The sequence below is a fragment of the Heliomicrobium sulfidophilum genome, assembly GCF_057715735.1.
On sequence record NZ_JBVTZZ010000001.1, the window covers coordinates 1 to 57,671 of the forward strand.

Annotated in this window: 56 protein-coding genes and 1 pseudogene (1 of these 57 running past the window's edge); 50 read left to right on the forward strand and 7 right to left on the reverse strand. The window is 58.9% G+C overall.

The features are described 5' to 3' along the window. Positions 1–206: 206 nt before the first annotated feature. Positions 207–1,268 (forward strand): BMP family lipoprotein, encoded by a 1,062-nt coding sequence (locus AC0CW1_RS00005; protein ID WP_488181098.1) that lies wholly within the window; start codon positions 207–209, stop codon positions 1,266–1,268. A 222-nt stretch (positions 1,269–1,490) separates the two neighbouring features. On the opposite strand, the gene AC0CW1_RS00010 is transcribed toward AC0CW1_RS00005, so the two are convergent. The 4 genes from AC0CW1_RS00010 to htpG form a co-directional block, all read right to left on the reverse strand. Then, a complete protein-coding gene (locus AC0CW1_RS00010; protein WP_488181099.1) occupies positions 1,491–2,108 on the reverse strand; it encodes a Mu transposase domain-containing protein in 618 nt (205 codons plus the stop codon). 275 nt (positions 2,109–2,383) lie between these two features. Beyond that, positions 2,384–2,704: a DUF4405 domain-containing protein gene (locus AC0CW1_RS00015; protein WP_488181100.1), complete on the reverse strand. Its 321-nt coding sequence runs from the start codon at positions 2,702–2,704 to the stop codon at positions 2,384–2,386. Between the two features lie 133 nt (positions 2,705–2,837). Continuing rightward, on the reverse strand, positions 2,838–3,908 hold the full coding sequence (locus AC0CW1_RS00020; RefSeq protein ID WP_488181101.1) for a hypothetical protein: 1,071 nt from the start codon (positions 3,906–3,908) through the stop codon (positions 2,838–2,840). A 143-nt stretch (positions 3,909–4,051) separates the two neighbouring features. Then, positions 4,052–5,932, reverse strand: coding sequence for a molecular chaperone HtpG (gene htpG / locus AC0CW1_RS00025; RefSeq protein ID WP_488181102.1), 1,881 nt, complete (start codon positions 5,930–5,932; stop codon positions 4,052–4,054). Between the two features lie 108 nt (positions 5,933–6,040). Here htpG and AC0CW1_RS00030 point away from each other — a divergent pair, with 108 nt between their 5' ends. The 8 genes from AC0CW1_RS00030 to gltA all read left to right on the forward strand — a co-directional run bounded on the left by AC0CW1_RS00030 (position 6,041) and on the right by gltA (position 13,958). Next, positions 6,041–7,984, forward strand: coding sequence for a two-component system sensor histidine kinase NtrB (locus tag AC0CW1_RS00030; RefSeq protein WP_488181103.1), 1,944 nt, complete (start codon positions 6,041–6,043; stop codon positions 7,982–7,984). Then, the gene (locus AC0CW1_RS00035; protein WP_488181104.1) at positions 7,978–8,202 is read left to right on the forward strand and encodes a response regulator; all 225 of its coding nucleotides are present in this window, start codon (positions 7,978–7,980) and stop codon (positions 8,200–8,202) included. Before AC0CW1_RS00030 ends, AC0CW1_RS00035 begins: the two co-directional genes overlap by 7 nt. A 421-nt stretch (positions 8,203–8,623) precedes the next feature. Continuing rightward, positions 8,624–9,010, forward strand: a complete 387-nt coding sequence (locus AC0CW1_RS00040; protein ID WP_161253905.1) for an Asp23/Gls24 family envelope stress response protein — start codon at positions 8,624–8,626, stop codon at positions 9,008–9,010. A gap of 86 nt (positions 9,011–9,096) precedes the next feature. Then, on the forward strand, positions 9,097–9,657 hold the full coding sequence (gene amaP / locus AC0CW1_RS00045; RefSeq protein WP_488181105.1) for an alkaline shock response membrane anchor protein AmaP: 561 nt from the start codon (positions 9,097–9,099) through the stop codon (positions 9,655–9,657). A gap of 32 nt (positions 9,658–9,689) precedes the next feature. Further along, entirely contained in the window at positions 9,690–10,235 is a 546-nt protein-coding gene (gene nusB, locus AC0CW1_RS00050) for a transcription antitermination factor NusB (RefSeq protein ID WP_488181106.1), read from the forward strand. 3 nt (positions 10,236–10,238) lie between these two features. After that, on the forward strand, positions 10,239–11,390 hold the full coding sequence (locus tag AC0CW1_RS00055; RefSeq protein ID WP_488181107.1) for a tRNA (adenosine(37)-N6)-threonylcarbamoyltransferase complex transferase subunit TsaD: 1,152 nt from the start codon (positions 10,239–10,241) through the stop codon (positions 11,388–11,390). 313 nt (positions 11,391–11,703) lie between these two features. Then, positions 11,704–12,558 carry a sulfide/dihydroorotate dehydrogenase-like FAD/NAD-binding protein gene (locus AC0CW1_RS00060; protein ID WP_488181108.1) on the forward strand — a complete coding sequence of 285 codons (855 nt, stop codon included), beginning with the start codon at positions 11,704–11,706 and terminating at the stop codon, positions 12,556–12,558. 20 nt (positions 12,559–12,578) lie between these two features. Next, positions 12,579–13,958, forward strand: coding sequence for an NADPH-dependent glutamate synthase (gene gltA, locus AC0CW1_RS00065; RefSeq protein ID WP_488181195.1), 1,380 nt, complete (start codon positions 12,579–12,581; stop codon positions 13,956–13,958). A 51-nt stretch (positions 13,959–14,009) separates the two neighbouring features. On the opposite strand, the gene AC0CW1_RS00070 is transcribed toward gltA, so the two are convergent. Next, positions 14,010–14,408, reverse strand: coding sequence for a hypothetical protein (locus tag AC0CW1_RS00070; protein WP_488181109.1), 399 nt, complete (start codon positions 14,406–14,408; stop codon positions 14,010–14,012). Between AC0CW1_RS00070 and xseA the strand changes: the two genes are divergently transcribed. The 5 genes and pseudogenes from xseA to AC0CW1_RS00095 all read left to right on the forward strand — a co-directional run bounded on the left by xseA (position 14,386) and on the right by AC0CW1_RS00095 (position 18,069). After that, positions 14,386–15,759 carry an exodeoxyribonuclease VII large subunit gene (gene xseA / locus AC0CW1_RS00075; RefSeq protein WP_488181110.1) on the forward strand — a complete coding sequence of 458 codons (1,374 nt, stop codon included), beginning with the start codon at positions 14,386–14,388 and terminating at the stop codon, positions 15,757–15,759. The genes AC0CW1_RS00070 and xseA overlap by 23 nt on opposite strands. Continuing rightward, a complete protein-coding gene (xseB, locus tag AC0CW1_RS00080; protein ID WP_488181111.1) occupies positions 15,729–15,980 on the forward strand; it encodes an exodeoxyribonuclease VII small subunit in 252 nt (83 codons plus the stop codon). Before xseA ends, xseB begins: the two co-directional genes overlap by 31 nt. A gap of 2 nt (positions 15,981–15,982) precedes the next feature. After that, entirely contained in the window at positions 15,983–16,873 is an 891-nt protein-coding gene (locus AC0CW1_RS00085) for a polyprenyl synthetase family protein (RefSeq protein ID WP_488181112.1), read from the forward strand. 542 nt (positions 16,874–17,415) lie between these two features. Then, a pseudogene (locus AC0CW1_RS00090) lies at positions 17,416–17,547 on the forward strand (hypothetical protein); the annotation flags it as partial. A gap of 246 nt (positions 17,548–17,793) precedes the next feature. Beyond that, positions 17,794–18,069, forward strand: coding sequence for a hypothetical protein (locus AC0CW1_RS00095; protein WP_488181113.1), 276 nt, complete (start codon positions 17,794–17,796; stop codon positions 18,067–18,069). 226 nt (positions 18,070–18,295) lie between these two features. Here the strand turns inward: AC0CW1_RS00095 and AC0CW1_RS00100 are convergent, their stop codons facing one another. Next, positions 18,296–20,482, reverse strand: coding sequence for a trypsin-like peptidase domain-containing protein (locus AC0CW1_RS00100; protein WP_488181114.1), 2,187 nt, complete (start codon positions 20,480–20,482; stop codon positions 18,296–18,298). Positions 20,483–20,719: 237 nt separating this feature from the next. Here AC0CW1_RS00100 and dxs point away from each other — a divergent pair, with 237 nt between their 5' ends. The 15 genes from dxs to spoIIM all read left to right on the forward strand — a co-directional run bounded on the left by dxs (position 20,720) and on the right by spoIIM (position 38,297). Beyond that, a complete protein-coding gene (dxs, locus tag AC0CW1_RS00105) occupies positions 20,720–22,663 on the forward strand; it encodes a 1-deoxy-D-xylulose-5-phosphate synthase (RefSeq protein WP_488181115.1) in 1,944 nt (647 codons plus the stop codon). Between the two features lie 109 nt (positions 22,664–22,772). Next, positions 22,773–23,624 (forward strand): TlyA family RNA methyltransferase, encoded by an 852-nt coding sequence (locus tag AC0CW1_RS00110; protein WP_488181116.1) that lies wholly within the window; start codon positions 22,773–22,775, stop codon positions 23,622–23,624. 114 nt (positions 23,625–23,738) lie between these two features. Beyond that, positions 23,739–24,191: a PD-(D/E)XK nuclease family protein gene (locus AC0CW1_RS00115; RefSeq protein ID WP_488181117.1), complete on the forward strand. Its 453-nt coding sequence runs from the start codon at positions 23,739–23,741 to the stop codon at positions 24,189–24,191. 72 nt (positions 24,192–24,263) lie between these two features. Next, positions 24,264–25,115, forward strand: a complete 852-nt coding sequence (locus tag AC0CW1_RS00120; RefSeq protein ID WP_488181118.1) for an NAD(+)/NADH kinase — start codon at positions 24,264–24,266, stop codon at positions 25,113–25,115. A gap of 3 nt (positions 25,116–25,118) precedes the next feature. Further along, entirely contained in the window at positions 25,119–25,802 is a 684-nt protein-coding gene (locus tag AC0CW1_RS00125; RefSeq protein ID WP_488181119.1) for an MnmM family RNA methyltransferase, read from the forward strand. Next, a complete protein-coding gene (gene argR, locus AC0CW1_RS00130; protein WP_488181120.1) occupies positions 25,799–26,254 on the forward strand; it encodes an arginine repressor in 456 nt (151 codons plus the stop codon). Before AC0CW1_RS00125 ends, argR begins: the two co-directional genes overlap by 4 nt. Positions 26,255–26,282: 28 nt before the next feature. After that, on the forward strand, positions 26,283–27,974 hold the full coding sequence (gene recN / locus AC0CW1_RS00135; protein WP_488181122.1) for a DNA repair protein RecN: 1,692 nt from the start codon (positions 26,283–26,285) through the stop codon (positions 27,972–27,974). Positions 27,975–28,304: 330 nt separating this feature from the next. Beyond that, positions 28,305–29,672, forward strand: a complete 1,368-nt coding sequence (gene spoIVB, locus AC0CW1_RS00140) for a SpoIVB peptidase (protein ID WP_488181123.1) — start codon at positions 28,305–28,307, stop codon at positions 29,670–29,672. A gap of 299 nt (positions 29,673–29,971) precedes the next feature. Then, on the forward strand, positions 29,972–30,754 hold the full coding sequence (gene spo0A, locus AC0CW1_RS00145) for a sporulation transcription factor Spo0A (RefSeq protein ID WP_488181124.1): 783 nt from the start codon (positions 29,972–29,974) through the stop codon (positions 30,752–30,754). A 252-nt stretch (positions 30,755–31,006) separates the two neighbouring features. Then, positions 31,007–32,689, forward strand: a complete 1,683-nt coding sequence (locus tag AC0CW1_RS00150) for a methyl-accepting chemotaxis protein (protein WP_488181125.1) — start codon at positions 31,007–31,009, stop codon at positions 32,687–32,689. A 180-nt stretch (positions 32,690–32,869) separates the two neighbouring features. Beyond that, on the forward strand, positions 32,870–34,477 hold the full coding sequence (locus tag AC0CW1_RS00155) for an HD domain-containing phosphohydrolase (protein ID WP_488181126.1): 1,608 nt from the start codon (positions 32,870–32,872) through the stop codon (positions 34,475–34,477). Continuing rightward, entirely contained in the window at positions 34,474–35,589 is a 1,116-nt protein-coding gene (locus AC0CW1_RS00160) for a M20/M25/M40 family metallo-hydrolase (RefSeq protein WP_488181127.1), read from the forward strand. Before AC0CW1_RS00155 ends, AC0CW1_RS00160 begins: the two co-directional genes overlap by 4 nt. Before the next feature lie 31 nt (positions 35,590–35,620). After that, positions 35,621–36,169, forward strand: coding sequence for an NUDIX domain-containing protein (locus tag AC0CW1_RS00165; RefSeq protein ID WP_488181128.1), 549 nt, complete (start codon positions 35,621–35,623; stop codon positions 36,167–36,169). Beyond that, positions 36,169–37,371, forward strand: a complete 1,203-nt coding sequence (locus tag AC0CW1_RS00170) for an endonuclease Q family protein (RefSeq protein WP_488181129.1) — start codon at positions 36,169–36,171, stop codon at positions 37,369–37,371. Before AC0CW1_RS00165 ends, AC0CW1_RS00170 begins: the two co-directional genes overlap by 1 nt. Before the next feature lie 293 nt (positions 37,372–37,664). Further along, complete coding sequence (spoIIM, locus tag AC0CW1_RS00175; protein ID WP_488181196.1) at positions 37,665–38,297, forward strand: stage II sporulation protein M; 633 nt, start codon at positions 37,665–37,667, stop codon at positions 38,295–38,297. 116 nt (positions 38,298–38,413) lie between these two features. Here spoIIM and AC0CW1_RS00180 read toward each other — a convergent pair whose 3' ends face one another. After that, positions 38,414–38,620, reverse strand: a complete 207-nt coding sequence (locus tag AC0CW1_RS00180; RefSeq protein ID WP_488181130.1) for a hypothetical protein — start codon at positions 38,618–38,620, stop codon at positions 38,414–38,416. A gap of 114 nt (positions 38,621–38,734) precedes the next feature. Here AC0CW1_RS00180 and AC0CW1_RS00185 point away from each other — a divergent pair, with 114 nt between their 5' ends. The 21 genes from AC0CW1_RS00185 to AC0CW1_RS00285 form a co-directional block, all read left to right on the forward strand. Next, positions 38,735–38,977: a hypothetical protein gene (locus AC0CW1_RS00185; protein WP_488181131.1), complete on the forward strand. Its 243-nt coding sequence runs from the start codon at positions 38,735–38,737 to the stop codon at positions 38,975–38,977. Between the two features lie 47 nt (positions 38,978–39,024). Next, the gene (mntR, locus tag AC0CW1_RS00190) at positions 39,025–39,507 is read left to right on the forward strand and encodes a transcriptional regulator MntR (protein ID WP_488181197.1); all 483 of its coding nucleotides are present in this window, start codon (positions 39,025–39,027) and stop codon (positions 39,505–39,507) included. A 70-nt stretch (positions 39,508–39,577) separates the two neighbouring features. After that, entirely contained in the window at positions 39,578–40,078 is a 501-nt protein-coding gene (locus AC0CW1_RS00195; protein WP_488181132.1) for a hypothetical protein, read from the forward strand. Between the two features lie 202 nt (positions 40,079–40,280). Next, a complete protein-coding gene (gene xerD / locus AC0CW1_RS00200; RefSeq protein ID WP_488181133.1) occupies positions 40,281–41,198 on the forward strand; it encodes a site-specific tyrosine recombinase XerD in 918 nt (305 codons plus the stop codon). Next, the gene (locus tag AC0CW1_RS00205; RefSeq protein ID WP_488181134.1) at positions 41,195–42,373 is read left to right on the forward strand and encodes a phosphopentomutase; all 1,179 of its coding nucleotides are present in this window, start codon (positions 41,195–41,197) and stop codon (positions 42,371–42,373) included. The genes xerD and AC0CW1_RS00205 overlap by 4 nt, the downstream gene beginning before the upstream one ends. After that, positions 42,360–43,772: a thymidine phosphorylase gene (locus tag AC0CW1_RS00210; RefSeq protein ID WP_488181135.1), complete on the forward strand. Its 1,413-nt coding sequence runs from the start codon at positions 42,360–42,362 to the stop codon at positions 43,770–43,772. The genes AC0CW1_RS00205 and AC0CW1_RS00210 overlap by 14 nt, the downstream gene beginning before the upstream one ends. A gap of 92 nt (positions 43,773–43,864) precedes the next feature. Beyond that, a complete protein-coding gene (locus tag AC0CW1_RS00215) occupies positions 43,865–44,404 on the forward strand; it encodes a hypothetical protein (RefSeq protein ID WP_488181136.1) in 540 nt (179 codons plus the stop codon). A 65-nt stretch (positions 44,405–44,469) separates the two neighbouring features. Further along, complete coding sequence (locus AC0CW1_RS00220) at positions 44,470–45,630, forward strand: D-alanyl-D-alanine carboxypeptidase family protein (protein WP_488181137.1); 1,161 nt, start codon at positions 44,470–44,472, stop codon at positions 45,628–45,630. A 156-nt stretch (positions 45,631–45,786) separates the two neighbouring features. After that, positions 45,787–46,143, forward strand: a complete 357-nt coding sequence (gene spoIIAA, locus AC0CW1_RS00225; protein ID WP_488181138.1) for an anti-sigma F factor antagonist — start codon at positions 45,787–45,789, stop codon at positions 46,141–46,143. Then, positions 46,140–46,580, forward strand: coding sequence for an anti-sigma F factor (spoIIAB, locus tag AC0CW1_RS00230; protein ID WP_488181139.1), 441 nt, complete (start codon positions 46,140–46,142; stop codon positions 46,578–46,580). Before spoIIAA ends, spoIIAB begins: the two co-directional genes overlap by 4 nt. 13 nt (positions 46,581–46,593) lie before the next feature. Next, positions 46,594–47,388, forward strand: coding sequence for an RNA polymerase sporulation sigma factor SigF (gene sigF / locus AC0CW1_RS00235; protein ID WP_488181140.1), 795 nt, complete (start codon positions 46,594–46,596; stop codon positions 47,386–47,388). An 84-nt stretch (positions 47,389–47,472) separates the two neighbouring features. After that, complete coding sequence (locus tag AC0CW1_RS00240; protein WP_488181141.1) at positions 47,473–47,646, forward strand: hypothetical protein; 174 nt, start codon at positions 47,473–47,475, stop codon at positions 47,644–47,646. Between the two features lie 43 nt (positions 47,647–47,689). Continuing rightward, positions 47,690–48,280: a stage V sporulation protein SpoVABEA gene (gene spoVAEA / locus AC0CW1_RS00245; protein WP_488181142.1), complete on the forward strand. Its 591-nt coding sequence runs from the start codon at positions 47,690–47,692 to the stop codon at positions 48,278–48,280. Beyond that, positions 48,281–50,143 (forward strand): spore germination protein, encoded by a 1,863-nt coding sequence (locus AC0CW1_RS00250; RefSeq protein WP_488181143.1) that lies wholly within the window; start codon positions 48,281–48,283, stop codon positions 50,141–50,143. Further along, positions 50,140–51,246 (forward strand): acyl-CoA dehydratase activase-related protein, encoded by a 1,107-nt coding sequence (locus AC0CW1_RS00255; protein ID WP_488181144.1) that lies wholly within the window; start codon positions 50,140–50,142, stop codon positions 51,244–51,246. The genes AC0CW1_RS00250 and AC0CW1_RS00255 overlap by 4 nt, the downstream gene beginning before the upstream one ends. Before the next feature lie 39 nt (positions 51,247–51,285). Continuing rightward, positions 51,286–52,383: a CoA protein activase gene (locus AC0CW1_RS00260; protein WP_488181145.1), complete on the forward strand. Its 1,098-nt coding sequence runs from the start codon at positions 51,286–51,288 to the stop codon at positions 52,381–52,383. Then, entirely contained in the window at positions 52,380–53,453 is a 1,074-nt protein-coding gene (locus AC0CW1_RS00265) for an acyl-CoA dehydratase activase (protein WP_488181146.1), read from the forward strand. The genes AC0CW1_RS00260 and AC0CW1_RS00265 overlap by 4 nt, the downstream gene beginning before the upstream one ends. Before the next feature lie 239 nt (positions 53,454–53,692). After that, positions 53,693–54,706, forward strand: coding sequence for a phosphotransferase (locus tag AC0CW1_RS00270; protein ID WP_488181147.1), 1,014 nt, complete (start codon positions 53,693–53,695; stop codon positions 54,704–54,706). A gap of 19 nt (positions 54,707–54,725) precedes the next feature. Continuing rightward, complete coding sequence (locus AC0CW1_RS00275) at positions 54,726–56,351, forward strand: phosphotransferase (RefSeq protein ID WP_488181148.1); 1,626 nt, start codon at positions 54,726–54,728, stop codon at positions 56,349–56,351. A gap of 149 nt (positions 56,352–56,500) precedes the next feature. Further along, the gene (locus tag AC0CW1_RS00280; protein ID WP_488181149.1) at positions 56,501–56,929 is read left to right on the forward strand and encodes a winged helix-turn-helix domain-containing protein; all 429 of its coding nucleotides are present in this window, start codon (positions 56,501–56,503) and stop codon (positions 56,927–56,929) included. 185 nt (positions 56,930–57,114) lie between these two features. Next, positions 57,115–57,671: the 5' portion of an ABC transporter permease gene (locus AC0CW1_RS00285; RefSeq protein ID WP_488181150.1), read on the forward strand. 142 nt of this gene lie beyond the right edge of the window; 557 of the gene's 699 nt are visible here — the first part of the coding sequence; its start codon is at positions 57,115–57,117; its stop codon lies off the right edge, out of view.

Here is a 57,671-nt window from a genome sequence, read left to right on the forward strand (position 1 = left end):
GGTTAGGCAAGCGAGTGGTCGGTTCGGCGAGCTAAGAAGTCGGATAGAGGAGCAAAGAAGTGAGCGGGGAGTCGAGCGAGAGAAGCGACCACTCAGGAGAAGAAGTGAAGGCGAGAAAGACGATTGGTCGGATGAGCGAGAAGCGGTCAGTCAGGCAAAGTAAGAAGGTGGGCGGGCTGATGGACGAGCAGCAGAAGGGTATAAAGATGGGCAGGCGGATAGGCAAACGGATTAATTATCAGGCGCTGATTTTTGCCATTATCGTCGCCATGCTGCTGTCGAGCCTGGCAGGATGCGCAAATCCAGGCGCCTCATCCCGTGAAGCGGACAGAGTCAACGTATGTGTGCTCTATGACATCGGAGGGCGGGGAGACAAAGGTTTTAACGACATGGCCTACGCCGGGGCGGAACAGGCATTAAACGAGTTTGGCGAGAGGCTGACTGTCACTTCCCATGCCGTATCCTATGGCGGCAACAATCAGGAGTTTTTGCTGCAACTCCAGGGGGAACTGAAGCGTGATCTGGTAATCTGTGTGGGCTATTCCTTCATGGATGCCGTTGAGAAAATTGCGCCCCAGTTTCCCGACACTGTTTTTGCCGTAGTGGACGGTTATCTCCCCGGCCTCACGCCTGAGGACAACATCCTCTGCCTGATCTTTCGCGACCATGAAGGGTCCTTTTTGATGGGCGTCACGGCGGCGCTGCTGAGCCAGACGGGTAAAGTGGGCTTCATCGGCGCTATGCCTGACCCGGTGATCAAACGCTTTGAGGCCGGCTATGTGGCCGGTGTGCGCTATGTGAATCCCGCATTCCAGGTCGGGCGCGAGTACATCGGGGACGATGTAAAGGCCTTTATCAATCCCGACTTGGCGCGGGAGATCAGCTATCGTATGTACGATGCCGGCGTCGATGTCATCTATCATGCGGCCGGCGCATCGGGGATGGGCTTAATTGAGGCGGCGGCTGGGCGCAAAAAAAGGATGATCGGCGTCGACTCCGATCAGTCGCTGACCGCCCTTCCGGAACACCGGCCATACATCCTCACCAGCATGATGAAGCGCGTCGACACCGCCGTCTATGAGACCATCAAGGAAGCCTCAAAACAGAAGCTGCGCGGAGGGTACAGAGACTTCGGCCTGAAAGAAGCCGGAGTCGGTTACGCCGTGAACGAGTATAACCAACGGTTGCTGGAGCCGATCAAAGAACAGTTGGAGGCTGTCCTGAATCGAATCGTGAAGGGGGAAATTGACGTTCCCAAGTCTTTCTGATCGTGTATACATCCGTTATTTTTCCATAGGTCTCGCCATACGTCGGATCATCCTGAGGCTTTCGCATTTCCCAGTCATAAATCAGGTTCGCGCTACCGCCAACCTGTTGGGCGACTACGGCCGCATGATAATAATCGGTGGTCTTGTCGCGATGTTCGCGCGTGAGGCATTCGGGACAACGATGGGCCTTGGTGTGGAATAACTCCACGCCATCGATAGCGGTCACTCGCCAACCATTGATGCTTTCCTTCTGAGGGCCGCGTTGCTCCTTATATCGCTGAATGACACAGTCTTGACCACGAGATGCCCGCGTCCGGTCACCAATCCGTGTTCCGCAAGCAATGCGTCTGTATCGAGGGCATAGATGTTCAGGTTCTTCCCCTCGATTTCAATCCGCACCTCGACGCCGGCCTTGTACGTGCCCAGCGGCACCGAGTATCGATTGCTGTTGACCATAATGGTATTGTCCTTTCGGACGGTTCTTGTTACAATGGCATTGCTTTTTTTCTTGGGTACCGGCCGCAAGTGCTCGCGCTCTATCGCGTACACTTCGGCGGGTACTTTTTTTGTTATGCCGTGGATGTTGGCGTTGGCGGTGCGTTCGAGCCAAGCCAGGCATTCTTCATTGACATGATCGATGTCTCTGAACGTGCGGTGAGGGATGAAGTTGTACTTCCCGTACTTGATGAATGCTTCGATCCGGCCCTTGCTTTCTGGGTCGCTTTTTCGGCAGAGGTGGACGTTGAATCCTACGGCTTGCCGGTACACCTCAAAGGTTTCCGTCAAGAGAATATCGCCGTTGTTCTCGCTGACGACCATGAGCTTGTCTTGGTCGATCACCACTTCTTTCGGTATGCCGCCGAAGTAGGCCCAGCAACGATCGAAGGTTTCGCAAAGGCTGGCGGTGGTAAAGGGCGTCGCTCGCCATTCCAGGTATCGGTAGCGAGAATAATTACTTTTAATTCTACAAAAAACGTTTTTCCCTTCTATTCAAGTTTTGTTTTTCATCGTATCTTTTGCTTATATTTTACTCCCCAGCGAAAGGAGACGTACAGACCACGCCCAAAATGAAAAACCGCCAGCCCAGCGCTGACGGTTATCTCTCACTTGTCTCATTATCGAAAAAGCTGTTTCAGTTCTGCCTTCAAGAGCTTCAGGTTCAGTACAAAGTGACCCAGGACGAAGGCGACCATCCCAAAACCCAGCCAGATGTGCAGGCCCTTCATGGCCGGAACGGTCATCCCGAGGAATGTCCAACCTTTGGCTGCTGACGGGCCATGGGGAGCGACGAAGAGGCCCAGGCCGGTGACGGCGACGACCAGTCCAAGCAGCGCCAGGGTGACGGAGATGATGCCTTTTACTTTGCTGGTAGCGGAACCGTCCGCTTTGGCTTCTGTACGAATAGGGGCCACCGTCTGATTTGTGATGGAACTCATCTTGAAACCTCCCAGATTATTTGTTGTTTCTGCCGATGTCTATACTGTACCAGCAGAAACTGAAATCAATCTGAAAAGCTTTGCGTAAACTTTGTGCAGACAAAACGAGCCTGCCCCAAGGCGGCGCCTTCCGTCAGGTTTTCAGGTCTATCTGTTGAACAAGGCCCACTTGACCGTTCTCACGCAGGAAAATGCCGGTTCTTCGTAGCTGGCCCTGTAATTCGTTGGCGCTGTCTTTCATATCAAAGAGGGTGTCGCTGTTGCCCAGATAGATGGCGCCGATCCCCTTTTGGCCGAGGGCAAATAAGACATCCTTTCCTTGATCATCTTTCGTCCAGATGCGCAAACGGTCATAGATGGCATCGTTTTCATCGATCCATCCGTTTCCATCTTGGTCATACAGGGCAAGATCGGCAAAACCGTTGCCACTGGCCGGTCCGAAGAGTTCCGTTCCATTGTCGATCCGGCCGTTATGGTTCTTATCGAGGGCCAAAAAACCGCTGCCTGGCCGGACAAAAGAGATGTGGTCCTCCTGCCCGTCTGCATCGAGGTCAAATCGGTATTTCCGCTCGGTAAGGCTGCCAGCAGGTCCATCAAAATGGATGACCAGCGGGTCTACCAAGGCGTCTCCCGCTCGGAGGCTCACCCGTTTTTGCTCCATGAACGCTCTTGTCATGTTCAGTTGGGCGGAAAAGCGGATCTCTTTCCCATCAGCCGTGTGGATGACCCCCTGTGCCTGGAAGGACATCTGCTCTTGTTCATACCGTTGGTATTGATAATCATAGGCAATGCCCCAGCCTTGTCTTGGCTGACCTTGGGCCTGTTGCGCCGCCGCCTTCAGTTCTGCTGGGTGTTCTTCGATTTTCAGCTTCCTGGGAAGGAAAAACTTGATCTTTTTTCCCGTCAGCGCTTCGATCATGCTTTGGATGACGGCGATCCGTTCTTTGTCTTTTGGCGATAAGGCATATTCCTCTTCGTCGAGGGATGTCACGTCATCGACAGCCAGGTTTTGTTGGGCCATCTGTTTTTTGGCCTCGTCGGAGAGTTCCACCATGTCACGAATCGGAAGGCTTTTTGACAAGGGGTTTTTCCCATGATCGCGCTCAAGGGCGCCTCCCCAGACTCTCAGGCTCTCCTGTTTGCTTTCCTGTTCCGTCTTGACATGCCGGCTGTACATGGAGATCGTTGCGTTGGCGATGCGCATCGATGACCCTCCTCACTCTTCTCCCTGGCAAAAACTTTTCTTCATTGCCACTCCTTTACTTTTCTTATCGTCCGCGCCTGCTCTCTGATTGAGAAAAAAAGCGCCGCCTTCAAGGCGATTGCTCTTGAAAGCGGCGCTTCCCTTTAGGCCATGATTTTACAGATGTTGTTGGAGAAGGCGACGGGGTCTTCGACAGGGAGCCCTTCGATCAGCAATGCCTGGTTGTAGAGCAGTTCGGTATAGAGCTTGAACTTCTCTGGGTCTCCTTGCCGCGCTTCTTTCAGGGCTTGGAAGACGGCATGGTTGACGTTGATCTCCAGCACTTTGTCGGCTTTGATCTCCTGACCGTTCGGCATGACCTTGAGCACCTTCTCCATCTCGATGCTCAGGTCGCCTTCGTTGGAGAGGCAGACCGGGTGCTGTTTCAGCCGTTTCGACGCTTTGACGGCTTTGACTTTGTCGACCAGGAGGGTTTTCATCTCGGCAAAGAGCGCCTCGTTCTCCTGCTTCTCTGCTTCGGTGGCTTCTTTGCTCTCTTCGGCCTCAATGCCCAGGTCGCTGCTCGATACGGACTTGAATTCTTTTTCTTTGTAGGTCCGCAGCATGCGGATAGCAAACTCGTCTACATCGTCGGTAAAGTAGAGGATCTCATAGCCTTTGTCGGCGACGAGTTCGGTCTGGGGCAGTTTGTCGATGCGCTCGATGGAGTCGCCGGCGGCGTAGTAGATGTACTTCTGCTCTTCGGGCATGCGGGATACATACTCGGAGAGGGTGACCAGCTTCTTCTCTTTTGAGGAGTAGAAGAGCAGCAGGTCTTGGAGCACATCTTTGTGGGCGCCGAAGTCGCTGTAGAGGCCGTATTTCAGTTGCTTGCCGAAGGAATTGAAAAATTCGACGTACTGGTCGCGGTCGTTTTTCAGGAGGTCTTCCAGTTCGCTCTTGATCTTGGCCTTGATGTTCTTGGCGATCAGCTTCAGTTGCCGGTCATGCTGCAAAAGTTCACGGGAGATGTTCAGCGATAGGTCTTCCGAGTCGACCATGCCTTTGACGAAGCTGAAGTAGTCGGGCAGCAGATCGGCGCACTTGTTCATGATCAGGACGCCATTGGCGTAGAGCTCGAGGCCCTTTTCGTACTCTTTGGTGTAGAAGTCGAAGGGCATCTTCTCGGGGATGAAGAGGACGGCCCTGTAGCTGATGGTGCCTTCGGCGTTGATGTGGATGTAGCGGATGGGCTTGTCGAAGCCGAAGTGTTTTTCGGCGTAGAAGTTCTCGTAGTCTTCCTTGGTCAGTTCGTTCTTGTTTTTCTTCCAGATGGGTACCATGCTGTTGAGGGTCTGCTCTTCTGTGTATTGTTCGTACTCCTTGTCGCTGCCCTCTTTGAGGCGCGATTTGGTTACGTCCATCTTGATGGGGTAGCGGATGAAGTCGGAGTACTTCTTGATGATCGACTTGATGCGATATTCTTCCAGGAATTCGTCGTAGTTCTCATCGTCAGTGTTCGCCTTGATTTTGAGGATGATCTCGGTGCCGACGGTGTCTTTCGTCCAGGGCTCGATGGTGTAACCTTCGGCGCCTTGCGATTCCCATTTGTAGGCTTCGTCGCTGCCGAGGGCTCGGCTGATGACGGTGACCACGTCAGAGACCATGAAGGCCGAGTAGAAGCCGACGCCGAACTGACCGATGATGTCGAAGCCGTCTTTCAGTTCGTTTTCCTTCTTGAAGGCGAAGGAGCCGCTCTTGGCGATGACGCCCAGGTTCTCTTCCATCTCGGCCGGGGTCATGCCGATGCCGGTGTCGATGATCTTCAAGAGCCGGTTGGGCTTGTCCGCTTCCACTCGAATAAAGTAATCCTCTTTGTTGAAGTGGAGCGATTCATCGGTCAGGGCTTTGTAGTAGATCTTATCGATGGCGTCGCTGGCGTTGGAGATGAGTTCTCTGAGGAAAATCTCCTTATGGGTGTAGATGGAGTTGACCATCAGATCGAGCAGTCGTTTCGATTCCGCTTGAAACTGTTTCACAGTCATCGAAGATCCTCCCTCCAGTTGGTCTCGTATGTGTTCGGACGGAAGCAGTTAGCACTCTCGATACCTGAGTGCTAACCGCTATATATTATTTACCAAATGGACGGAGGCTTGTCAATCGGTCTGAGCGTCGACTATAAGAGCTTGGCCGTTGTTACCGGTGATGACGTTAACTCGTTCAGAGTACTCTATACGCATTTTCGGCGCTGGGTCAACATCTCGCAGACCGATCCAACGTGGCATCCTGCATCCTCCCTTATTCCCCAATTCAATGAGTCTGCGCTTTTATTATTCACTGCTTTGACGGATACATCTCACCAATGCGCGCATAATTCTTTCGATTGGGATGTAGGTTCTGGTGTAGATGTTACTGGCAACGTCTATGTTGACTGTTGTTCCCGGTGGGATAAAACCAATTTGGTCGGTCTGCGAGTGCAAAAATGGGATAATGATGTGATTGATGAATCGTTGAAACATAATACGGCTCTAGTGATACGAGACATTGCAGAAATCAAAAGAGAGGAACATTGGCAACGGTTTTTTCAAAACCTTGGCCTCGTCTCTCTTATTATGTCGCCAATCAAGTCTGAAAATAGCACCTGTGGATTGTTGCTCTTCGGATATCCTGAAGCATATGAATGGGCTCAGGAACGCCTGTTCACATTGACCACGTTAGCGAGCTATCTTTCATTGGTTTCGGCTAAGAATGACGTTTATGAAAAAAAAAGAAGCGCTCCAACGAAAAAACAAGTCCAAGAAGAGGAACTGCTCCAACTGGCGTCCGTTATCGCCGACAGCAATGACGCTATATTTCGTCTCTCTACCGATGGTCGAATCCATTCCTGGAATCCATCGGCGCAGAGAATTTACGGTTATGAGGACACAGAGATCTGTGGGCAGCACCTCTTTTCCCTTGTATGCCCTTCCCATAAACAGAATGCGCTTGAGGAAATCAGGGCTGTCATGCAAGGGGAGCGCGTGGACCATCATGAATCTAAGCATGTGACAAAAGACGGCCATAGCATTGATGTGTCGTTGACCCTATCGCCGATTCGCAGCAATGCAGGTATCGTCGCCGGTTGTTACGTCATCGCGCGGGATATGACCGAGCGGAATCTGATGCGAGATCAATTATTGCATTTGCAAAAGATGGAGGCGATCGGAACACTGGCTGGCGGGATTGCTCATGACTTTAACAATATATTGGCGGTGATGTTAGGCTTTACGGAACTAGCATTAGGGGAAGCAACCGCAGATAGCCCTGTTGAAAAAAACTTGACACAGGTATTAAAAGCAGGAGAACGCGCCAAAGATCTGGTTGAACAGATCCTGACCTTCAGCCGGCAGAGCCTACATGAGAAAAATATCATCTTTATGTTGCCGTTGATTAAGGAGACGATTAAGTTCATGCGGGCGTCTCTGCCTTCAAACATAAAAATAAACGCGGAATTCAAAATAAAAACAGGGCTTCTGTTTGGTGACTTATCCCAGATCCATCAACTATTGGTCAACTTATGTGTTAATGCGGGTCACGCAATGCGTGAGTCTGGCGGCATTTTACGGATCGTGCTTGCAGAAACGGTATTCAATGAAGAAGCGGCGAACAAGGTTCACCTTTCTCCTGGCGCGTATCTTCAACTGACTGTCAGTGATAACGGGAGCGGCATGGAACGAGAGATTCAAGAACGTATTTTCGACCCTTTTTTTACAAACAAACCTATCGGCGAAGGGAATGGAATGGGGCTGGCGGCGGTGTATGGAATTGTGAAAGGCCATAACGGCGCAATCGTCGTAGACAGCTTGTTAGGTGTTGGCTCGACGTTCACCATTTACCTGCCTGCTTTCCATAAGGAAAACAAGGCGATGCAAGAACGCGCCTATCATTCGCAAGGAGCAAAGAGCAGAATCCTCTTAGTTGATGATGAAGAAGCGATCGTGGAAGTGCTGCAAGCCCAACTTGTTCACGCGGGGTATGAGGTCACAGCACAGCGACCACAAGCAGTCCCCATGCGCTTGAACTGTTCACGGAGAATCCCAGTGCTTACGATTTGGTGATCACCGATTATACGATGCCGACGATATTTGGAGACGCCTTAGCAAAACAGATGTTATTATTGAAACCAAATATACCCATTATCCTGTGTACAGGATATAGTCATACGTTTCCGCCTGATAGAGCCATGAAGCTGGGGATTTGCCAGTATATCATGAAGCCTGTTCTAAAGAAAGAACTTTTGAATGCCGTTGAGCAGGCAATACAGAAAGAGAACTAGTTGACTTGTTGTTCCTTAAGATTGACACAAGTAGTCAAAAGTCGAGGAAAGAGGTGACTAGTCAATGGTGAGTATCATCCTCTCTTCACGCTTGGCCAGCCATTTTAGGCTGGTATTTTTTTAATTCGTCAGCCAGCGGTTCATTGAGAACCTGAATGAGTTGCAGGTTACCTTTCATCAGTGCCAGTACTCCTTTTGGATTGTGATTGAGATATTTATTCTATTATAAGGCGTTTTTTTCTTGCAATGGATCACCAAATTTGAGAATAATAGCTCGTATCACTCCCATCTTGTGTCTTATCGATTCTTCAGGTGGTAAATCAGCATCGTTTGATAGCTGGTATACGCTCCCTCTCTTTGGTACAATACTACATGATGGACACTCTCCATCGGAAATCCTCACCAGGGGGTGCCCGTATACATGGATACCATAACAACTAAGCAGGATATCGGCCACGTCCGTATCGCCCAGGAGGTCGTTGCGACCATCGCTGGTTTGGCGGCGACCGAAGTGGAAGGCGTCGCCGCGATGAGCGGCGGTTTGGGCGGCGGCATCGCTGAGATGCTCGGCCGCAAGAACCTGACCCGAGGCGTCAAGGTCGAGGTCGGCGAACGGGAAGCGGCCATTGACATGAATATCATCGTCAATTTTGGCAGCCGCATCCCTGAGGTGGCCAAGCGCGTTCAGGAAAATGTGAAGCGGTCCATCGAGAGCATGACCGGGTTGACCGTCGTAGAGGTCAATGTGCATATTCAAGGGGTGAACTTCCCCACGCCGGAAACAAAAGAGGATGACCGGGTGAGATGATCGAGGCCCCCCTGAGACCGACGGAGCTCAGGGGGTTTTTGCCCATCCGACCAGTTGCCGGGCGAAAGAATGGGGAGGGATCAGACATGGGAGGGCCGAGCCGTCCGCTGGCCTTTTTGGTGGCGATTCCCCCGGCGGCGCTTGCTATCATGATTCTGGTTGCCGTTTTTTCGGGCGGCGGCGGGGCAGATGCTGGCGGCGCTGACACGGTGGAACGGCTTTTGACTGCCTGGCGGCAGGAGGGTATTCGCTCGATCTGGGCCGCTGGGGCTATCTTCTATTTGTTTTTGGTTGGCTGGTTTTTGTTCTGGGCATGGCCTCGTCCGATGAAGGGCATGACGCTGCTGGTGCGCACGCCCCACGGGAAGGTGCAGATCTCCCGGTTGGCCGTCGAGGGCTTGATCCGGGGCGCGGTGGCCGGTTTTGTCGGCATCCGGGGCTTGCGGGTGCGCATCCGCACGGTCTCCGGCGGCATCACCGTTGGGTTGCATGTGGCTTCCGATCTAAAGACGGGCCTGCCCGCCCTCGGCGAAAAAATCCAGCAGGCGACGCGCCAGGTGCTCGAATCGGCGACCGGTATTGAACTGAGGGAGATCATGATCACCTTCGATCCGGTCGAGGAAGAGAGAAAAAGCCGTTTGCGGTAAGAATAATCATAAATACGGGGAGGGCGAGACATTTGAGCAGGCGACAAGGGCGGGAAACTGCCTTGCAAACGTTGTTTATGGCTGATGTGGGCCGGATGGAACCGGCCTATGCCTTGCAGTACGCCAGTGAAGAATTCGGGATCAGCGAGGCGGCGGCCGCCTTTGCCCAGGAACTGGTTGAAGGAGCGGTGGCGAACCGGGAAACGATTGATAGCAACATCCGCCGCCTAGCCAAGGAGTGGAACCTGGAGCGGATGCCCCATGTGGACCGCAACCTGCTGCGCGTGGCCATCTTTGAGATGCTTTTTCGGAAGGACATCCCCTTGAACGCGGCCATTAACGAGGCTATTGAGTTGGCGAAGATCTACGCCAATGAGGAGTCGGCCAAGTTCGTCAACGGCATCCTCGGTCAACTGGCCCGAGAACTCCGCGAGGCGCGGGGCGAGCGGACGCCGGCGCAGGAAGCGGCCATGCCCCCTGCCGAGACCACCCCGGCGATTCCGGAGACGACGGCCTCCCCGGAGACGCTTTCCATGGCCGAGCAGGATGCGTCGCCGACCGGTGTTAACGAGGTGTAATCGATGGCTGTGGACATGATTCGCGGGGTCTTGGGTATCGACACGAGCTGCTACACGACCTCCGTTGCCTTTGCCAGCCTCGATGGCAGGCTATTGGCCCAAAAACGGCAATTATTGCCCGTGAAGCCGGGAGAAAGGGGTCTCCGCCAGGGAGACGCCTTTTTTTTGCATGGCCGGCAACTGCCAGGGGTTATGGAAGCGTTGTTCGCTGAGTTGCGCCAAGGTGGAGGTGGGGAAGCGGGGTCAGATAATCACCGGTACGTCCGCGTCGAGGCCGTTGCCGTCTCCACCCGCCCGAGGCCGGAGGAAGGCGCCTACCTGCCGGTCTTTCTGGCCGGTGAGTCCGTCGGAAGGTCGGTGGCGGTGGCGCAAGAGGTTCCTTTTTTCGCGACGACTCACCAGGAGGGGCACATCATGGCAGGGATCGCCTCTCTGGAGGACCGGGGACAGGCGGAGGCGCTGCTGGAAAAGGGCTTTCTTTCGGTCCACCTTTCCGGCGGGACGACAGAACTGTTACAGGTACAGTTCGACGCAGCCAGAGCGGCTTTTTCTATTGAAAAGATGGGCGCGACGACTGACCTGCATGCTGGGCAACTGGTCGACCGCGTTGGCGTGGCCTTGGGATTGCTCTTTCCGGCGGGACCGCATTTAGAGAAACTGGCCGCCCAATGTGATGCGGGTGGGTGTTTTGCTGAAGGATCTGAAGGATCGGCCAAAGCCGCATCCGAAGGTTCCAAGGAAGTGGTGACTTTCCCCGCCTCGGTGAAAGGTTACAACGTCAGTTTTTCCGGCGCGGAGGCGCAGGCGCTGCGGCTCGTCGATCAATTGCGCAAAACGGGGGAACTCGCCGCAACACCGCCAACACCAACCATCCCCTCACCCCCCGCCATCGCCCGCGGCATCGAGCGCTGCCTGGCCTCGACGCTGGAGAAGATCCTGCGCCGGGCCATCGGGGAGACGGGCTGCCGCGACGTGCTCATCGTCGGCGGCGTGGCCGCGAACGGCTTTCTGCGGCGGCGCTTGCGGGAGCGCCTGGAACACCGCGCCGTCGGCGGCCGGCTTGCCTTCGCCACACCAGCTTTGTCGGGCGACAACGCCACCGGCGTGGCGATTTTAGGGGCGAAGTTTCTCTCCGCTTCCACCGCTTACCGTTGACCGGAGCAGGGGAAGGGTGTACACTGGATATTGTGTCATGAATGTGCGGACAAGCTGCCGGCGGCATACGCGCCGGGCTTTGTCCGTATTTTTTAAAACATGCCCTCCCCCGGTTTGCAGGAAATGGGCATGAGGCAACGAATCCTAAATAAGTTTACGGCCGGACATCCGCTTTTGGCGTCATTTTCGGCAGAGGTTTATTGCGAACTGTCGTGACACCAGGCTTAACTAAGGCATGACAATCAACAGTTTAGAGTAAGGCACTTTTCCCATTCGTAGTGTGGCAGTATGGCATAGAGGAGGCAGCAGGCGAATGTACCCGATCGTGCGGAAAGAGATCCTTTCCGCCAGTGTCAAGCTTTTTGATCTGAAAGCTCCGCTGGTGGCGGCCAAAGCCAAGGCCGGACAGTTTTTTATTCTTCGGGCTGATGAGAAAGGCGAGCGCATCCCGCTGACCATCGCCGATTTTGACCGGGAGCAGGGGACGATCACGGCCATCTTCCAAGAGATTGGCGCGGGCACCCGCCTGCTCGGCCAGTTGGAAGCCGGGGATGCTGTTCTCGATGTGGTCGGTCCCCTCGGCGTGCCCTCGGAGATTGAGCGCTTTGACGGCCCTGTCGTGGTCGTCGGCGGCGGTGTCGGCATCGCCCCCATCTATCCCATCGCCCGCGCCTTGAAGGAGGCGGGAAACCGCGTCATCTCCATCATCGGCGCCCGCAACAAGGAACTGCTTTTCTGGGAAGAAAAAATGGCCGCCATCAGCGACGAGTTGATCCTCTGCACCGATAACGGATCTTATGGGCGCAAGGGCTTTGTCACCGATGCCTTAAAAGACTTTTATGAAGAGAACAAGGACCTGCAACGGGTCTGGGCCATCGGCCCTATGCCGATGATGCGGGCCATCGCCAATACAACCCGCCCCATGGGCGTTCCCACCATCGTCAGCATGAACCCGCTGATGATGGACGGCACTGGCATGTGCGGCGCTTGCCGCGTCCTCGTCGGCGGCGAGACCAAGTTTGCCTGTGTTGACGGTCCCGAGTTTGACGGCCACCTGGTCGATTTCGACCTGGCCCTCAAGCGGCTCGCCATCTACCGCGATGAGGAGAAGCGCGCCTTGGCGGCGCTGGAACACCACCACGAAGGGGGGCGCTGCGGGTGTCATTAAAGGAAAAGATCCGTCAGGAGATGCCCTGCCAGGATCCCCAGGTTCGCCGCGCCAACTTTGCGGAAGTCGCCCTCGGCTATACGGAGGAGCAGGCTGTCAAGGAAGCGGCCCGCTGCATCCAGTGCAAAAAGCCCAAGTGCCGGGAAGGCTGCCCCGTCGAGGTGCTGATCCCCGATTTCATTAAGGCCGTCGCCGAGCGCGATTTCGCCGGCGCGGCGATGAAGCTGAAAGAGAAAAACGCCCTGCCGGCCATCTGCGGCCGTGTCTGCCCCCAGGAGAGCCAGTGCGAAGAAAAGTGCATCCTGGGCATCAAGTCGGAGCCCGTCGCCATCGGGCGGCTGGAGCGTTTTGTTGCTGACTGGGAGATGGCCCAGGACGCTGCTGCGCTCGAAGCTTCCCCGGCCAAGGTCGCCAAGGTTGCTGTCATCGGCGCTGGCCCGGCAGGCCTCACCTGCGCCGCTGAATTGGCCAAACTCGGCTACAGCGTAACCGTCTTTGAAGCCCTGCACACCGCTGGCGGCGTGCTCATGTACGGCATTCCCGAATTTCGCCTGCCCAAGGCGATCGTCGACAAAGAGATCGCCAACCTGAGACAACTCGGCGTGGAATTGCAGTTCAACGTCGTCATCGGTCCGTCCATGACGGTGGACGAACTGATGAACGAACAGGGCTATGCCGCCGTCTTCCTTGGCACCGGCGCGGGCCTGCCTAACTTCATGGGCATCCCCGGTGAAAACCTCTGCGGCGTCTTTTCGGCCAACGAGTTTTTGACGCGGACGAACCTGATGAAAGGCTTCCGCTTCCCCGAGTACGGCACGCCCGTCAAACTGGGCCGCAAGGTGGCCGTCCTGGGCGCCGGCAACGTGGCCATGGACGCCGCCCGCACGGCTGTGCGCCTTGGCGCGGAAGAGGTCACCATCGTCTACCGCCGCTCCGACAAGGAGATGCCGGCCCGGGCCGAGGAGATCGAGCACGCCCGAGAGGAAGGCGTCCAGTTCAAGTTGCTCACCAACCCCGTCGAGATCATCGGCGATGAGAAGGGCTGGGTGAAGGCGATGAAGTGCCTGCGCTATGAACTGGGTGAGCCTGACGCCTCGGGACGCCGCAAACCTGTGGCGATCGCCGGCTCCGAGTTCATCATGGACATGGATACGGTCATCGTCGCCATCGGCACCGGGCCGAATCCGTTGGCCACCAAGTCGACGGCTGGCCTGGAACTGAACCGTCGCGGCAATATCGTCGCCGATGAAGCGGGCCGCACCTCTATCCCCGGCGTCTTTGCCGGCGGGGACATCGTCACCGGCGCTGCTACGGTCATTCTGGCCATGGGCGCCGGCAAAAAGGCGGCTCAGGCCATCGACGCCTATATCGCGGCGAAGGCGATCGAGGCGGCAAACTAGGTTTGAAGTTGACCTTTGCCGGTTTACGGTTCCTGTGAGGGGAATCGAGGTTTATGAGTTGAGGTTTATGAATAGAGATTTATAAATAAAGGTGTAAGAAAAAAGCGCTGCGCTGCGGCGCTTTTTTCTTTTCAGGCGAATCGGCGGCCCGTAAAATGGATACACTATTTGTTTTAGAAGAGCGTCTGTTTGGCCCGTCAGGAACACGTAGGCATCAGGCGTAGCCATCCGAGGCAGGCATAGCCAGTGATCTGGCATAGCCTGCCGCCCGGCACGGCCAGGCAGGATTTCCGGGGCGGTCTCGCGAAAGAACAGGGGTTGCGTTTTTCGGCGTTCGGCCGCTTTTAGCCGCTTTTCTCGCAGATTTTTTCTCGCTTCGTCGTTCGCTAAGCCGAAAACGCGCGTTCGAGACAAAAGGGGGCCGCCGATGGACAAGATCTGGTCTGTCACCCAACTCAACACCTACATCCAGGGGCTCCTCGAAAAGGCGCCCCGCTTGGCTGATGTGTGGGTGCAAGGGGAGATCTCCAACTACAAGCACCACACCTCCGGCCACATGTACTTTACCTTGAAAGACCGGGAAAGCGTCGTCAAGGCGGTCATGTTTCGCGGCAAGAACCGCTACCTCTCCTTCCGGCCCGAAAACGGCCTGAACGTGATCGTCCGCGGGCAGGTGAGCGTCTACCCGCGTGACGGCATTTACCAGATCTATGCCGAAGAGATGGAGCCGGCCGGCCTGGGCGGCATCTTTCTCGCCCTGGAGCAGGCGAAGCAGCGGCTCGAGGCGGACGGCCTCTTCGCCAATGAACGGAAGCGCCCCTTGCCGCCGCTGCCCCGCAAGGTGGGCATCGTCACGGCGCCGACCGGAGCGGCCATCCGCGACCTCTTTTCCGTGATCCAGCGCCGCTTTCCGGCGATGAACATCGTCTTCGCCCCGGCCATCGTGCAAGGGGAAGAGGCCGTGCCGAGCTTGATCCGGGCCTTGCGGCTTGTTGTCCGCGTGCCTGGCGTTGATGTGGTGATCATCGGTCGCGGCGGCGGCTCTCGGGAGGACTTGTGGGCCTTTAACGACGAAAGCCTTTGCCGGGCCATCGCCGCCTGCCCCGTACCGGTCGTGTCGGCGGTGGGCCACGAATCGGATGTATCCTTGAGCGATTTGGTGGCCGATGTGCGGGCCGCCACACCGTCGGCGGCGGCCGAACTGGTCGTTCCGCTCTACAGCGCCTTGCAAGGCCGTATCGATGACCTGGCCTTACAGTTGCAGCGAGCTATGACGGTGCGCCTGGCGCGGGAACGGCGGGCGCTGTCGTCCCTGGCCGGGCGGCCTTCTCTCGATACCCCGCTATTGCGTCTGCGCGTTCCGCGCCAGCGCGTCGACCAGTTGGAGGAGCGCTTGCGCCGGGCTGTGTCGCTGACCCGGGCGGCCCAACTGCGGGTCCGGCTGAAGGACCTGGAGGGCCGCCTCCTCGCGGCGGCGTCGCCCCAGCGCCTCCGCCCAAAGCGGGAGCGCGCCGATGACCTGAAAAACCGGCTAATCGCCGCCGTCCAAAAAGGGCAGCAACAGCGGCGGCGGGAACTGGCCATGCAGGCGGGGTTGCTCGACGCCCTCAGCCCGCTGGCCATCCTGGACCGGGGCTTTGCCCTCTGCCTCGACCCGGTCGGCCGCATCCTTCGCGATAGCGCTGGCGTAGCGGAAGGGGAACGGGTGGATATCGTATTGCAGCGCGGTGAAATGACCTGCCGCGTGGAAGAGAGAAGGGAGAATCGGCGGTGGCAAATGGAAAAGGAAACCCGAATCTGACCTACGAAGCGGCCATCGGTCGCCTTGAAGAGGTGGTCCGGTCACTGGAGACGGGCGAAGCGCCCCTGGATGAATCCTTAAAGCTGTTTCAGGAGGGCATCGGCCTGGTCCGTCACTGCCATGCCCAGTTGGACGCTTACGAGGCCAAGGTGCAGCGGCTGATCGAGACCCCCGAAGGCGCGGCTGTCGTTGAAGAGCGACTATTTGAGGAGGGGGAATAGCGGTGAACCTGAAGGCGGAAATGAAGCAACTGAACGTCAACATCGATGCGGCCCTGTCCCGCTATATGCCGGCGGAAGATGTGGCGCCGCCGGTCATTCACAAGGCCATGCGCTACAGCCTCTTTGCCGGCGGCAAGCGCTTGCGCCCGGTATTGGTTCTGGCCGGCTGCCGCGCCGTCGGCGGCGACGAGGAGTCGGTGATGGCCGCCGCTTGCGCCCTAGAGATGATCCACACCTACTCGCTGATCCATGACGATCTGCCGGCCATGGACGATGACGACTTGCGCCGGGGGATGCCGACGAACCATGTGGTCTTCGGCGAAGCGACCGCTATTCTGGCCGGCGATGGCCTGCTGACGCGCGCCTTTGGTGTCCTCGCCGAAGAGGGGCTCCGTTCCGGCCAATCGCCCGCCCTCGTCCTCCAGGTCATCGCCGAACTGGCTGGGGCCGCCGGCAGCCTGGGCATGATCGGCGGACAAGTCGTCGATATGGAGTCGGAAAATAAGCAGATCGATTTCGCCACCATGGAGTACATACACGCCCACAAGACCGGCGCGCTGATCCGCGCCTCCTTGCGAATCGGGGCGCTCCTTGGCGGCGGCTCTCCCGAACAGGTGGAGGCACTTTCCCGCTACGGCGACCACCTCGGCCTCGCCTTTCAGATCACCGACGACCTCCTTGATATCCAGGGTGATCCCGAGAAAATCGGCAAGCCTGTTGGCAGCGATGAGAAAAACAATAAGGCTACCTACCCGGCACTTTTGGGCTTGGAGAAGGCACGCCAGGAGGCGGAGCAGGTCGTCCAGTCGGCGCTCGACAGCCTCGACGGCTTTGATGAGAAGGCGGAGTTGCTGCGGGAATTGGCGCGGTATTTGTTGGTGCGGGAGAACTAGCAGGTGTTGAAAACCTTCTCAATGATTCGATTGCCTACGCACAGTCTCACCTAAAACACGAAGAAAAACCTATGCGACATTGCAGTTATGCTGAGTTTGATAAACATAAAAAGCAACTCGAATTTTTTGAGAAAAAGGTAAGCGAGTTTAAAAATGACTTAAAGGCAAACAATTTTAAAGTTATCAAAAAAAGTTCGATATAAAAACAACCGCCAAAACCTTGGCGGTTGTTTTTATATGTGTCTGGAAAGGTACCGTAACGAAAAGGCGTTCGGGAGTAACCTATGTATTTTTTAAATGGTAGACCTTTTGATGGAACAGACATGAGTGCTTTGTCGACAGAATCATCATAATCGATGGGTTGATCGCTTGCGCACAAATTAGAGGCGAAACGCGCTAGCGGGAGTTGTATTTGGTGATTGCAAATTCAACTCTTGATAAGGCAGTTTGTCGCCGGATTATATGCGTCACTCACAAAGACAAGGTAAGATGATGGCGTCGATGTTTCGCATTTTATGCCGAATAAGGAGGAGGAATGGGTTATGCTCATGTTTTGCTACCAGTGCCAAGGGACGCCCAAAGGAACGAGTTGCGAAATCAATGGTGTCTGTGGAAAAACGGAAGAAGTGGCGGAACGACAGGACTTGTTGATCTACTCCTTAAAAGGCATCTCGGCGCAAATAATATCCACTTGGGACCAGCGCTTCCGGGCTTCCTGTCGCCCAACGTAGCAAAGGCCTTTGGCATCGCCGGGAGCGGAACGGTTGACTCGGAATTGAATTGGTTACTGCCGGGGTGTAGGAATCTACATTTTCTGAATGATCACGAAATAATTGCTCAAGATCACGCGATGCGTATATCCAAGACATGAAGCAGCAATGAATGTGCCACCTATCTATTAACGATGGAGGGGATAGCGAATGGTCTTTCAAGAACTGGCTTCAGAAGGATGTAACGTAAGCTATATGGTAAACCACTTGACAGGTGACCAATTCGACAGGTACGCAAGGCTTTGGATATGCAAATGCGATATCACGTTAAAGAAAAATCTGCCCAAATCCTCTTTCACGAAGCATTTCCATCAGTTGTGGAGCAAAGCAAAGAAGATCGATGAAAACACCTTTGCGCAACTGCTCTACATCATTCAAGGAGTCGCTGCGGCGGAAAGCTATTCAGAGCGATTGCAAATCGGATAAATAGAGGAGATCTGTTGCCATGAACGGCGGCATTGCCTCGAACAACACCAGCGGTCGGTACAAAAACGGAGATGTATACTGTCTGACGTTACTGATTTAATGTTCGGTTCCGAATGGAAGGTTTACATCGAATAATAACAGAGAAAAAACCCTGGCCTTCGCTCATCCTTGAAAAGGACGGTAAGGACCAGGGTTTTTCGTTTAAGTTTGTAAGTTAAGGTTGGATTTACTCGAACCGCAAAACGAAGGCGTTCCGCTGACCCAGGTACACCTGATCGCTATCCTGCAGGGTCCTCGTCCCTGCCAAGCGCTCACCATCGGGTGAACCGAGGAAGGTACCGTTCGTTGAACCTTTATCGGTGACGATGATGGCCGTTGGCTCCAGCGGGTCGGGGCCGACGAAGATGTGTTGCTTGGAGATGAAGGGATCGTCCAACAGGACTTGACAGGTCGAAGGATCGCGGCCGATGATCAGCCCCTCCCGGGGCACTTGGATACGCTGTCCGGTGAGCGGACCGGAGATGAATTCGATGACCGGATTGGCATCGGCCTTTGGGGTTCGCCAGAGCGACACCACCTTGCCGGCCACCGGGCTTGACGGGGCTGGCTTCGCCTCAACGGATGATTCAGACGCGGCAGCCACCATGCGGCCAGGCGATGGGCGGGAAGGCCTGGAGGAAGCCGCGAAGGGAAGTTCGAGCACATCTGCCTCAGATGGCGCAGCAGGGTCAGCGGGTTTTATGGATGCAACTGATGGCCTATTTGATGCCTTAGGATCGGAAAGATCAGCGGGCGAGGTCGAAGCGACTTGTGATGAGGTGGAGCCGGCAGACGAGTAAGGCGCATCCTGGGCGAAAGATTCCGGCGATTCCTTGGGAATATAAAAGGAGATCGGCTTTTCCGTCGGCGCCCCAGCCTTTGCTCCAGATCCCCCGGAGGCTGCGCCGTTAGCGGCAATATCGCCGTCTACGCCAACTCCCGACCTGCCCTGCTTCTTCGCCAACCGGCTCAACAACTGTCGAAGGGCCAGGGGGAAGGCGGCCGGGCCGAGCTTGCGGTAGCGAAGGCCCATGTAACCGCCGCCCAGGGCGAGTAGCCCCAGGGTGATGCCGCCGTAGAGGGCCATGTCCGGCCAGTAGATGTTGTCGTCGCCGGCTTCCTTGCGCTGGCGCGCTTCTGCCATCAGCGCTTTGCCAGGTCCATGGTGGGGGCAGAGCTTGAGCAGATCCTCGACAATGCCGATCGTCTTCGACATATAGCCCTGGCTGAACATGTCGAGGGCGGTGGCGTAAATGCCTGTCGCCTCCGAGGGCTCAGAGGCATTTGCGAGGCCCGACTTGCTCAAGGCCGCCAGGACCGCCTGGGTGTTGATCACCGGATAGACGCCGATGGCCCGAGCCGTCCGGCCTTGGAGGCCGATGATCTGCCCGTCATCGGTGATGACCGGTCCGCCGGCGCCAGCGGGGCCGATAGTGGCCTCCACGTCGATCAAGGGCCCGTAGCTGGCGTTCATTTTGCCTGACTTGGTCGCCGCTACACTGCCGGAACTGACGGCTACGCTCATCAGGCTGGCCGGCGCCAAGAGCGCCGTGGCGTCTGCGTTGCCGGGATAGCCGATGACGGTGGCTTTTTGGCCTACATCGCTGCTGTTGGCGGCCGTCAGCGGGAGGGAAGGGAGGTTGCTAACGTTGAGCTTGAGGACCGCCACTTCCTGGACGGGATCGAACTCTTTGTTGGCGCTGAGAGGGATGATCGGTTCCGGTGTCTGTTCCGGCTCCTTGACTGGGGCGGGCTCCGTGACGACCGGTGAAACGCCTTCGCCGAGATTCTCGACGCCCTCCTGGGTGACAGGCCGCTGGATGCGGGGGACGGGGCGGGAGGAGTAGACGGGCGTATTTGTCGTCAACGCTTCCGGCGGCGGCGAACCGGTCCACTTGATCTCGAAGTCGACCGCTTGGCCGTCCGACAGGACGACTTGCTTGTAGACCTTGACGTCCTCGAGCAGCGTCGTATTTTCGGCTATGCCCAGCCGTTCTGTCTCGCTCAAGCGGTGGCCCGCCTGCTTCTGCACTTCGTTAAAGAAGCGCTCGGCCAGGGCATTGCGGATGGCCGTGTCATCCTTTTGCAGCAGTTCGATGATCCGCGACGAGGTCACAACAGCGCCGTCCGGGTTGACGATCAAGCCGGAAGCGGTGCCACCGACGGCGACGGGCCAGGCGCGGTCGGAAAAGCGGAAGGTGGCCGTCACACCGGCCCGGACCTGCACGACGGCAGGTTTCGCCAGTTCGACAACGGATACATCCGGCGGAAGGGGATCAGTGGATGGGGCCGCCATTGCCAGGCCGGTCTGCCCGAGCATGAGCGCGGCGACGACAAGGCCAACCCCTTTTCGTATTTTTTTCGATAAAATCATTGACGAACCTCCTGTCTGAACGGTCAACCGTTTCGACACGAAAGCGTCGATATCCTCCACCGCCCGGCTTAAAAAAGGTTCCACAATCTTTGAAGGGACAGTTTTTTCATGATATAATCAGGGTCAGATATTTTCGAGCGCTTGTGAGTAGAGGTCGAGTGACAGGAGTCGTCAAAAAACCATGGAACGGGAAACAGCGCCTAGACTGAACGCTGTAGAGGGAAGGTGACCCGATAGATGACGCAAATTCTCAGCCAGATTTCAACACCCGGGGACCTGCAAAAGCTGACCGCGACGGAACTGGAACAGTTGGCGGGAGAGATTCGAGAGGTCATCATTCAAACGACATCGGAAAACGGCGGCCACCTGGCGCCGAACCTGGGCGTCGTCGAACTGACCTTGGCGTTGCACCTCGTCTTCCGATCCCCGAAGGACAAGATCGTCTGGGATGTGGGTCACCAGTCTTACGTGCATAAGCTGTTGACAGGACGGTACAATACATTTCACACCCTGCGGCGCTACAAAGGGATGGCTGGTTTCCCGAAACGCTCCGAAAGCGAACACGACATTTTCAACACAGGGCACAGTTCCACCTCCATCTCAGCGGCCCTGGGCTTTGCCTTTGCCCGGGACCTGAAAAAGGAGGAGGGGGCTGTGATCGCCGTCATCGGCGACGGCGCCCTGACCGGGGGCATCGCCCTGGAGGCCTTGAACCATGCCGGCCACGCCGGGAACGATATGATCGTTGTCCTCAATGACAATGAAAAATCGATCGCTGACAACGTCGGCGCCATGTCTACATACCTGTCGCGCATCCGGACAGACCCCCGCTATTTCCGCAACAAAGAGGAAGTGGAGGAGATTGTCCGGCGCATCCCCTCCATCGGCAGCCATGTCTTAAAGGTCATGGAGAAGATGAAGGACGGATTCAAGCACCTGGTGGTGCCGGGCATCCTCTTCGAAGAACTCGGCTTCTCCTACCTCGGCCCCATTGACGGCCACAACCTGGCCCAACTGCGCGAGGTGCTGACCAACGCCTGCCGTTTAAAAGGCCCGATCCTCGTCCACGTGCTGACGAAAAAGGGCAAGGGCTACGCGCCGGCCGAGACCAACCCGAGCGTCTTTCATGGCGTCGGTCCTTTTGACATTGAGACCGGCAAGGTCAAGAAGAACCCCGGCCCGCCCACCTATACGCAGGTCTTCAGCGACACCCTGCTCCGATTGGCCCGCCAGGATGAGCGCATCGTCGCCGTCACAGCGGCCATGCCCGACGGCACAGGAGTGACGCCCTTCGCGCGCGCCTTCCCATCGCGTTTTTTCGACGTGGGTATTGCCGAGCAGCACGCTGTCAACATGTCGGCCGCCCTGGCGCTGCAAGGCTTGCGGCCCGTTGTCGCCATCTACTCCACCTTTTTGCAGCGCGCCTATGACCAGGTCTTCCATGACGTGTGCCTGCAAGGGGCGCCGGTCGTCTTCGCGATCGACCGCGGCGGCATCGTCGGCGATGACGGCGAGACCCACCACGGTCTTTTTGACATTGCCTTCCTCCGCCACATCCCTGAATTGGTGATGATGGCGCCGAAGGATGAAAATGAGCTCCAGCATATGCTCCATACAGCGCTGAAGCAGGAAGGCCCTGTGGCCGTCCGCTACCCCCGGGGGACTGGCGTCGGCGTCACCCTCGATGAGGAACTGGCCCTGCTGCCTATCGGTAAGGGCGAACTGCTGCGGCAGGGGGATGATGTGACCCTCATCGCCATCGGTGCCATGGTCGGCATCGCCGAGGAAGCGGCGGACCTGTTGGAAGCGCAAGGCATCCGGGCGGCCGTCGTCAACGCCCGTTTCGTCAAACCCCTCGACAAGGAACTGATCCTGAAAGAAGCCCGCGAAACGGGCAAGATCGTCACGATCGAGGAACATGTGCTGGCCGGCGGCTTTGGCAGCGCCATCTTGGAACTCTTGGAGATGGAAGGCGTCGACTGCGCCGTCCGGCGGATCGGCATCCCTGACGAGTATGTTCAGCATGGTCCCGTTGGGCAGTTGCGGGAAGATTACGGGTTGACGGTGGACCATGTGGCCCGTGTCGCCCGCGAACTGGCCGACACGGACCGGGGATGGGCCACCATCCGCAAAGCGCCGCCGGCACCGATCAAAATCGCTTTTCGCGGAGAATCGCGATAGCGGAGAACGCGGCAGCCAAAAATCATCGCAACGAACACGGCAGAGCGATACGTAATCGCAGCGATCAATCATCGCAACGAAAAATCATCATTGCGGAGAATCACTATACATGACATCAAAAAAACGGCTTGACGTCCGGCTTGTGGACGACGGGCTGGCGACAACAAGAGAAAAGGCGCGCGCCGCCATCCTGGCCGGGCTCGTCCAGGTCGATGGCCAGCGGGTGGACAAGGCGGGAACGCTCATCGCCGACAGCGCCACGGTCACTGTGACTGGCGAGGCGTGCCCCTATGTGAGCCGTGGAGGGTTTAAGCTCGCCAAGGCGCTTGAAGTATTTCCCCTCGATTTAACAGGCCGGACGGTCATCGATGTGGGCGCTTCAACGGGCGGTTTCACTGATGTAGCGCTGCGTAACGGGGCGGCACGGGTGATCGCCGTTGATGTGGGCTACGGCCAGTTCGCCTGGTCGTTGCGCAACGACCCGCGGGTGCGCTGCCTGGAGCGGACGAACATCCGCCATCTGACGCCGGAGGCGCTCGGGGAAACGGCCCAAGCGGCCGTCATCGATGTGGCCTTCATCTCGCTGGAAAAGGTGCTGCCGGCAGTGGCGGAGTTGCTCGACGAGCCCGGCCATGTGATGGCGCTAATCAAACCCCAGTTCGAGGCCGGTCGTGAGAAGGTGGGCAAAAAAGGGGTCGTCCGCGATCCCCAGGTTCACCGCGAGGTCATTGAGCGGCTCGTCCGCTGGGCCGCCGAGCGGGGCTGGAAGGTGCTTGGCTTGGACTTCTCGCCGATCACCGGGCCGGAAGGGAATATTGAGTACCTGTTCTTTTTGCAAAAACCGGATGATCAGGGCAAGACGACTATACCTCCTGCCCCAGTGACTGCGTTGCCCATATCCCCCGAGACCATCGCCGCTCTGGTCCGTCGCGCCCACGAAACGGTGGGCAACCCGAACTGAGAATAACCGATCAAGAAGGGACCCGGCGGGGTCCTTTCTTTTTCCGTTCTCTGCCGTCGAAGGCAGGACTCGTTTCAAGGCATGTAGAACAATTTCTTGATGGGAGGGTCGGCGTTGCCCGATTCATTTACCTTAGACTGGACCCTCCTGGCGATCGTCATCGTCGTGGCTGTCATCGCCGGCGCGCTGCTTTTTTCCTATCTATATAAGGCCTATCTGCGCTGGCTGGCCTGGTGGCGCCAGCGGGCCGGGCGCATTGGCGAACAGCAGGCGGCGAAACTGCTCAAGCGCGAAGGGTTCACCGTCCTGAAGGCTCAACCGTCGGCCCGCATGGTGATGCGTGTCGATGGTGCGCCTGTGAACATCCATGTGCGTGCTGATTATATGGTGCAGCGAGGCGGCAAAACCTATGTGGCGGAAGTGAAAACAGGCGAACGGGCGCCGCGACCCACCAATGGCGACACGCGGCGGCAACTGTTGGAATACTCCTTGATTTATAAGGCCGACGGGGTGCTTCTGGTTGATATGGCCGCCCAGAAGATCCACCGCGTTGAATTCGAGTTTTAGCAGGCGGGCCGCCTTTTCGAGGGAAAGGGCGCCCAGCCTGTCCGATTGTTCGCAGGAGTGAGGAGGGGTCTCGTGCCAACGGTAGGTGTCGTGCTCAATGACGACAAACCTCAAGCCCTCGACGTGGCCGCTCAGATGGCCAGGTGGCTCTCTGAGCGAAATGTGCCCATGGGGATCCCGCTGACCCGCGTGGCGGAATTGGTTCATTCGCCGTCGCCGGAACTGCGCGACCGCCTGGCCCAACTGGATCTGATCGTCGTCCTGGGAGGCGACGGGACGCTGTTGAATACGGCCCGCCTCGTTGCGCCCTACGGCATCCCGGTGGTGGGCGTCAACCTGGGGCGTCTCGGTTTTCTCACCGAGGTGGAGGTATCTGAGCTTTTTCCGGCCCTTGAGCGGATCATCGACGGCGATTACCGCATCGAAGAGCGGATGATGCTGGAGGCGCGCCTCCTCCGGGAAGGCGTGGAGCAGACGCCCTATTTCGCCCTTAACGACGTTGTCGTGACCAAGGGCGACCACCCGCGCATGATCCGTGTGGAGGCCGCCATCGGCGATGAGGTCGTCTGGACTTACTCTGCCGATGGCTTGATCGTTTCGTCGCCGACTGGCTCGACAGCCTACTCCCTCTCGGCTGGCGGACCCATCGTCTCGCCGGAACTGCATGCCCTGCTGATCACCCCCATCTGTCCCCATGCACTCGACGCCAGGCCCCTCGTCATCCCGCAAGACCAGGCGGTTCGCCTGACGGTCATCTCCTCCCACAGCCATGCCGTGGTCACTGTTGACGGGCAGCCGGGGCAGCCGCTGGTCTGCGGGGACAGCGTCCTGATTCAGAAGGCGGCGGTCGCCTGCCGGTTGATCCGTTTGGGCGAACGCACCTTTTTCCGCATCCTGCGGGAAAAAATGCAACAGGGGAGGTAAAGGATGAACTCCCTCACATCGGCGGTGGAATGGTCCCGCCGTTTTCTGGCCGAGGCGCTCGGCCCCGGCGATTTTGCCATCGACGCCACCGCCGGCAACGGTCATGACACCCTTTTCCTGGCCCGGCAGGTGCTGCCTGGCGGCGCTCTGTTAGCGGTCGACATTCAAGCAGCGGCGATTGACGCCACGGCCCGGCGGCTTGCCGAGGCGGGCTTTGGAGAATTCATCGAGATCCATCACTCAAATACAGCTTCGCCAGAAACCTCTTCTCTGGAAGAGAACAATCAGGCGGTTGCGCCGGATCGCCCCATCCGCCTGATCCGGGGCGATCACAGCCAACTGGGACGGCTGTTACATGGATACAATAAAAATCCCAAGGTCGCCGTCTTCAACCTGGGCTACCTCCCCGGCGGCGATCATGCGCTCGTCACCCAAGCGGCATCGACGGTCAGCGCCCTGGACGCCTTAGCGGAGGCGCTGGCCGAGGGCGGTCGCCTGGTCGTCGTCGTCTATGTGGGCCATGCCGGAGCGGAAGCGGAAGTGGCGGCTGTCGACGACTGGTGGCGGCAGTTGCCGCCGCAGCGCTGGGACACGGTGGCCGTCCAGTTTCCCAACCGGACAGGCCGTCCGCCCTATGTGCTGGTGGCCGAGAAAAAAGGGGTTCAAAGGCGGGTGCCATCGACGTGAAGAGCAGGCGTCAGCGAGCAATATTGGAGATCATCGGCGCCGAAGTGGTCCAGACACAAGATGAACTGGCCCAGCGGTTGCGCGAGCGGGGCATGGAGGTCACCCAAGCCACCATTTCCCGGGACATCAAGGAACTGGGCCTGATCAAGGTGCCTGTCAGCAAGGACGAGTCGCGCTATGCGCCGCCGTCGGAAGCGGCTCAGTTGCCGCAGGCGCCGGACCGGCTGCGCCGCCTGTTGCGGGACACGGTGACCCATGTCGATTCCAGTTTGAACATCGTCGTCATCCGTACCCTGCCGGGACATGCCCATGCGGTGGCAGGCGCCATCGACCACAGCCACTGGCCCGAGGTGCTCGGGACCGTGGCCGGCGATGACACCATTTTTATCGTCGTCAAACCGGTCGAGGCGGTGGAGGCTTTGATGGCCAAGGTCCAAGGCTGGGTGGAATGAAGGACGGGCGGGCAAAGGGGGGAGAGCGGTGCTGGAACGGTTGCGCGTGGAGAACTTTGCGCTGATCGAAGAGGCGGAACTGGAATTGTCGCCGGGGATGAACCTCCTGACTGGCGAGACCGGCGCCGGCAAGTCGCTGGTCATCGATGCCGTCGGTTTGCTGATCGGCGGCCGGGCGACGGCCGATGTGGTCCGCGCCGGCGCTGACAAGGCCCGCATGGAGGGGCTCTTTCGGCTGCCGGAGGGGGATGGCGGCAAGCTGCGCAGCGAATTGGAGGAACTGGGCGTCGAGATCGAAGAGGACGACAGCCTGCTATTGACGCGCGAAATCGGCAAAGGCGGCAAGAGCGTCTGTCGTATCAACGGCCGTAGCGCTCCGCTGTCGCTCTATCGCGAGGTGGGCGGGCGGCTGATCGACCTGCAAGGACAGCATGAGCAGCAGTCGCTGATGAACTCGCGCAAGCACCGGCTCCTCCTGGACCGCTTAGCCGGCAGCGACGGCGAAAAGGCGCTGGCAGCTGTGGAAGCGGCCTACCGGGCGTTGGACGCTGTCGAAAAGGAACGGGAGCGCTTGCAGCAGGGCGAGCGGGATCGGATCCAGCGTCAGGATATGATCGCCTTTCAAGTCAATGAGATCGATGGCGTCCAGTTGGCGGAAGGCGAGGAAGAAGAACTGGAGCAGGAGCGCAAACGCCTGCAGAACATGGAAAAATTGACGGATAAAGCCAGCGCCGCCTATGACGCCCTCCTCGGCGGACAAGCGGGCGGGGCCTTGGAACTGCTCGACCGGGCCCGCACCGCCGTCGAGGAGGCAGCCGCCTTTGATCCGGCCCTGGCCGCCCTGGTCCAGAACCTGGAGGCGGCTTACTACCAGGCCGAGGATGCCGCTGAGCGGCTGCGCGACTACCGGCAGGACCTGGAGTATCAGCCGGACCGGCTGGAGACGGTCGACGATCGCCTTGACGCAATCCGGCGTTTGAAGCGAAAATACGGCGGTACGATCGCCGAGATCCTCGAATACCGGGAGCAGATCGCCCGGGAACTGGAGGAACTGGAACACCGCGACGAACGGATCGCCGAACTGCAGGCGGAAGAGGAACGGCGACGGAAAGCCTATCAGGACGCAGCGGCGAAACTGTCGGTCCTGCGCAAGAAAATGGCGGCCAAGCTGGAGACGTCGATGGCTAAGGAACTGGCCTTTCTCGGCATGAACCGGGCCAAGCTGGCCGTGCGCCTCGACGATCGTCTCGAGCCCTCGGCGACTGGTGCTGAAGAGGTGGAGTTTCTCTTTACGCCGAACGTGGGCGAACCGCCCAAGCCGCTGGCCAAGATCGCCTCCGGTGGCGAGACGGGGCGGATCCTGCTGGCCTTCAAGACCCTCCTGGCCCGCGTGGAAGGCATCCCGTCGCTGATTTTCGATGAGATCGACGCTGGCATCGGGGGACAAGCCTTGCAGGCGGTGGCCCAGAAGATGGCCGAGGTGGCAGAAGCCGTTCAAGTGATCTGTGTCACCCATGCGCCCCAACTGGCCGCCTACGCCGACAGCCATTTCCGGATCATGAAGACTGTTCGCGGCCAGCGGACGATCACCAAGATCGAGACCCTGGATGAGGATGAACGAGTGAAGGAACTGGCCCGCATGCTCGGCGGCGACCGGGCGAGCGCGCTCACCCACAGCCATGCTCGGGAGATGTTCGCCCAGGCGAAGAAGACTTCCTAAAAAGAGATCTACAGAATCCAAAAAAGAAACGTTTTAAAAAAAGAAGCTTCCTGGTAAAAAGCGACCCTGCCGATATGACGGCGGGGCCGCTTTTTTTCGCCTGCTGATTGGGCTTCCTGGCAGGCGGTTTCGGGATACCCAAGGGTTTTCGGGATAACCACGGCTTAGCGATCGCTCGGCAGGATACGGGCAGCCGATTGGGGAGAAAGTAGAGACGCCCCGATGAAAAGGCGCTCCAGAAACCGGGAACGAATCGAATTGACGGGCGGCGTCCGAGGCAAAAGAACCTGTTGGACGGGCCCTGAAAGAATTACTCTGAGGAGGTGGCGGATGGCAAGAGAACGGTTGAAACGGTGCATCGGTCTGCTCCTGGCCCTGTCGCTGATTGCCGGAAGCCTCACCGACGAAGCGCTGAGCATCTGGCTGACCCCGTCGCAACTGCGCACGACCGTCGGTGAGGAGATACCCATCAACAGCATGTTTCCCCAAAACATGCTGCGGCATGTCACCCTGGACCTGCGACGGATGAATATGGCCGCTTTCCAGCGGTCACCGGAATGGACCCCTGACGAGTTTCCCGGCGCCATCCCCGTCACTCCGGCCAATGCGACCGAACAGCCAGGCCGGCTCGACATCAGCCTTCGCCTTTTAGGCTGGATTCCTTTGAAACACATCGTCGTCGACGTGCTCCCGCCGATGCAACTGCTGGCCGGCGGCCACTCCATCGGGGTGCTCCTGCACTCACAGGGGGTGATCGTCGTCGGGCAAGCACCCATCACCGATGAACAAGGCAACAAGCGCTACCCCGGGAAAGATGCCGGGATCCAGGTGGGCGACGTGATCCACAAGGTGAACGGCCAGCCGATCAAGAGCGACGCCGAACTGGCCCGCGCCATCGACGAGGCGGGGCGGGCAGGCAAAAAAGTGGAGATCGAGACCTCCCGCAACGGCCAGACGAGCCTCGTTGCCGTGGAACCGGTCCGCTGCGCCGAGACGAAGCGCTTTCGCGTCGGCCTCTATGTCCGCGACCGCGCTTCCGGTGTGGGCACCCTCACTTTCTACGAGCCGAAGAGCAAGACCTATGGCGCGCTCGGCCACGTGATCAATGACGCCGATACAAACCAGCGCATCGACGTCGCCGAGGGCCGCATCATCCCTGCCCAAGTCAAGTCGATCCAGCAAGGCAAGCGGGGCGCGCCTGGCGAGAAGGTCGGCGTCTTCCAGGAAGAGGATCCCCCCTTCACCGGCACGATCCAGCACAACACGACCGTCGGGATCTTCGGGCGCTTAGAGGGCAGACTGAGCAACCCCCATTACCCCGACCTGCTGCCCATCGCCCTGTCGGCGCAGGTGCAGGAGGGCCCGGCGGAGATCATCACCGTCGTCGAGGGGGACAAACTGGAACGGTTTCAGATCATCATCGATCGGGTCATGCCCCACCGCACGGACGGGAAAGGCATGGTCATCCGGGTAACCGACCCGCGGTTGCTCAACATCACCGGAGGCATCATCCAGGGGATGAGCGGCAGCCCCATCGTCCAGAATGGAAAGATCGTCGGCGCGGTGACCCACGTCTTCATCAACTCACCGTCGACGGGCTACGGTGTGTTGATTGAGAAGATGCTGGAAGAGGCCGGTCTCTGGAAACCAGGAAACCAACAGGTAGGTGCTCTGCCAAACGGCAGAGCATTTACTTGATACCCCTTATGGTCTTTCGCGGTTTTTTTGCGACGGCTTTACCAACTGATTACGTCAAAATCAGCGCCCTTCTTCTGTGTTCTTTATTTTTTTTACCATCTTTCATTCAGATTCAAACGAGAATCCAAAGAGTTTCCTCATTATCCGAAAAACCAAAGAGACGGAAAACAGCCAATATGGTAATTAATGTCAATATTTACCGTTTTATTGCGAACGATTTTACCTTCCGGTCAGAAGGATATCCAAACGACTTGTCGAAAAGCTAAGTGCAGTGAAAATGCTGGGAGGCGGGACAAAAAATGTTAAAGAACATTCGATTGATTATAGCTGATGATAACAAAGAGTTCTGTGATATTCTTCGAGACTACATATCTCAACAAGAAGACATGGAACTGGTCGGTGTGGCCAATAACGGCCAGGAAGCGCTGAAGCTGATTCAACAGGAAGAGCCTGATCTGATCATCCTGGACATCATCATGCCCCACATGGATGGCATCGGCGTCCTGGAATGCATGGCCGGCATGGCCTTGGCGAAGCGTCCGCGGATCATCATCCTGACGGCCTTCGGCCAGGAGTCGATGACGCAACGGGCCGTCCAATTGGGAGCGGATTACTATATCCTCAAGCCCTTTGATCTGGAAATCCTTGGCAACCGGATCCGCCAGCTCACCAACGGCAGCACCCCTGTCAGCAACCCCCAGCCGTCGCCGCCGCCAGTCATCCGCCCGCGCAACATGGATGTGGAAGTCACCAACATCATCCATCAGATGGGTGTACCGGCTCATATCAAAGGCTACCAGTACCTTCGCGACGCCATCCTGATGGTGATCAACGAGGTGAGCCTGCTGGGGGCGGTCACGAAGGAACTCTACCCCATGATCGCCCAAAAGTATACGACGACGCCCTCCCGTGTGGAACGAGCCATCCGTCACGCCATCGAATTGGCCTGGGACCGGGGCAATGTAGAGATGATGTCTAAGTTTTTCGGCTACACGATCAACCTGGAACGGGGCAAGCCGACCAACTCCGAGTTCATCGCGATGGTGGCCGACAAGCTGAGGCTGGGACAGAAGGTTGGGTAAGAGGCGCTCTTTTTCTTCTCTCGGTCTGATTTTATTTATTCGAATTTTTTGTTATTTAATCTCGAAAAATGTAAAGTTTTACGTAAAGCGAGTCAAAACGAATCGGCTCGCTTTTTTAATTCTAAAGTCCGGTTTTGCACCTGAGATTGTGAAAATGAAGAAGGAGAAAAAAAGTCTGTGGCGAATAAAAGATTTAACAAAGGTTCGAAAAAAATAACGATATGGACATCATGAGGGAGGTCTGCAGCCGCTATGTACAACCGACTGAAGCTAGCACCGAAATTCATCCTGGGCATGGTTCCCTTACTGGTGGTGATGGCTGTGGCGATCACCATCCTGCCTGACATGTTTGTCAGGGCGGCTGAACGCAACAAGATCCAGGAATCGAAAGCGATTGCGGAACAACAGGCCAACCTGCAGACCTTCTTGGCCAAACATATCACGGGGGAGCGCCCGGACGACCCCAACTTCACGATAAAATATACATCGGAAAAGTACCGGAATGCCAAGGATGCGCCCGACTCCTGGGAAAAACAGATGCTCCAGAAGTATGTCCAAAACCCCAAACTGGAGGAGTACTCAGAGGTGCTCGATTCCAATGGTGTTCGCGTTCTTCGCTACAGCAAGCCGCTCTTCATCCAGGATGCTTGTCTGGCTTGCCACGGCGAACCGAAAGGCCAGTTGGATCCCTTCGGGCATGAAAAAGAAGGCTACAAGGTGGGCGAGTTCCGGGGCGCCATCAGCGTGGCGGCGACGTTAGAAGGGCTGTCAAAAGAAAAGGTCGCCTTGATCAACACCGGTGTGACCCTCATCGCGCTCATATTGACCGTCATCGTCATGTATATCATGGTGCAGAAGTTCATCGGCCGCCCCCTTGAAGACATCGTCGCCTCTGTCAAGGGATTGTCTGATGGCGACTTGACGACGCGGGTCAAAGACAGTGACAGCGCCGATGAGATCGGGGAACTGACCAGCTTGTTCAACCAGATGATCGAGAATCAGGCCAAGATGGTGGGCACTGTACATAAAACAGCAGTGGAACTGGCTGCTTCCTTCGATAAAATCGCCGTTTCGAGCGAGCATGTGTCCAGAGCCGCTTCTGAGGTGGCCGACAACATTCAACATGTGGCTCGCGATGCCAGCACCGGCAATGAGTCGATCGCCGCTGCTGCCAAGATGCTCCATGATCTTTCTGAACTGATCGGTGCGGCCAAAGAACAGGCCTTGGCGGCTGCGGAAAAGTCCCGTTTGACCTCGCAGGCTGCGGAAGTCGGTAAGGATACGATCAACGAAACCGTCGTCTGCATGGAAAAAATCAAACATAAGACGATGGAAACGGAGGATCACATCGGCACCCTCAGCGAATACTCTCAGCAGATCGGCATGATCACCGACACCATCACCAGCTTGGCGAACCAGACGAACCTGTTGGCTTTGAACGCCGCCATTGAGGCGGCTCGGGCTGGCGAGATGGGCAGGGGCTTTGCCGTCGTTGCTGATGAGGTCAGGAAGCTGGCCGAGCAGTCGAACCGCGGTGCCGGCGAAGTGGCAGCCCTTGTCCGGAAGATCGCGGATAGCACCGCTGCCGCCGTGAAGGCGATGCAGCAGAGCCGGTCAGAGGTGGAACAAGGCGCCTCTGTCGTCAATAAGGCCGGTGATGTGCTGGAGGACATCCTCAAAGCGGTCACCGATACGGTCCGCGATGTGGAGGCAATCGCCGCCATGACGGACCGGGAGGTGGAAAACTCTAATCGCATGGTCGAGGTAATCCAGTCGCTGCACCAAGTGATCGAAAATACGGCTGCCAACGCCGAGGAAGTTGCCGCATCGACAGAGGAGACTTCAGCGGCAATGGAGACCATCGCGAACAGTGCTGAACTCGCCAACGTCATGGCCGAAGATCTGAAAAAGACTGTCGGCAGGTTCAAGATCTGATCGCTTTCCATATCCGCCGATGATGAGGCAACCGGGCAAAAGGCTCCCGGTTGCCTTTTTTAGGATTACGCCGCTGTTGTATACTGACCGGGAAGAGGGAAACGGGAACCAGACGGCGAAAGATTGAACAACGTGTTCGGTTGACCTTCCCCGGAACGGGGAGGGGGCGGGAGGATATATATGCGCAATAGTCATCCCGAATATTCCCTGTATGCCTTTCTTCGGGCTGGCGCGGTTACAGCCGCGCTGGTTTGGACCGTTTTTCATCCCGAGCCGGTGGTCCGCCAGCGACTGTTGCCTGCGCTATTGCTCTTTGCCATTTACAGCGGAGCGCTCTATCTCCTGATTTCCCGGATGCCCAGGCAGGAGAACCGGTTTTACGCCGGCGCTACTGTCCTCGATCTCCTCAGCATCACCGCTCTGATCGGGGAGACCGGTGGGCGCAGCGACAGCCTCTTTTACCTTGCCTACATCCTCCTCGTGGCGGCCCGCAGCGTTCAGTTGGGCCTGCGGGGGGGCCTTTTAACGGCCCTTGCCGCCGCTGTTTTCTTTATATCGGTCACCTTGGCGACGCAACGCTACTGGGGCGACCTTTGCCTGCAAGGGGGCATGTTGCTGGCGACGGCCTATATGGCCGGCTACCTGGCCGATTACATGCGGCGAACCCGACGGGAACTGGAACGGAAGGCTGATGAACTGACGGCGTTGACAGAAGTGACCCGCACGGTCAATTCCTCGATCGAACTGCCTCAGGTCTTGCCTGCCGTCCTTGAACTGTTGGCAACAGTGATGAAGGTGGATGCCTGCGCCGTTCATATCCTCGATGAACAAGGACGCTTGCAAGCTGTCGCCTGTCAGGGCTTTCCGGCCCTGGAGCAGGAACGTTTGCCTGTCGACCGGTGCTTCATGGGGAAAGCGGTCCGGACGGGCGCTCCGGCCCTCTATTATGGGGACCAACATACAGACGATGCTTGTGAACCCCTGTTTCGCGCCCAAGGTTTCCTTTGCGCCCTATCGGCGCCCCTCAACAGCGGTAGCCGGACCATGGGGACGCTGACCGTCTTCGCTTCCGAATCGAATGTCTTCGCCTATGATGAGATTGAGTTGATCTGTGTGCTGGCGGCTCAGGTGGGCAACGCCATTGAAAACGCTACCCTCTATAAAAAGCAAAAAAACCTCTATCTGGCTGTTGTACAGGCCTTTGTGGCAGCCATCGACGCCAAGGATTCTTATACGCGAGGCCACTCGGAGTATGTTTACCGCTATGCCCGGCGCACCGCCGAGCGGATGAATGTGCCGTCCGAACAGTTGGAACGAATCGCTACGGCCGCCCTGTTGCATGATATTGGGAAGATTGGTGTGAACAGCAACATCTTGCGCAAGCCGGGCGCCTTGAACGATGAGGAGTACGCCGAGATCAAGATGCATGTCACCATCGGCGAACAGATCATCTCTCAGGTAACTGATTTTCGCGATCTGGCGCCCATCGTGGCGGCCCATCACGAGTGGTATAATGGCAAGGGATACCCGGAAGGTCTATCCGGTGAGGCGATCCCTTTGGGCGCCCGGATCATCGCCGTGGCGGACGCCTTCGAGGCGATGACAGCCAACCGCGTCTACCGCAGGGCACTCTCGCGAGAACGGGCGCTTGCCGAGATCACCCGCTGCAGCGGCATCCAATTCGATCCCGCTGTCGTCGAGGTTTTTCTCCAACTGGCCCATGAGGGAAAGCTGGATGAGCCGATTGAGGCGATAGAAAGTCAAGTAGGGGAGTGTGTACGAGCTTGATCCAACGCGAACGCATCGTCAAGGAAGTCATGGAACTTTGCGCCATATCATCGCCAGGCGGCAAGGAGCGGGAGATCGCCGACCGGTTGACGGCGACGCTACGGGAAATGGGCTTGTCTGTCGTCGAGGATGACGCTGGCGCCAAAATCCCCGGCAACGCCGGCAACCTCTATGCCCGCCTGGAGGGAACGGTTCCCGGCAAGGCGCTCTATTTCAGCGCCCACATGGACACGGTTGTTCCCTGTGAACGCGTTCGCCCTGTCATCCGCAACGGCGCCATCTACTCTGATGGCACATCGGTGCTGGGGGGCGACGACAAGGCGGGGATCGCCGCCATCTTGGAGGCGATTCGGGTGATCCTGGAGACGGGAGAGCAACGGCCCACGATCGAGGTGGTTTTTTCCGTCCAGGAGGAGGGCGGCCTCAAAGGAGCCAAGGTTTTTGACACCAAACGCATCGAGGCGCCCATGGGCTATGTTCTCGACGCCGGCGGCCCCATCGGCCACATCATCAACGCCGCGCCCTTTCAAAACAACGTGGAAGCCATCCTCCACGGGAAGACGGCCCATGCTGGTTTTTGCCCCGAGGAGGGCGTTAGCGCCATCAAAATCGCCTCCCGGGCGATCCACAAGATGAAACTGGGGAGGATCGACGGGGAGACGACAGCGAACATTGGCACCATCAACGGCGGCACAGCGACGAATATTGTTCCCGAGCGGGTGACCATCGCTGGAGAGGCCCGAAGCATCGATGAAGCCAAACTGTCGAATCAGACACGCCATATGGTCGATTGCTTTGAACAGGCCGCCAGGGAGATGGGCGGACGGGCCGAGGTGAAGGTGACGAGGGTCTACCCCGGTTACCGCCTTCGTGAGAGTGACCCTGTAGTCGCCTTGGCCTTGAAGGCGGCTGTGGCCATGGGGGTTCAGCCCCGGCTGCTGCCGACAGGCGGCGGATCGGACGCCAATATTTACAACGGCGCCGGATTGCCGACGGCCAACCTGGCCATCGGCATGGAGAAGGTGCATACGAAAGAGGAGTATGTCCCCATCGATGCGCTGGTGGGTAGCGCCCGCTTCGTGTTGGAGATCATCCGCCAGGCAGTAAAGTAATTGTTTGGGGTTCGACTTGAAAGGAGCAGGCATGGAACACCTAAAAGAAAAAACCCTGGAAAGTGAGCGCCTGTTTGAGGGTAACTTCATCCGTCTTCGCAAGGATCGTGTCGTCCTTCCTAACGGCGCTACGTCGACGCGGGAGGTGGTGGAACACCCCGGCGCGGCAGCCATCGTTCCCTTGACGCCGCGCAAGGAAGTCGTCCTGATCCGCCAGTGGCGACACCCGATCAAAGAGGTTTCCATCGAGATCCCGGCGGGAAAGCTATCCGACGATGAAGACCCTCTGGAGTGCGCCAAACGGGAATTATCGGAAGAGACGGGCTTTTCGGCCCGCCGCTGGGATCCGCTGATCCAGTTTTACGCTTCTCCCGGTTTTTGCGACGAAGAGATGCACCTGTTCATCGCTCGCGATCTCTATGTTTCCGACGGCCGCCCTGATGAGGACGAGTTTGTGGAACCCCTGGTGGTTCCCCTTGAAGCGGCCCTGGAGATGATCGAGACGGGCGAGATCATGGATGCCAAGTCGATCATCGGGCTGATGAAGGCGGCCCAGTTGTTGGAACTGGAAGAGGCTTGATGCAAACCTATTACGGCGATTTTCACGTCCACCTGGGCCGCTCTGCTGATGGGCGGCCCATTAAAATTACGGCAGCCAGGGGCTTGACCCTGGAAGCGGCCCTCCGGGAAGGACAGCAGCGCAAGGGTCTCGACCTGATGGGGATCGTAGACGCCGCCTGCCCACCCGTCTTGGCCGATTTGGAAGGGCTTTTGCAGCGGGGAGAACTGGAGGAACTGCCCGGGGGCGGCTTCCGTTTTCACAGGGGCCTTGTCTTTTTGGCCGGGGCGGAGGTGGAGACTGAGGAGCAGCGCGGGCCGGCTCATTTTCTCGCCTTTTTTCCAACCCTGGAAGCCTTGCGCGTCTTTTCGCGGCGACTGGCTCGTTGGGTGACCAACCCAAACCTGAGTTCTCAACACTGTCGTTGCCGCGCCGCCCATATTCTAGAGGAGGTTGTCGCCCTCGAAGGGATCTTCCTGCCGGCCCATGCCTTTACGCCGCACAAGGGCCTCTTCGGCCAGGGGGTGGACGATGTGGCGGAGGCGTTTACTGACCGCCAATTGGCTCAGATTCCGGCGTTGGAACTGGGCTTGTCAGCCGATACAGCCCTGGCCGACCGGATCCCGGGACTGGGGGCCTTCACCTTCCTCTCCAATTCGGACGCCCACTCCCTGCCGAAGATCGCCCGCGAGTACAACGCCCTGGAACTGGCAGAGGCCAGTTTCCGCGAGTGGGCGATGGCGCTCCGCCGCCAGGAGGGCCGGCGGGTGGCGGCCAATTACGGCCTTGATCCCCGCTTGGGCAAGTATCACCGCAGCGCCTGCGTCGCCTGTGAGACGATCGCCGATGCGCCGGCGCCCTTTTTCGGACCTTGTGCCCGTTGCGGCGCTACCCGCCTGACGCCGGGGGTGCTCGACCGCATCGAGTGGCTGGCCGAACAGGGCAACCGGTCGCTGCGGCAGCCCGACGGTTCTTTTTCGGGGCGGCCGCCTTACATCCACCAGGTGCCCCTCGAATTCCTCCCCGGCGTCGGCCCCAAAGCGATGCAGAGGCTACTTGAACGCTTCGGCACTGAGATGAACCTGCTGCACCGGGCGACTGACGAAGAGATCGCTCAAATTGCAGGGCCGAAGCTGGCCAGGGTGCTGCTGGCGCATCGGCATGGCGAGATCGACTGGGTCCATGGCGGGGGCGGGCGGTTTGGCCGGGTAGAGGTGCGGTAAGAAAATACAAAACAAAAAGAAGCTGACCTCGCTCGCTGGCAGGGTCAGCTTCTTTTATAAAAAGCAGGAATAGGTGAAGAAGAAAAGACCCCCGGTCAATACCTGACCGGGGGGAAGCGTAGGTGCTTCCAGATCCATAGGGAGTAATTTTATTGTAGCACTGCCTTTTGATTTGTGCAAGTAATAACTTTCAAAAGCGGAGCGACCTAAATAGCAACCATTTTTTGTAATGACCAGGCCTGGGCTGCCATAAGCATTAAATAACATGGCTGGGGGAAGGAAGGTTGGCTGAGGTGGCGATCCTGTTCCGGCGCGGCGCAGTGGGAGGTTTGGGACAACGGCATCTGCTCGCTCACTGGGGTCTCTATGCGCTGGCGCTGGTGATCATCGCCTGTGGGGCCGCTGCTGGCGCCCTGGCAGTCAAGCATTTGCCTCCGGGCCAGGCGGAGGAACTGCAGTCAGGACTTCTCGCGGCCTTTCAGGGGATCCAGGGAAGTGTCGATTATCAGGCCCTTCTGCAACCGGCGATAGCGCGTAACCTGGAGACGCTTGGCCTGATCCTGCTGCTCGGGTTGACGGTGCTGGGCATCCCGCTGATCGCCGGCTTCCTCTTTTTCCGCGGCTTCGTGCTTGGCTTTGCTGCCGGCTTTTTGCTGCTGTCACGCCCGATGGACGGATGGTTCATTATTCTGCTGGCGCTGGCGCCGCCGAGTCTGCTGCTTTTGCCGGCGCTTGTTCTGTCCGGTGGGATGGCCCTGGCCTTTTCCCTTTGGCTGGTTCGCGGGCGTCCCTATCGAACCATTTCCTTGCGCCAGGCGCTTGCCCTGTATGTAGGCGCCGGCGCCGGGTTTCTCGTGCTCGGGGCCTGTGCAGGGGTGTTCGACGCCTATGTGACACCGGGGCTGCTGCGCTTATTTTTGCTTTGAGAATCAATCGAAATGACAAGGCCACCGGAAAGAAGGTTCTTTCACGGCGGCCGGGACAAAAAAGCAGCTTTTTGGCAGGAGCGTCCCGCTCTGGCGGGTTCCTTTCCCCGGTAACATCATTCCCCGGGGTAGATCTCCCAGGTAGGACGGATGCTGCCGTAGAGTCCTCTTTCTGCGCCAGACATGTTGGGCTTGGCATAATCGGGGAGGTTTTGCTGAAGTCCCTCAACGAACTGGGCATTGTGCGTCGTGGCGGCGGTGGAGGAGGTGGCGGCATTGGTGTTCGTCATCGATCGGGCGACGATGTAACGGCGTCGGGCCATGAAAAGTCCCTCCTTTCAACAGGTCGACTAGAGGTAGTTTGGCCTGGCGGCGCTGCGGTTACACGAAAAATGGGGAAAGGGGACAAAAGAAATGACACAGAGGAGGTATGGACGATGATGCTCGTGCTCGTCACAAAGGTGCGGCGGCGGATCCGGACGGTCGTCCGGGTGTTGGTGGCGCTGCTCTTGCTAGGTCTGCTCGTGCCGCCCTTTTTGAATTATAACGAACAGACCGCCTCCACGACGCCGAGAGAGGAGCGGCCGACGGGGCAGCCGCTGCGGGTGGAGCAGAAGGAGGCGCCGCTGATGGAACAGTTTGTGATGAAGTGGAAGGAATGGACGTCGAAGAAGCCCTGACTGACCCGACCGGTTTAGGGGATACAACCGGTAAAAGGGGTGGCGCCATGGCCGGTGATGAGTTTTTTACGTTTCGGGAATACATGAAAAAAGAAGAAGATTGCCTGACGGCTTCGATGGAGGACTACCTGGAGATGATTTACCGGCTCTGTCAGGACCATGGCTTCACACGCGTCCACGACCTGGCGGCGGCGCTCAATGTGCAGCCGCCTTCAGCGACGAAGATGGTCCAGAAACTGGCTGAGGCGCTCTGGGTGAAATATGAAAAATACGGCATGATCGTGCTCAGCGACAAGGGACGCGAGGCGGGGCGCTTTTTGCTGCGCCGCCACAATACGATCGAGCGGTTTCTCCGTCTCATCGGTCTACCCGAAGAGGTGCTTCAGGAGACGGAGAAGATGGAACACACCGTCGGAGCGAAGACGCTCCTCTGTCTGACCGATTTCGTCGAATTTTTGAGCACCCGTCCGGATATTGTGAGCGATTACGAACAGTTTCGCCACGACCGCCAAGAAAAACAATCATTATAATTTGTTTAAACAAAGGTTTTTCAAAACAAATGGCGAAGTAAGGAGGGACAAGATGTAGGAGTGGATTCACATGACAGAATGGATAAGCCCGAAAAGGGGGCAGGGTGGAGGACTGAGCGATGAATACCGCACGGTTGTTCGCTTTTTCCTCCAGTTAGGTTCGGCCGGTTACCTGCTGCTGGTCCTTCTGGCCGGCGTCGGCGTCGCCGCTGTCGTCAGCGGTTGTCTGGCTGCCGCCGATGAAGCCTGGTGGCGGCTTGGGGTGGGTCTGTTCACAGCGGTCCTGGGGGCCGGGGCGATCGCTTTCTGCCTGCCCATTTCGCGGGCCTTTCACCTGACCTGGGAGGTCGAACGGCTGATCGCCCAGGATCAGATCCGCAATATTCACGACAGCGAGCCTTGGCGGATCGCCATCGGGATGTTGCTGCGCAAAAAGGAGAAGCGAGTTCCCCTGTGGCTGGAGGCGGCCATCAGTCACGCCGCATCGCACTATGCCGGCGATTTTTACCTTTCTGTCGAATCTTTGCAGGGTCGCCTGGAAGCAGTGGCCCGGCAGTCCCTCGGTCAGTAAGAGGATGAGGTTTCAATATATAGATTTTTAACGAAGACCATCTTTAATGAGGAATTGAAAAATCCTTTTTACCGGGACTCGTAAAGGGGCCCGGTTTTTCTATTTCTTATAATTCTCAGCGTTACTCTTATAGGTTGGCCTGAGACCTTTGGAGGAAAGAACCGGCAGAAAGTCGAAAATATCGCCAAAGGGGTTGAGGGCGATGCGCCATGGCGAGGCTTTTCTCGCCCACCTGGCGGTGGAACGGGGTCTGTCGGAAAACACCATCGAGGCTTACCGGCGCGACCTGGCTGATCTGGCCGCCTTTCTGGCGGAACGGGGGATTGGCGATCCGGCGGCTGTGGCCCGGTCCGATCTCCAGGACTATCTCTACCACACCCACCGGCGCGGTTTGTCAGCGGCGACGCGGGCGCGACGATTAGCGGCGATCAAGGGTTATTTCGGTTTTTTGCTCGACGAGGGCATCAGCCAGGCGGATCCGACGGAACTGATCGACGGTCCTCGATTGCAGCGCCCCTTGCCGGATGTGCTGAACGTGGAAGAAGTGACGGCGCTATTGCAGGCGCCGCCCCGGACGATCGTCGGTTTGCGCGATCGGGCCATGTTGGAAACGATGTATGCCTGCGGTCTGCGGGTCAGTGAACTTGTCGACCTGACGATCGATCAGGTCCGCATCGATCTGGGGCTGGTGCGGGTGGTCGGCAAGGGGATGAAGGAGCGGATCGTCCCGCTGGGCGGCCTCGCAGCCAAGGCCATTGAAGAATACGTCGCCCGGACGCGCGGGACACTAACGCGACATCCGGGGGAAAAGCACCTGTTTTTGAATCAGCGCGGCAAGCCACTGACCCGGCAGGGCTTTTGGAAGATCCTCAAGGCGTACGCGGCGGAGGCGGCGATCACGAAGGAGGTCACGCCCCATACGCTGCGCCATTCCTTCGCCACCCACCTCTTATCGAACGGGGCCGATCTGCGGGCGGTCCAGGAGATGCTCGGCCACGCCGATGTGTCGACAACCCAGATCTACACCCACCTGACGACGGGACGTTTGCGCGAGGTCTACGACCGCAGCCACCCGCGGGCGCGGTTGGCGATGAAAGCGAAAGAGGGGGAACAGCGATGAAAAAGCGCGTCATTCTCATCGTCCTGGACAGCGTCGGCATCGGCGAACTACCGGACGCCGACCGCTACGGCGACAAGGGCAGCCACACCCTGGCCAATATCGCCCGGGCAGTGGGCGGTTTGCGGTTGCCGCAACTCGCCAGGCTTGGTCTGGGCAACATCGACGCCATCGACGGCGTGGCACCGGTGGCGCAGCCGGCCGGGGCGTTCGGCAAGATGGCGGAACGGGCGCCGGGCAAGGACACAACGACCGGTCACTGGGAACTGGCCGGCGTCGTCCTGGACAAACCTTTTCCCGTCTATCCCGACGGGTTCCCGCCGGAGGTGATCGGCGCCTTTGAGATGGCCATCGGTCGTAGCACCCTTGGCAACGTGGCGGCCTCGGGGACGGAGATCATCGAGCGGCTGGGCGAGGAGCATATGGCCACCGGCGCGCCCATCGTCTATACGTCCGCCGATTCGGTCTTTCAGATCGCCGCCCATGAAGAGGTCATTCCCCTGGAGGAGTTGTACCGCTACTGCCAGATCGCCCGCGATATCCTGCAAGGCGACCATGCGGTGGGCCGTGTCATCGCCCGCCCCTTTGTCGGCGTGCCGACCGCCTTCCGGCGGACGACGAACCGTCACGACTACTCGCTGAAGCCGCCTGGCCGGCTCGTCTTTGACGTCATCCGGGAGGCCGGTCAGGAGGTGGCCGCTGTTGGCAAAATCTTCGATATCTATGCCGCCCAGGGGATTACGCGCCATGTGTCGACCCGCTCCAACATGGAAGGGGTGGATCGCACCCTCGACTACCTGCGGGAAGTGGAACAGGGGCTGATCATGACCAACCTGGTCGATTTCGATATGCTCTACGGCCACCGCAACGACCCAAAAGGCTATGCCCTGGCGCTGGAGGAATTTGACGCCCGCCTGCCGGAGATTATGGCGGCGTTGCAGCCTGATGATTTCCTGATCCTGACGGCTGACCATGGCTGTGATCCGACAACTGCTTCGACAGACCACTCCCGCGAATACGTGCCCCTGCTGTTGACAGGCCAGCAGGTTCCGGCCGGCGTCAACGTGGGGAGCCGCTCCACCTTTGCCGATGTGGGCGAAACGGTCCTGGCCTGGCTCGGCCTGCCGCAGCTCGGCGTCGGGCAGGTGATCGAGGAGGTGTGCCATGCGCGTCTATGACATCATCGCCAAAAAACGGGATGGCGGCGAATTGACGGCGGAAGAGATCCGCTTTTTTATCCACAACTTCGCCAGGGACAAAGGGGGCGGCGACCAGGCGCCGGGCAACAGGTCGGCTGGGGATCAGGTTTCTGACGATCGGGTTGGTGATGATCAGGCGGCGGCCTGGGCGATGGCTGTCTTCCTGCGAGGGATGACGGCCAAGGAAACGGCCGCTTTGACAGAGGCGATGGTCACCTCGGGAGAGACGATCGACCTGTCGCCGATTCCCGGTATCAAAGTAGACAAGCACAGCACGGGTGGGGTCGGCGATACGACGACACTGATCCTGGCGCCGCTCGTGGCGGCCATGGGGATCCCTGTGGCCAAGATGTCCGGGCGCGGCTTGGGGCATACGGGGGGGACGCTGGATAAGCTCGAGAGCATCCCTGGTCTTTCCATCGATCTGAGCCGCGAGCGTTTCTTGGCCCAGGTCAAGGAGATCGGTGTCGCTGTGGCCGGTCAGACGGCCGATCTCGTGCCAGCCGACAAGAAGCTCTACGCCCTCCGGGACGTGACGGCTACCGTTGAATCGATCCCGTTGATCGCCTCTAGCGTGATGAGCAAAAAACTGGCCGCCGGCGCCGATGCCATCCTGCTCGATGTGAAGGTGGGCCGCGGGGCCTTCATGAAAAACCTGGACGATGCGATGGCACTGGCCCAGGCCATGGTCGCCATTGGCAGCCGGCTCGGGCGTCGCACGGCGGCTTTGCTCACGGCGATGGAGCAGCCCCTCGGCAATGCTGTCGGCAACGCCCTGGAGGTCGCCGAAGCGATAGCGATCCTGGCCAACCGTGACGAATGCGGCTTCGGTCCCGTCTCGGCGGACCTGCGCAAGGTGACGGTGGAACTGGCGGCCCGGTTGGCCTGGATGGCCGGCAAGGTCGACTCTGTCGAGGCGGGGCTCTGCCTGGCTGAAAAAACCCTTACATCCGGTGCGGCCTTGGAGCGCTTTCGCCGCTTCATTGAAGCCCAGGGTGGCGACAGCCGGGTGGTCGACATGCCGGAGACCTTGTTGCCCCAGGCGTCGATCCGGCAACCGATCCGGGCCGATCGCGCGGGCCTGGTCACCGCCCTTGACGCCATGGCCGTCGGCCGCGCGGCGGCGCTGCTCGGCGCAGGGCGGCAACAGAAAGGGGATCCCATCGATTCGGCCGTGGGCGTTGTCGTGCACCGGCGACTTGGAGACACCGTCGAAGCCGGCGATGTGCTGGCGGAGGTCTTTGCCAACGACAGGCGCTGGGAAGCGGCTGTGCAGGCAATGAGAGATGCTTACACCATCGGTTCCGGTGGGGATCCGGAGAAAGGGGCTGTCGCGTCTCTTTCGCTGATCCTGGGTGAGGTGCGCCCGGAAGGCTGAAACCGCCAGTCATGAAATTGCTTCGAAGTTCATGAAGCAAGGATATTGTGAACATAGTGGATGGTTTTGAGGAAGATGAAAGCGAGCGACCGATGAAACGACAAGAACCGGCCACGGCGGACTTGCAGCGCCTGGCGGAAGCCATTGTGGATGAGCATAAGGCGATGGCCGTCGCCGTCATGTCAGGGGAACCGGCAAAAGACCCCTGGCTGGCGCCGGTCTACTATGTCTCCCGCGATTTTCAGTTCTACTTTTTTTCCAGCCCCTCGTCCCGTCATGGAGCGGCGGTTAGCGGTAAGGCGGTGACGATCGGCGGGGCAGAGGCGACCGGCGAGGCGCCTGTGGCGGCGGCGGCGGCCATTTTCAACGAGCCTGACGATTACAGCGAGATCCGGGGGCTCCAGATGGCGGGAACGCTGGTCATGGTGAGCGATTGGAAAGAGCGTTCCTGGGCTACAGCCGCCTTCGGGGCGCGCTTTTCCTTCTTTGGCCGTTTCCTCCGCGAGCCCCGGCTGTTGTTGGAACTGAAAAAAAACGAACTCTACCGGTTTACGGCCCGTGAAGTTTGGATCACCGACAACCGGGCCGGTTTCGGTCGACGCTACCTCTACTGTCCCGATGGAACGGAATGACCCCTTTGCCCCCTGGAGATAATGAAGTCTGAAGAGCAGACGGATTATTCAGAGGGGGAAGGATATTGAAGCGTTCGACGTTCCGCCTTTCGTTGGTCATGGTTTTCTTTTTCCTGGCGTCCCTGATCCCGGTGCAGGCCTGGGCGGCGCCGCCCCTCGAGACCCAGGCGGATTCGGCGGTGCTGATGGATCCCGCCACAGGGGCCATCCTCTTTGAAAAGAACTCCCATAAGCGGGTGGCGCCGGCCAGTGTGACCAAGCTGATGACTTTGCTCGTCGCTTTTGAAGCGATCGAACAGGGCAAGGCCAGCCTGGAAGACAAGGTGGTCACCAGCCAGCGGGCTTTCGAGATGGGCGGCTCCCAGATCTATCTGGAACCGGGCGAAGAGATGGTCTTGCGCGACCTGCTGATCGCCATCGCCGTCCATTCGGCCAATGACGCTTGTGTGGCTGTGGCCGAGCACGTCAGCGGCTCCTATGAGGCCTATGTGGAAGAGATGAACAAAAAGGCCGAATCGCTCGGCCTGAAGGACACTCATTTTGCGAACCCCCACGGTCTGCCCGTGGAGAACCACTACACCTCAGCCCACGACATGGCCGTCATCGCCCGGGAGGCCTTGAAACACCCGACGCTGATGCAATTCGTCGCCATCAAGCACTACAAGATCCGCGAGAACAGCCCTAAACCGATGCAGTTGGACAACCATAACCGCCTACTCTGGTGGTATCCGGGAACGGATGGCTTTAAGACCGGCTGGACAAGCGAGGCCAAGTACTGCCTCGTCTCGACGGTGGAAAAAGACAACCTTCGGCTGATCGCCTCCGTCTTCGGCGTTCCCGAGATCCGGGGCCACTTCAAGGAGTCGATGAAGCTCTACAACTACGGTTTTTCCCGCTATACCTTCAAGGCGGTCGCCAAGCCGGGCGAACCTTTGGGTGAGGTCGCCGTCGGCAAAGGGCGCAAAGAACGGGTCCAGGTCGTCGCGCAGGGCAAACCGGGCCTGGTGGTGGAACGGGGAAAAGAGAAGGGCATTGAGTCGCGCCTGGAGATCGAGCCTTATGCCACGGCGCCCATCGCCCAGGGTCAGAAACTGGGTGACCTGATCATCCTGCAGAACGGCCAGGAAGTGAGCCGCATCGATCTCGTCGCCAAGGAGGAGGTGCCCCGGGGCACCATCGCGATGGAACTGACAAAGATCTGGCAGGCCATGTACGGGATCCGGTAACAAATTACGCCTCGATATGGGAGAAAGAAGCGGCGATGTACGTCAATCAAGTACATTCGCCGCTTTGCTTGTTCAAAGGGACTTTCTATACCAGGAAGGAATTTCCAAGCGAGTGTCGAAGTACATGGCAATGAACTTCCAAGAAGGCGGTGAACCATGGTGGATTTGGATATAGACCGCAACGGCAATGCGCTGGTGGTGCGCCTCCAGGGTGAGATCGACCTGTGCGTCGCCGAGGCGCTGCGGCCGCGCCTCGACAAGGAGATCGAGCGTCAAAAGGCCAAACACCTCGTCTTTAATTTGCGCGGCGTCGAGTTTATCGACAGTTCCGGCATCGGTTTCATCCTGGGCCGCTACAAGCGAGTAAAGGCGCAGGGCGGCAAGGTGGCCTTGGTTGCTGCTAATCGCTCGGTCCATCGCATCATCGAGCTTTCAGGCATGTACAAGCTGATGGAGGGATATGCCAACGAGGTGGAAGCGCTACGGGCGCTGGAAGGAGGGAAGACAGGGTGAAGACAAAAAATCAGGTGAAACTGGAATTTCCGAGCATTCCCGAAAACATCGCCCTGGCCCGGGTGATCGTCGCCACCATGCTGGCCGGGATGGACTTTACCCTCACCGATCTTGACGACGCGAAAGTGGCCGTGTCGGAAGCCGTTTCCAACGCCATCTTGCATGGGTACCAGAACCGCCCCAACGGTTTGGTTTACCTGACGATCACGGCCCAACCGGAAGGACTTGAGGTGATCGTGGAGGATTACGGGCGTGGGATCGTCGATGTGACCCAGGCGATGCAACCGGCCTATTCGACGCTTGGCGACCGAATGGGCATGGGCTTTGTCTTCATGCAATCCTTTATGGACAAAGTGGATGTGGACTCCCAGGTGGGCCGTGGGACGCGGGTGCGCATGTACAAGGCCTGCCGCCAGGCGATGCAGGCCGTGCAGTGAGGCGGGGGGCGCCATGAATCAGCGGCTTTCGGAGATGAACCTCCCCCGTTTCCCTCTCCTTGGCGAGGAAGAGACGACACGGCTGCTCAAACTGGCCAAGGAGGGCGATGCTGACGCGCGGGAACGGCTGATCCAGTGCAACCTGCGTCTCGTCTTTAACCTGGTGCAGCGCTTCCAGCACCGGGGCTATGAGTTGGAGGATCTCTTTCAGATCGGCGTCATCGGGCTGATCAAGGCCATCGACAAGTTTGACCTGTCCTACAACGTGCGCTTCAGCACCTACGCCGTCCCCATGATCGTCGGCGAGATCCGGCGTTTTCTCCGTGACGACAGCCCGGTGAAGGTGAGCCGTTCCTATAAGGAGGTAGCCCAGCGTATCCACCGGATCCGGCAGGAGTTGAACGGCTCTTTGGGACGGGAACCGACAGTGCAGGAGATCGCCGGCGCGATGAACATGCCCGTAGAGGATGTGGTGGAAGCGCTCGAGGCGGTGCAACTCCCCACGTCCATCCATGAGACCCTCTACCAGGATGACGGCGATCCCATCTTTTTGTTGGACCAGCTCGCCTCGGTGGGGACCGAGGAAAGCGCCTGGTTTGATCACCTGGCCTTGAAAGACGTCTTGTCCCGGCTGGCGGCGCGGGAGCGGGAGATCCTGGAGATGCGCTTTTTCCAGGATAAAACCCAGACCGAGGTGGCTTCTCTGGTGGGGTTGTCGCAGGTGCAGATCTCCCGCATTGAACGGGCGGCGCTGAAAAAGATCCGCCACATGCTGAGTCAAACGCCGCCCCATGAAGACGGGGCATAAGCGGCAGGGAAAGGGAAAGGCTAGAAACGAGAAGGCAGTGCGGATAGAGGCCGAAGCAGCAAACGCCCTAGGTGGTGAAAGCCCGTGAACGCTCTCCGGAAACGCGTCTGGATCGTCGGCATCCTGCTGTTGGCGCTGCTCGGCGGAGTGGGCGCTTGGTGGACCTGGCGGGGCGAGCAGCCTCCCAAAGAAGCGACCCTTGTCTTGGGAAAGAGGGACTTGACCGGGACACCCGGCAGGTCTTTTTTTTACGCATAAAAAGCGGCGAAAATGATTCATACTAGCCGGGGAGGTGTGACGCATGCCGGCGGGAACAGCGAAGAAACGACGGGTCATCGTCATCACCGACGGCGACACGGTCGCCCGGAAAGCCGTGGAATCAGCGACAAGGCGTATCGGCGGACGGTGCATCTCCTTATCGGCGGGCAACCCGACACCGGTGACCGGCAAAAAGTTGGTTCAGATGATCCTGTCGACGCCGCACGACCCGGTGGTGGTCATGGTCGATGACCGGGGCACTATTGGGATGGGCAAGGGAGAACAGGCCCTCTGGGAGATTAGCCGCGACGAGCGGATCCAGTTGATCGGCGCTGTGGCGGTGGCCTCCAATACGATGGGCGCTGATGGGATCGTTGTCGAGCAGTCCATCGATCGCTATGGCCGCCTGATCGACGGACCGGTCGACAAGAACGGCTACCCGGAGGCGCCGGGCAACCGCTACCTGGAAGGGGATACGGTGGAGACGCTGACCCAACTGTCCATCCCGGTGATCATCGGCACTGGCGACACGGGGAAGATGCAAGGCGCTGATCACATCCGGCGCGGCGCGCCCATCACCACTCAGGCCCTGCTGGAGATCCTGCGGCGGGCCGGGAACAATGGAGTCGATTGAATGAGCACAGAGAAGAAGCAGGAGCAGACGAAAAAGGAACTGCGGCAGACGGTCCTTTCCGAGGAAGAACTGGTCACCGATTTAAAGACGAACATCCTCCAGATGAATTCCGAGCTCGGCGTCAACGTCGGCTTTGACATCGCCTGCCGGGAGATGGAGATCGCCGGCCGCAAGGCTGCCATGTATTATGTCAACGGGTTTACGAAGGACCTGGACCTGCTCCAGATCATGAAGTCTCTCGACGCCTTTGAACATGAGACGAAGGAAAAGGGCGGCTTCGACATCGACCGCCTGATGGACCACCATCTCTTTTACTTGCAGGTCACGACGGAGGTGAAGCTCCGGCAGGTCTACTACCATATCCTCTCGGGGCGGGTTGCCTTCCTTTTCGACGGGGAAAAAAAGGCCATCGTCGTCGAAGCCCGCCAGATGCCGGGGCGGCAGCCGCAAGAACCGGACATCGAGCGGGTCGTCCGGGGCAGCCGCGACGGTTTCACCGAGACGATCGTGACGAACACCGCCCTGATCCGCCGCCGCGTCCGCGACCCGCGCCTGCGCTTCAAGCTATTGCAGGTGGGACGGCGGTCGCAGACAGACGTGGCTGTTGCCTACATTGAGGACATCGCCAATCCCGCCCTTGTTCAGGAGATCACCGACCGGATCAACGCCGTCGACATCGACGGGTTGCCCATGGCTGAAAAAACTTTAGAGGAGTTTCTTACCCAGGGCGACTGGAACCCCTTTCCCCGGGTGCGCTACACGGAGCGCCCCGACGTGGCGGCTATGCACCTCTTTGAGGGGCATGTGCTGGTGCTCGTTGACACGTCGCCGTCGGTGATGATCGCGCCAGTCACGGTCTTTCACCACTTGGAACATGCCGAGGAATACCGGCAGAATCCGCCGGTGGGTATCTTTCTGCGGATGGTCCGCTACGCCGCCATTTTCGCGTCCATCTTCGTCCTGCCCCTCTGGTTGATGTACGCCATCAATCCAGCGCTGCTTCCGCCATGGCTGGCCTTTATCGGGCCGAAGGAGATGGGAAGCGTGCCCATCGTGGGCCAGGTCCTGATCGCCGAAGTCGGTTTGGACATGTTGCGCATGGCAGCTGTCCACACGCCATCACCGTTGGCGACGGCCCTCGGCTTGATCGCCGCTTTCATGATCGGCGAAGTCGCCATCAAAGTGGGACTGTTCAACCCGGAGATCATCCTGTACTTGGCTGTGGCGGCGGTGGGCACCTTTGCCACCCCCTCCTATGAGTTGGGACAGGCGAACCGGTTGGTGCGCCTTTTTCTGATTGTGATGATCGCCTTTTTCGGTCTGCCTGGGTTCTTCGTAGGCATCGCCGCTTTTCTGGCTCTTGTCATGCGGACGAAGTCTTTCGGCCGGCCTTACTTCTGGCCCTTGGCGCCGACCAACACCAAGATGATCCCCGTCGCCCTCCTGCGGGCGCCTGTTCCGGCCAAGCGGCTCCGGCCGCAACTGCTCGATCCGATTGACCCGGACCGGCTCCCTGATCCCTACGCCGGATCGGCTGGCGGCGCTACCTCTGGCAAGGCGGTGGCCGGCAAGGCGGAATACGGGAGTGTGGGCGAAAAAGGTCCGGCGCAGGACCGAAGTGGGGCGGAGAGCCTTGGCGACGGTCATGGCAGTCAGGGCGGTCCCGGGCGTCACCGCCTGGGGCGTGGCGGCCACGTCGACCAGGATCCAAATGACGGTCGCCATGCCGGGGGACTGTTCGGAGAAACAGATTTTGTAGGGGAACCGGACCATGCCGGCCTCCGCGAGCCTTTACGATGGCGCAAGCACCGGCGCGGGCTGTGGAGTTGGTTTACGTCGAAAGTGGGAGGAGCCAGACGGTGAAGATCACCTCGGTATTAACGATGCGTTCGCCCAAGGCGGCGGAGGTCGAGCGGCCGCCGATCATCGGCATCCCCAGAGCGCTCGGTTATTACGAATACCTTCCGCTGTGGCGGGCCTTTTTCGAGGCTTTGGGTTGCGCCGTCCTTCTGTCGCCGCCCACCAACAAAGCGCTCCTCGACCAGGGCGTCCGCGCCTCCGTTGACGAGGCCTGCCTGCCCGTCAAGATGTACTACGGCCATGTGAAGGCCCTGTTCGGAAAAGCGGACCATGTCTTCGCGCCCCGGATGATCAGCGTCCAGCCGAAAACCTACCTCTGTCCGAAGTTTTTGGGTTTGCCCGATATGATCCGGGGGGCGTCCGCCCTAGATGGCGGTTATCCGCCGCTGTTGATCGTCGATGTGAACACCCGCCTCTCCGGCGGGGGGTGGGAAAAGGCCTTGATCGAAGCGGCGGGGAAGTTGAATTTTTCCCGCAACCGCGCCCGGGAGGCCTTCAAAGTGGCCAGCAAAGCCCAGGATGATTTCGAAACGCGGATGCTCCAGGGCGAGTATCCGCCCACGGCCTTAGCGCGCTGGGAAAAGTCCGGCCGTGTCCTTGAACCGGGCGGCCTCTTGCCCCGGCTGCCATTGCGGCACCGGGAACCGATGACCGGCGACGAACCGCGCATCGCCGTCGCCGGCCACTCTTACCAGATCTTCGATCCTTTTAGCAGCATGAACCTGCTCCAAAAACTGAAGTCGCGCGGCATCCGGGTGGTGACGCCCATGGCTGTGACGGAGGAAAAAACCCGCCTGGCCACGAGCCACCTGCCGAAGCGGTTGTTCTGGTCTTTCGGACAGAAGATGCTCGGCGGCTCCCTGCACCTGTTGAAGGGCCCTATTGACGGCCTGATCTACGTGGCCGCCTTCGGTTGCGGACCGGACAGCCTTGTTGGCGAGATGGTCGAACGGCACGCCCGCCGGCTTGGTAATGTGCCCTACCTGTTGCTGACCGTGGACGAGCATACCGGGGAAGCCGGCGTGGTTACGCGGTTGGAGGCTTTTATCGACCTGGTGGCCCGTCGCCGGCAGACGGCGGAGGCGGCATCGGCGGCGGAGGGGTAAGCGACTCGAAGAAAAACCAAGGCATAGAGGGATCACCGAATGAAAATCACCTTCCCCCACATGGGCAACATGTCCATCGTCGTAAAAGCGCTGCTGGAGGAACTGGACCTGGAAGTCATCCCCCCGCCGCCGATCACGAAACGCACCCTCTCGTTGGGGGTCCGGTATGCGCCGGAATCGGCTTGCCTGCCCCTGAAGATCAACATCGGTAACTTCATCGAAGCGGCGGAGCGCGGGGCTGACACGGTCGTCATGGCCGGAGGGATCGGTCCCTGCCGTTTCGGTTACTACAACCAGGTGCAACGGGAGATCCTGGCTGACATGGGGATCGACCTGCGCATGGTCGTACTAGAGCCGCCGGACAACCATATCGGCGAACTGCTCAACCGGATTAAAGTCCTCACCGGCGCCCACTCCTGGTGGCGTGTGATCAAGGCGGTCCGTTTCGCCTTCGTCAAGTGCCAGGCCCTCGACGACCTGGAGCGGCAGGCCTCTCGCCTTCGCTGCCGAGAATTGAACCGCGGCGATGTGGACCGACTTTGCCAGATGGGGCGCGACGCCATCGACGCCGCTGATTCAGTGAAAGCGGTCCGGGAACGCCGGGACGATTGTTTGCGCCGCATGGCCGCTCTACCCCTCGATCAGGCGCTGCGACCGGTCCGAATCGGCATTGTCGGCGAGATCTTCACCGTCCTAGAGCCATATTCGAACGGTTACATGGAGAAACAACTGGGGCGCCTCGGCGTCGAGGTCAGCCGTTCCCTCTACCTGAGCGAATGGGTCAATGAACACCTCTTCAAAGGACTGCTTCCCGTCAAAGGCCACCGCCGGACGCGCAAGCTGGCGGCGCCCTATCTGAGTTGCGCTGTCGGCGGTCACGGCCAGGAATCGGTCGGCGGCGCCATCGAGTATGCCCAGGAAGGCTTTGACGGGGTGATCCAGATCGGGCCGCTCACCTGTATGCCCGAGATCGTGGCCCAGTCCGTCCTCCCTCGGGTGGAGAAAGACTACGACATCCCCATCTTGACCATCTATGTGGACGAGCAGACGGGCGAAGCCGGGTTGATGACCCGGCTGGAGGCCTTCGTGGATATGTTGGAGCGGCGCAAGCACAGGAAGGAGCAGGCGGCAAGATGACCCAGAAGCAAAATAACCAGCGGCAAGACACCCAGCGGCAAAGCACCCAACGGCAAAGCGCTGGCGATCGATACTACCTCGGCGTCGATGTCGGTTCCGTATCGACGAACCTGGTCCTAATCGATGGAAAGGGCGAGGTGCGCGAAGCCCATTACCTGCGCACCCAGGGGCGTCCCCTCGAAATGATCCAAAAAGGACTGGCCGATCTGGCCCGCCGCTACGATGATGAGCAGATCGGCGGCGTCGGGACGACCGGCTCAGCTCGCACCCTCGCTTCGGTGATCCTGGGCGCTGATGTGGTGAAAAACGAGATCACCGCCCACGCCGTCGCCGCCGGTCAACTCGTTCCCGGCGTCCGTACGATCCTGGAGATCGGCGGTCAGGATTCGAAGCTGATCCTGCTCCGCGACGGCGTCGTAACCGATTTTGCCATGAACACCGTCTGCGCGGCCGGGACCGGCTCTTTTCTCGACCAGCAGGCGTCTCGTCTGCAACTGCCCATCGAAGAGTTCGGCGCGCTGGCGGAGACGGCGGCTCACCCCGTGCGCATCGCCGGCCGCTGCTCCGTCTTCGCCGAATCGGATATGATCCACAAGCAGCAGATGGGCCACGCCTTGCCGGACATCATCGCCGGCCTCTGCGAAGCCCTGGTGCGCAACTTCCTCAACAACCTCGGCAAGGGCAAAGCCCTCGAACCGCCCATTGTCTTTCAGGGCGGCGTGGCTGCCAACTCGGGCATGAAGCGGGCCTTTGAAAAAGCCCTCGGCCATCCCGTGGTCGTGCCGGAACAACACAAAGTCATGGGCGCTGTCGGCGCAGCGCTGCTCGCCCGGGAGGCGGTCCACCGCGCCGGCGGCTTGACGCGGTTCAAAGGCTTTGCCATGGCCAGCGAGGATGTGCGGGCCGGCTCCTGGGAATGCGGCGACTGCCCGAACCTTTGCGAGGTCATCGAAATCGTTGAGTCGGAACGGCCCATCGCCCGCTGGGGCGACCGCTGCGGCAAATGGGAGAACTCCTTGGTCGCCATTCACAGGGAGCGCCCTGTCGAGGCCGCAGCTGAGCTTCAGTAGGGGTGAATTTTCAAGGCTAAGTTGCGACCGGCCTTCACCACCTTGTTCACCGAATATGATCCAATTAATGTCGGCGTAGGCACGAAACTGCTTGCAACAGGCAGTAGACAAAGTTGAATAAGCACTACCCCGAGTTACTTAATCAGGAACTTGGGGTTTTTATTTTTTCACACTATCAGGCCCACCCGCATACTATGGCATCAATCCTGGCTCCGGCACTCCGGAAAGGGGAGATGATCATGCGAGACGGGCAGGATCGCCTGAAATTGTCCAAATGGGACATGGACGCCCTGCAAGAGTACCCCTATTCAGTGACTGCGGCCGATCGGCAGGGGGAGTACTGGCGTCTGGAAACCAACCGGGGCATCAAGGCCTTTTACCGGCATGAGGAAAAAGCCGATCGGGTGGCCGAGACCCATGCCATGCTGGAGCACCTGGCGGAACGCGGTTTCCGGCGCGCCAGCCGGTTCATCCGCACCCGCGATGGCCGTCCCTATGCGCAGCGGGGTCCCTATACCTATGTCCTCACCGACTGGCTGCCAGGCCGAAGCGCTGACTTTCAGCGAGAGGACGACCTGCGGCAGGCGGCCCGGACATTGGCTTCCATCCACCGGTGCGGAGCCGGATTTTCCGGTGGAGCGGAAAAAGACGCCGCCACGGCGGGCCGATGGCTGAAGACCTTGGCGGAACGCCGGGAGGCCTTGCTCTGGTACCGGCAGCTGGCGCAAATGAAGCGCCAACCCAGCGAGGTCGACGCATTGTTGAAAGAGTGGGGGCCGGAATTTGAACAAAAAGCCGCACGTTCCCTGCGCCGTGTTGCCGATGCGATGGTGAAGCCCCCAGGCGGCCTTGGTTGGACGGTCTGTCATCGCGGCTGGCGGGAGGGTAACCTTCGTCTCGAAGGAAGCCGGCTGGCGGTCACTGGTTGGGATGGCTGCGCGCCAGACCTGCCGGCGGTGGAACTGGCCCAGTTTTTGCGTCGAGCCGTTGACGCGCGCGGCCATTGGGATGTGGAGACGGGGATACAGATCCTCGACGCCTACCAAGAAAAACGAGACCTGGGAGCAGGGGAGCGGGAAGTGCTGCTCGGTCTGCTGGAGTTTCCGCAGCGCTTCTGGTCGATGGTGGCCGGTCATTACCGGGCCGGCGGAGAACGGCTGTCGCCGGAAGGACTTGATAGGGAGATTGCCGGGGACGCGGGGCGGCAGGCTTTTGCGGTTGCTCTGGCAGAACACTTGACTGCCAATACCTGAACGACGGAGGTGACAGAATTTGCTGGTCGTCGATCGTTATGTCGGGGTCGATCCCCGGTATCAAAGCAACCCCCGAAAGGCGCGGACGCGCCGGTCGGATCGGCGTTCGCCGGAACGGGCCGGGACGCCGGCAGACCAGCGTGAAGTCCCGGATCTTCCACCCCCCTTGTTCGAGAACCCACGCCCAATCGACGAAAGAGCGCTGACGGCAGACGCCCTCGGCCTGGGCAATCCCTTGCCGCCCTTGGACCTGGAGCCGCTGGGGGAAATCTACCCCGACAGACCGCTGATCCCCTTAACCTGGGACGAAGGTTTGCCGGAGACAGGTTTGCGCTCTAGGGGGAGCGTTGGCGGGGCGGCAACAGAAGATCCAGTCTCGATGGCGGAGTGTGTCGTTGCTGAGGAGATTGTACCTATTGAGGAGCCTCTCTCTACTGCGGAGCCTGTCTTAACTGACCTATCTTTCTCTACGGAAGACCATGTCTTGTTTGAAGCCGATACTTCAGTCGGAGCAGCGGAAGGCGGTGGATTAACCGAAGACAGCTTGTCGGCCCTAGAAAAAGCCGCCGCACTTTCCGGCAGCTCTTCACTGGCGCCGGATCTCCGCGCTGAACGGGAGACACTGATCGAACTGTTGGCTGAGCATGACATGGTCCTGCGCTCGTTGCACCGGCAGGGTGGACGGTTGCTGGCCGAAACGGACAGAGGTCCCTTGCGCGTCGAATTCCTGGAAGGGGACAAGGCGCTGCAGCGCGCACGGAATGTGACGGCTGCGCTCGAGCACCTGAGGGAAAATGGTTTCCCCCAGTGCCCTGAACCGCGCCTGTCCAAGTACGGCGAACGAGTCATCCCCTGTGGCGACCGCGCCTACTACCTCTATAACAAGCTTCCCGGCCGTTCCGCCAAATTGGACAACAGCCGTGACGTGCACGAGGCCGGCCGCACGCTGGCCCTGTTGCACCGCAGCGGCGAGGGCTTTCAGCCTGCTGACACCGCTGTGGCGGGGCCCCTCGATATTCGCGGGCAGTATGCCTGGGGTCGCCAGGTAGCCGCCGACTGGCAGGCCCTGGTGGGACGGCAACGCTTTTTTTCAGACAGCGATCGCCTGTTGCAAGAGTACCTGCCGAAAATGGCGGAGCGGGCCGAGAAGGGCTTTGCCTGGATGGAGTCCGCCTACCAGGAGAAGCGTTGCGAGATGGAACAGAAGGGCAATATCTGCCACGGCGACTTCGGGGCGTCGTCTCTTTTGAAGGCCCAGCGGACCTTCTGGGTTGACCGCTTCAATCGCTGCCGCCGCGACATCCCCGCCACCGAGTTGGCTCAATTTGTCGGCGCCATCGTCCGTAGTTCCCGCGACGGCTGGAAAGAGGCGACTCATATCATCGAGGGCTACGAGTCGGCGGCAAAGCTGACAGAAGCGGATTGGCGGATCCTCTTGGGCTATCTGCTCATCCCCTTTGACCTCTTTGAACACCTGGAAGGCAAGATCCGGACGGAACCGGCCCAGACGATCGAAATCATCCCGGACAGGAAGCTGCAAGACCAGGGGTTCCGGCGGACGCGCCGCACCATCGAAACGTGCAACCGCGCCTATGCCGCCGCCTTCCGCTTGGCCGCTCAAGCCGAACTGGCGTTGCCCACTTAAGGCAAGCCCCTCGGGCCCCGAGCCGTATTCTGAGGAACGGAAAAGCCCAAGGCAGGAAAAGGGCGCTTTCGGACAGAATAGTTGACACAGGAATCCTGCCGACCGGCATCCAGGGCTTGCAATCGAGGATTCTGATGGGAGTCGACGTGATGGAAGCGAAGGTTTCTGCGCCAGAACAACTTGAGACGAGCGTCAATTGCAAGATCTGGGTCGAAGTTCGGGGAGAGGTGGTCTTCAGCCAGGGGCGGATGCGCCTGTTGGAAGCCATCGATGAAACGGGGTCGATCAGCCAGGCGGCGGCCCGTATGGGCATGTCCTACCGCGCCGCCTGGGGCAAGGTGACGACAACGGAGGGGCGCCTCGGCATTAAACTGGTCGAACGCTTTCCTGGTCACCGCGAGCACGGCGCCGCCCTCACCGAAACAGGTCGGACGCTTCTGCGCCGGTTTCAGGAGTTCAACGGCGAGTCTCAGGCTGCCGTCGACAGCCTTTTTCATAAACACCTGCAGGGGTTGATTGAATCGCTCCCGGTCGGAAGGGGCTCCGCTGTCCCCCCAGCCGCGAAAGTGAACGATTAAGCCATCGGAAAGTCCCCATCGAGCCTTTTGGCGATTCGATGGGGTTTATTTTTTTGCATTCCCATTTTGGTCGCTGGTTTTGGTGAACTCATTGTGAGCCGCGCAAAACCACAGAAACATTATGGGAGGATTTTCTCAAGAGGCGGAGAATAATGAGATATGCTTCGCAAAGCAGAGGTGGGCCTGTGGATCTGATCATCGACGGCATTGGACAAGCGATCCGGCTTCTGATTCAGGGTGACCCCGAGGTATGGGCGGTGACGTGGTTGACGTTGCGCGTCTCCGGGTTGGCCACACTGATCAGTGTGCTCATCGGTGTGCCCGTAGGCGTGTTGTTGGCCCAGTCCCGCTTTCCCGGCAAGGCGGTCGTTGTCAGCCTCGTCAACACCGGCATGGGGCTTCCTCCGGTCGTGGTCGGCCTTTTCGTGACGATCATGCTCTGGCGCAGTGGCCCCTTTGGGGTACTTGGCCTTCTCTACACACCAGCGGCCATGATCATCGCCCAGGCTGTCATCGCCTCGCCCATCGTCATGGGCCTCACCTTCGCCGCCATCGAACAGTTGGACCCGAACCTGCGCCTGCAGCTCCTCTCTCTTGGCGCGACGCGCTGGCAGGTCTACTGGCGGTTGATCCAGGAAGCGCGGTTGTCCATCCTGGCGGCTGTCATCGCCGGTTTCGGCGGCGTTGTCTCCGAGGTGGGGGCATCTATGATGGTCGGCGGCAACGTGAAAGGGCTGACACG

Coding starts and splice junctions, on each gene's coding strand:
- AC0CW1_RS00005 (WP_488181098.1), top strand. CDS start 207: ATGGGCAGGCGGATAGGCAAACGGATTAATTATCAGGCGCTGATTTTT.
- AC0CW1_RS00015 (WP_488181100.1), bottom strand. CDS start 2,704: ATGAGTTCCATCACAAATCAGACGGTGGCCCCTATTCGTACAGAAGCC.
- AC0CW1_RS00020 (WP_488181101.1), bottom strand. CDS start 3,908: ATGCGCATCGCCAACGCAACGATCTCCATGTACAGCCGGCATGTCAAG.
- htpG (WP_488181102.1), bottom strand. CDS start 5,932: ATGACTGTGAAACAGTTTCAAGCGGAATCGAAACGACTGCTCGATCTG.
- AC0CW1_RS00040 (WP_161253905.1), top strand. CDS start 8,624: ATGGATACCATAACAACTAAGCAGGATATCGGCCACGTCCGTATCGCC.
- amaP (WP_488181105.1), top strand. CDS start 9,097: ATGGGAGGGCCGAGCCGTCCGCTGGCCTTTTTGGTGGCGATTCCCCCG.
- AC0CW1_RS00055 (WP_488181107.1), top strand. CDS start 10,239: ATGGCTGTGGACATGATTCGCGGGGTCTTGGGTATCGACACGAGCTGC.
- AC0CW1_RS00060 (WP_488181108.1), top strand. CDS start 11,704: ATGTACCCGATCGTGCGGAAAGAGATCCTTTCCGCCAGTGTCAAGCTT.
- gltA (WP_488181195.1), top strand. CDS start 12,579: ATGCCCTGCCAGGATCCCCAGGTTCGCCGCGCCAACTTTGCGGAAGTC.
- xseA (WP_488181110.1), top strand. CDS start 14,386: ATGGACAAGATCTGGTCTGTCACCCAACTCAACACCTACATCCAGGGG.
- AC0CW1_RS00095 (WP_488181113.1), top strand. CDS start 17,794: ATGGTCTTTCAAGAACTGGCTTCAGAAGGATGTAACGTAAGCTATATG.
- AC0CW1_RS00100 (WP_488181114.1), bottom strand. CDS start 20,482: ATGATTTTATCGAAAAAAATACGAAAAGGGGTTGGCCTTGTCGTCGCC.
- dxs (WP_488181115.1), top strand. CDS start 20,720: ATGACGCAAATTCTCAGCCAGATTTCAACACCCGGGGACCTGCAAAAG.
- AC0CW1_RS00110 (WP_488181116.1), top strand. CDS start 22,773: ATGACATCAAAAAAACGGCTTGACGTCCGGCTTGTGGACGACGGGCTG.
- AC0CW1_RS00125 (WP_488181119.1), top strand. CDS start 25,119: ATGAACTCCCTCACATCGGCGGTGGAATGGTCCCGCCGTTTTCTGGCC.
- spoIVB (WP_488181123.1), top strand. CDS start 28,305: ATGGCAAGAGAACGGTTGAAACGGTGCATCGGTCTGCTCCTGGCCCTG.
- spo0A (WP_488181124.1), top strand. CDS start 29,972: ATGTTAAAGAACATTCGATTGATTATAGCTGATGATAACAAAGAGTTC.
- AC0CW1_RS00150 (WP_488181125.1), top strand. CDS start 31,007: ATGTACAACCGACTGAAGCTAGCACCGAAATTCATCCTGGGCATGGTT.
- AC0CW1_RS00155 (WP_488181126.1), top strand. CDS start 32,870: ATGCGCAATAGTCATCCCGAATATTCCCTGTATGCCTTTCTTCGGGCT.
- AC0CW1_RS00165 (WP_488181128.1), top strand. CDS start 35,621: ATGGAACACCTAAAAGAAAAAACCCTGGAAAGTGAGCGCCTGTTTGAG.
- AC0CW1_RS00170 (WP_488181129.1), top strand. CDS start 36,169: ATGCAAACCTATTACGGCGATTTTCACGTCCACCTGGGCCGCTCTGCT.
- AC0CW1_RS00180 (WP_488181130.1), bottom strand. CDS start 38,620: ATGGCCCGACGCCGTTACATCGTCGCCCGATCGATGACGAACACCAAT.
- AC0CW1_RS00185 (WP_488181131.1), top strand. CDS start 38,735: ATGATGCTCGTGCTCGTCACAAAGGTGCGGCGGCGGATCCGGACGGTC.
- mntR (WP_488181197.1), top strand. CDS start 39,025: ATGGCCGGTGATGAGTTTTTTACGTTTCGGGAATACATGAAAAAAGAA.
- AC0CW1_RS00195 (WP_488181132.1), top strand. CDS start 39,578: ATGACAGAATGGATAAGCCCGAAAAGGGGGCAGGGTGGAGGACTGAGC.
- xerD (WP_488181133.1), top strand. CDS start 40,281: ATGCGCCATGGCGAGGCTTTTCTCGCCCACCTGGCGGTGGAACGGGGT.
- AC0CW1_RS00205 (WP_488181134.1), top strand. CDS start 41,195: ATGAAAAAGCGCGTCATTCTCATCGTCCTGGACAGCGTCGGCATCGGC.
- AC0CW1_RS00210 (WP_488181135.1), top strand. CDS start 42,360: ATGCGCGTCTATGACATCATCGCCAAAAAACGGGATGGCGGCGAATTG.
- AC0CW1_RS00215 (WP_488181136.1), top strand. CDS start 43,865: ATGAAACGACAAGAACCGGCCACGGCGGACTTGCAGCGCCTGGCGGAA.
- spoIIAA (WP_488181138.1), top strand. CDS start 45,787: ATGGTGGATTTGGATATAGACCGCAACGGCAATGCGCTGGTGGTGCGC.
- sigF (WP_488181140.1), top strand. CDS start 46,594: ATGAATCAGCGGCTTTCGGAGATGAACCTCCCCCGTTTCCCTCTCCTT.
- spoVAEA (WP_488181142.1), top strand. CDS start 47,690: ATGCCGGCGGGAACAGCGAAGAAACGACGGGTCATCGTCATCACCGAC.
- AC0CW1_RS00250 (WP_488181143.1), top strand. CDS start 48,281: ATGAGCACAGAGAAGAAGCAGGAGCAGACGAAAAAGGAACTGCGGCAG.
- AC0CW1_RS00260 (WP_488181145.1), top strand. CDS start 51,286: ATGAAAATCACCTTCCCCCACATGGGCAACATGTCCATCGTCGTAAAA.
- AC0CW1_RS00265 (WP_488181146.1), top strand. CDS start 52,380: ATGACCCAGAAGCAAAATAACCAGCGGCAAGACACCCAGCGGCAAAGC.
- AC0CW1_RS00270 (WP_488181147.1), top strand. CDS start 53,693: ATGCGAGACGGGCAGGATCGCCTGAAATTGTCCAAATGGGACATGGAC.
- AC0CW1_RS00280 (WP_488181149.1), top strand. CDS start 56,501: ATGGAAGCGAAGGTTTCTGCGCCAGAACAACTTGAGACGAGCGTCAAT.